Source organism: Microbacterium sp. CCH5-D1, assembly GCF_001557335.1.
GTDB lineage: Bacteria > Actinomycetota > Actinomycetes > Actinomycetales > Microbacteriaceae > Microbacterium > Microbacterium oxydans.
This window is the reverse complement of sequence record NZ_LSJW01000007.1, coordinates 1-42132: the sequence shown is the minus strand read 5'-3', so window position 1 is coordinate 42132 and position 42132 is coordinate 1. Positions and strand designations below refer to the sequence as shown.

Genomic DNA, 42132 nt, shown 5'->3' with positions numbered 1-42132 from the left:
CCCCGCCGCGGATGATCGCCTCCGAGGCCTCGAGGGCCAGTTCAGGGGAGGGGGCGCGGAGGACGGCGAGGATGCCGGTCGTGCGGGCGCGGTCGAGACGGTCGGGCATGGGGCTCCTTCATCGGGCGGGCTCGTCCATTCTCCTGGGCGCAGCCTGTAATGACAACTCGATCAGGACGTGTGGGTGTGCGGCCAGGCGTCGATCACGTTCTTGGACTCCTTGAGTCCGAGCCCCGTGTGCTCGCGGAGGGTCTTGATCGCCGCGATGGCCGAGCCGCCCGCGACCTGCGCGTCGATCGTGGAGGCCACCGACGGCGGCAGCGAGGCGCGGACCGACGACGGGGTCGCGGTGATCGACGAATGCGGCGCGGTCGTGTGAGAGACGGCTGCGGGGCGCGGAGCCGTCGTGCTGACCGACCAGTGCTCGATACGGTCCTTCGCGTCTTTGAGCGAGACGCCGGAGTGATCGCGGTAGAGCTTGATGGCGTGGATCTTCTGACCCGCCACCACGAGGCGGTCGACCTCGGCGACGACCTCCGGCGTCAGCCCTGGAGCCGCAGCGGCGGAGGCGGAACGGGCGGTGTGCGGGGCGGTGGAGAACGCCGGAGGATCCGGGAGTTTCGGGCGCATCCCTCGGACGGCCACGGCGAGGACCGCGACGACCACGATCAGGCCGACGACGATCGCGATGATCCACAGCACGGCATCCATGGCCTCAGTCTAGGGAGGCAGCCGCTCGCGCCCGGGGTCTTCCCATCCGCCACCGCGTACCCTGGAAGGTATGACCGAGACTCCCCGCACGCGCGAGACGCGCCCCGCAGCACCCGCGTCGTCGCGTTCGGGGGCCGTCCGCGAGACCAAGAAGCCGCAGGTACGCCCTGCGACCGAGGGCTGGACGCAGCAGAAGGATGCCGAAGGGCGCCCGCTCCTGCAGTTCGCGAGCCCCAAGCGCGGGAAGCCCCCCGTGCACCTCGCCGACCTCACCCCGGCCGAGCGCATCGACAAGGTGAAGGAGCTCGGCCTGCCCGGCTTCCGTGCGAAGCAGCTCGCGACGCATTACTTCCGGCACTACACGTCGGACCCCGAGCAGATGACCGACCTCCCCGCGGACACCAGGGAGCAGCTCGTCGCCGGGATGCTGCCGCCGCTGCTCACCGAGGTGCGACGCCTCGAGACCGACCGCGGTGACACGATCAAGTTCCTGTGGCGCCTGCACGACGGGGCCCTGGTCGAATCGGTGCTCATGCGCTACCCCGGCCGCATCACGCTGTGCGTGTCGAGCCAGGCCGGCTGCGGCATGAACTGCCCGTTCTGCGCGACCGGACAGGCGGGACTGACCCGCAACATGTCGACCGCCGAGATCATCGAGCAGATCGTGCGGGCCAACCGGCTGATCGCCGAGGGTGGCCTGGGCGGCAAGAAGGCCGACGACCACAGCATGGAGCGTGTCTCGAACATCGTCTTCATGGGCATGGGTGAGCCGCTCGCCAACTACAAGCGCGTGATGGACGCCGTGCGCACGATGGTCGCCCCGCAGCCGGACGGCCTCGGCATGAGCGCTCGCGGCATCACGGTCTCGACCGTCGGCCTGGTACCGGCGATCAAGAAGCTCGCCGATGAGGGCATCCCGGTCACTTTCGCCCTCTCTCTGCACGCCCCGGACGACCATCTGCGCGACGAGCTCATCCCGGTGAACTCGCGGTGGAAGGTCGACGAGGCCCTCGACGCGGCCTACGACTACTACGCCAAGACGGGTCGTCGCGTCTCGATCGAGTACGCGCTGATCAAGGACATGAACGACCACGCCTGGCGCGCCGACCTGCTGGCGGACAAGCTCAACCAGCGCGGACGCGGGTGGGTGCACGTGAACCCGATCCCGCTCAACCCGACCCCCGGCTCCATCTGGACGTCGTCGGACAAGGATGTGACGGACGAGTTCGTGCGCAGGCTCAACGACGCCGGCATCCCGACGACCCTCCGCGACACCCGCGGCAAGGAGATCGACGGGGCGTGCGGTCAGCTCGTCGCGACGACCGAGGACGAGGCGGCTTCCGCCGCACTGGCCTGAGGCGTCGAGTCGGCCTGAGGCGCCGAGTTGGCCTGAGGCGTCGAGTCGGCCTGAGGGATGCCGTCGCGGCGTCCGTCAGCGGCGCCGAGTCGTTCGGCGCGGTCGAGCCACCGGGTGATGGTCGCGGGCGTCGCATCCTTGACGCCGAGCATGCGATGGGTGCGCACCGAGCGGATCCCGCAGAAGCGCATCGTTCCGCGGGCGACGTGGGTCTGCGCGGGCAGTCCCGTGAACGGTGCGAAGAACCAGGGCGTGTCCGCGAGCAGCAGCAGCCGGCCGTGCCGCGCCGGCAGCAGCCCGTCGGGGAGCCCGAGCTTGTTGTAGCGGTACTCCTGCTGAGGTAGCAGGGCCCTGTCGAAGAAGCCCTTGAGCAGCGCCGGGACGGAGCCCCACCACAGCGGCGTCGCGATGACCACGGTGTCGGCCTCCTGCAACGCACGCTTCGCGTCGACGAGGTCGGGCTCCAGCGTCATGCGCTCGCGGTAGCCGAAGCGCAGGCTCGGGTCGAAGTCGAGGTCGCGCAGGGCGAGTACGCGTGCGTCACCGTGCCCCGCCGCATAGCGCTGCGCGAGCGACGCGGTCAGGGAGCGGGCGTCGGGGTGGCCGTCGATCACGAGAGCGGGCATGGCTGATTCCTATCTGGACAGTGTCAAGCTGGTGGACACTGTCAAGATAGGAGAGGATGTTGCTCATGTCAAGTTCGAAGGACGGCTATCACCACGGCGATCTCGCCCGTGCGCTCGAGGACGCGGCGATGCAGCTGCTGGAGCGCATGCCCGCGGCCGAGATCAGCCTGCGCGAGGTCGCACGCGCCGCGAACGTGAGCCACAACGCCCCGTACCACCACTTCTCCGACCGGCTCGGACTGCTCAAGGCGATCGCCGAACGCAGCATGGCCGACCTCCTCGAACAGGTGCGTACGGCGACCGAGTCCGCGTCGACGCCCGAGGCCGCGCTCACCGCCGGCGGCGGCGCATACATCCGCTTCGCCGTCGAGCATCCGCATGCGTTCGACGCGGTGTACGACCCCACGGTCTGCATCCCCGGCTCGCCCACGGCCACGATGGCCCCGCTGATCGACGGACTCGAAGCCGTGCTCGCCCAGGCAGCCGTCGGCGCCGGCCTCGATCGTCCGACCGATGCGGTGGCGCTGTGGGGGCTGATCCACGGGCTGGGCACCCTCGCCGCCGCCGGCCACTTCACCCTCGACGCGGCACTCGCGACCTACGCTGCCGCGCTCGACCGGCAGCTCTGACGCCGCTCCGGTCGCGATATGACACCCGAATGGCCGCAGATGGCTGGAATATCGCGACGGGAGCAGCCAACCTGAGAGGCCGCAAAGGACTCTTCCACGTTTTCCACAGGCGATCTTTCGTAGATTGTTCGAATGCCCTATTCCGCCCATCGACCGGGTCGTTACGACTCGCAGGGTCGGATCATCCTCGACAGCGAACCCGACGCCGTCACGGATGACCTCGACTTCCTGCGCGAGTTCGAGCCCACCGGACCCGAAGACGCCGCCCGAGACGCGTCTTCGTCCGAGGCGACCCCGATCGCCGATGCCGTCACCGCAGAAGAGACCGCAGCGCCCGCCCCGGACGCATCCGCCCCGGTGAAGCCCGCACGTGCGCCCCGTGTCCGCCGGCCCCGCAAGAAGCGAGAACCCCGCGCTCCCGGCTCGCGCGCTCGCACCCTCGCGATCCTCGGCGGTGCGGAGGGCGAGATCCTCGACCGTGTCCCCGGTGAGACGCCCCGCTTCGTGCAGATGTTCTTCGTGCTCGCAGGCACCGCTCTGGTGTCCGCGATCTCGATGCTGTTCGCCCTGACCACCGGCGTGCAGGCGGCGGTCTGGCTGGCCGTGCCGCTGGCGCTGGTCTGGGCGCTCATCATCTTCAACCTCGACCGCTTCCTCACCTCGACCATGAGCTCGACGAGGAATGTCTGGCGCCTCATCGGGCTCGCGATCCCGCGTGTGATCATGGCTGCGATCATCGGCTTCGTCGTGGCAGAGCCGCTCGTGCTGCAGATCTTCCACAACGACATCGCCCGCGAGGTCGCCTCCACCAACATCACTCAGTCGCAGTCCGACCAGGAGGCTCTCGAGTCCGGTCCGGAGAAGATCGCGCTCGACGCGGCCTCCGCCAAGGTCGCCGAGCTCGAGAACCAGGCGGCCACGGGCATCGTCGCAGGAACCGACTCCTCGTCGGCCACCGAGTCGGCGGCTCAGGCCACGGTCGATGACGTCACCGCGAAGATGACCGCCCAGCAGGCCGTGATCGATCAGGCTCGGGTGCTGTATCAGTGCGAGCTGACCGGTGAAGGCGCCGGCACTGTTCCCGGCTGCACCGGCGTCAACGGCCAGGGTGCCAGCTCCGATGCCGCCAAGGCCCAGCTCGCCGAGGCACAGCAGACCTACGACGCGCTCGCCGCACAGCTGCGCACCGCGAACGAGGAGCTCGCCGCCGCCGGCACCGCGGCCAAGGAGAACACCACCTCGTCCGAGGCGCAGAACCGTGAGCAGGCGAAGTCGCAGCTGCCGACGGCTCGTGACTCCTACGACCAGGCGCTCGCCGCGTACAACGCGCGCGCCGATGCCGTGGCGCAGGGCAACGCGGGAGCGGTCGGCCTGCTCAGCCAGATCAGCGGACTGAACCGACTCAGCGAGAAGGAGCCCACGATCCTGTGGGCGCACATCCTGATCGCGGCCCTGTTCTTCATGATCGAGCTGCTGCCGGTGCTGGTCAAGGTGCTCACGAGCTATGGCGACCCGAGTCTCTACGAGAAGGCCGCCGCGATCCGCAAGCAGGTCGCCCTCGACAAGGTGACGGCCGAGGGGTTCCGCGACCGTGCGCAGATCGTGACGGATCAATCCCAGGAGATACAGGCGGAGTCCGGTTCCGGCGAGCCGCAGACGCGCGCGGAACGTCGGGAGGCGGCCGAGGCGCAGGAGCGGGAACGGGCCGAGAAGCGCGCGCAGGCGCAGACGCTCGAGGAGCAGGAGCAGCTGGTTCGTCCGACGATCGGCTGAGCTGAGCCACGTGGCAGGGAGCCGGTCGGCTGGTGCTCAGAGGAGCTGAGGAATCCGCTCCGACATCGGTGGTGCCTGCTCTGGTTCGATGTCGCGGATCCGGGTGGTTCGGAGCGCCGGGTCGTCGCGGACGGCCACGGCGATGGAGCGGATCAGCGCCACGGTGGACGGTGTGCGTGCCCAGTGCGCTCCGGTGATCAGCGCCTCGATCGCCGGAAGCGCCGCGTTCGCCGTGTCGGTCTCGCCGGACGACCACATCCGCATCCCGTTCACCGCGCCCGACGATGTGCTCACCGAAGGTATCCGCCGGCTCGGTGGGGCGTGGCGCGAGTATCGGGAGACTCTCGGGATGCGTTCCTAGGATGACCCGCATGACACGGATGCAGCGCCGGACTCTGTGGATCTCGATCGTCGGCGTGCTCGCCGTTCTCGCCTACGCCGCGTTCGCCGCCGTGCAGATCCTCGTGCTCAACCCGCTCGCCGCAGCCCCCGGTCGAACGCTCGACGAGATTCGTTTCGCGATGTCGGAAGCCGGGGAGAGCCTGATGCCGGGTCAGGCTCTTCTCGTCCTCGGCATCGGCGTCGCACTCGCCGTGGTGCTCGCGGTCGTCGCGGTCCGCACGGGCGCGCACCCGCTCGTCCCGGTGATGGGATTCCTGGCCCTGCTGATGCTCGGTGCGATCGGCTACTTCGCGGCCTCGTTCGGTGCAGGCATGGGGCTCGCCGACGCCTTCGGCATCAGCGGCGGCGACTACTCGCCCTGGGCTGTGCCGCTCTATGTCGTGAGTGTGCTCTCGGGGGTCGTGCTCGTCGCTGTGGGGGCCGTGGTCTCCGCGCGCCGAAGCGGTGCCGCAGCGCCCGACTGAGGCCGTCCGCCTCCATCCGGCCCCGCCGGCGCGGGCAGCCAGTAGCGTTGGTCCATGGTCAACTATCGCTATCTCGGCAACAGTGGTCTCAAGGTCTCGGAGATCACCTACGGCAACTGGGTCACGCACGCATCGCAGGTCGAGGACGACGCCGCGGTCAAGACCGTGCACGCCGCCCTGGACGCCGGCATCACCACCTTCGACACCGCGGACACCTACGCGAACACGGCGGCCGAGGTCGTGCTCGGCAAGGCCCTGGAGGGTCAGCGTCGCGAAGGGCTGGAGATCTTCACCAAGGTCTACTTCCCGACCGGGCCCAAGGGTCCGAACGACACCGGCCTGAGCCGCAAGCACATCTTCGAGTCGATCAACGCTTCGCTGACGCGTCTCGGCACCGACTACGTCGACCTCTACCAGGCGCACCGCTTCGACTACGAGACCCCGCTCGAGGAGACGTTCCAGGCCTTCGCCGACGTCGTCCGTCAGGGCAAGGCGCTCTACATCGGCGTCTCGGAGTGGACCGCGGAGCAGCTGCGTGAAGGGCACGCGCTGGCGAAGCAGCTCGGCATCCAGCTCATCTCCAACCAGCCGCAGTACTCGATGCTGTGGCGGGTCATCGAGGGCAAGGTCGTCCCCGCGTCTGAGGAGCTCGGCATCTCGCAGATCGTCTGGTCGCCGATGGCGCAGGGTGTGCTGAGCGGAAAGTACCTGCCGGGTCAGCCGGTTCCGGAGGGCTCTCGGGCGACCGACCCGCACAGCGGCGCCGACTTCATCAAGAGCTTCCTGCAGGACGACATCCTCACCGCAGTGCAGCGCCTCAAGCCGATCGCGGAGCAGGCGGGGCTGTCGATGCCGCAGCTCGCGATCGCGTGGGTGCTGCAGAACCCGAACGTGGCGGCGGCCCTCGTCGGCGCCTCCCGTCCGGAGCAGCTCGCCGAGACCGTCAAGGCCTCCGGTGTGAAGCTCGACGCCGACACGATGACCGCGATCGACGAGGCTCTCGGCGACACGGTCAACCGCGACGCCGAGAACACCTACTCGGTCTCACCGAAGTCCCGGCTCGTCTGACTCCCTGATCCAGACGCCGAGACCCATCGGAAACGCCGAGACCCACTCCCGCTGACGTGTGCGGGGGTGGGTCTCGGCGTTTCCGATGGGTCTCGGCGTCTGGATCAGGGAGTCAGACGAGTCGGGGGCCGTCGGTCACACCGCCGGCCCCGTGCGCCGATAGCTGCGATCCCGTAGCTGCGCCTCCCCTCCGCGGAGGCGCCTACTGGTGCATCCCCGGATGCCGGCCGTGGTGACGAGAAGCCCCCTTCTTGATCTCTCACCTCGGAGTACTGCCATGCCCTCTGCTCTCTACCTGCTCGCCCTTGCCGTCTTCGTCATGGGCACGTCCGAATTCATGCTCGCGGGTCTCCTGCCCGCGATCGCCGCCGATCTCGACGTCTCCGTCGGCACCGCGGGTCTGCTCACCTCGGCCTTCGCGGTCGGCATGGTGGTCGGCGCGCCGATGATGGCGGCCTTCGCACGCCGATGGCCGCCCCGACGCACGCTGGTCGCGTGTCTCGTGCTGTTCGCCGTGTGCCATGTCGTCGGGGCGCTGACCCCGATGTTCCCGGTGCTGCTCCTCACCCGTGTGCCCGCGGCGCTCGCCAACGCGGGCTTCCTCGCGGTGGCCCTGCGCGCGGCCACTGCCATGGTTCCGGCCGATCGGAAGGGGCGGGCGCTGTCGATCCTGCTCGCCGGCACGACGGTCGCCACGGTCGCGGGAGTGCCGGCCGGCTCCCTGCTCGGTTCGGCCCTGGGGTGGAGGGCGACCTTCTGGGCTGTCGCCCTCCTGTGCGCTCCGGCGATCATCGGCGTCGTGCGCGGCGTCGCGAACTCGGTGGGCTCAGCGGAGCAGGCCGCAGCCTCACCGCGCCTCCGCGCAGAACTCCGTCAGCTGGCGACGCCGATGCTCCTGCTGCCCATGGGCATCGGTGCGCTGATCAACGGTGGCACCTTCGCGGCTTTCACCTTCCTCGCCCCCGTCGTCACCGAGGCGGCGGGTCTTGCGGAGATCTGGGTGTCGGCGGCGCTGGTGCTGTTCGGTATCGGTTCCTTCCTCGGCGTGGCGCTCGCGGGCCGGCTCTCCGACCGGCGTCCCGGGCTCGTGCTCTTCGTCGGCGGACCGCTGCTGCTGACGGGCTGGGTCGGGCTGGCGGCGTTCGCCTCCGCCCCGGCTGCGCTCCTCGCGCTCGTCTTCGTGCAGGGCGTGCTGTCCTTCGCCGTCGGGAGCACGGTGATCACCCGCGTGCTCTACGCCGCATCGGGTGCGCCCACGATGGGGGGCTCGTACGCCACGGCGGCATTGAACGTCGGCGCGGCCGTCGGTCCGGTGCTCGGTGCGGTTGCACTCAGCGCGGGGTGGGGCCTGCTCGCCCCGATCTGGGTCGCGTCAGGCCTGACAGCCGCGGCTCTCGCGATCCTGCTGCTGACGCGTCACACCCAGCCGGGCAGCCAGTTGTGCAGCAGCCAGAAGTCGTAGGGCACACTCATCCCGGTCCACAGCGGCAGGAAGAACGCCGACACCAGCACGACGAAGGCGAGGAAGATCATCACGGTGCGCTCGCCCGACTGTCGACGGTGCAGCGGATCCTCGCGCTTCCCGGCGATGATCCGCAACGTCATCGCGAGGGCGATCACCAGGAACGGCATCATGACGACCGTGTAGAACTGGAAGATCGTGCGCTCGGGGAACATGAGCCAGGGCAGGTACGTCACAGCCAGACCGACCAGGGGGATGCTCAGCTCCGGGCCCACGGGCTGCTTCGTGATCCACCCCCGCACGAGGCGGTACACCAGGTAGATCGAGGCCGCGACGCCCGCGTACCAGATGAGGGGATTCGGGATCGCCGAGATCACGCCGATGCAGTGGTCGGTGCCGCATCCCGTGGGGTCGGAGTCGACCCAGACCGCGGTGGGGCGCAGCAGGAACGGCCACTCCCATGCGGCGCTCGCATACGGGTGCCCTCGGGTGAGACCGACGTGGAAGCCGAGCATCGACTCGTGGTACTTCCACAGGGCGATCAGCGGGTTGGAGTCGCTCTGCCGGTCGTACCCTCCGGCCGTCACGAGCCATCCGGTCCAGCTGACCAGGTACACGGCAAGAGCGGGGAAGACGAGCAGCACGAACGAGACGGGACCCTGGCGGAACGCGGCGGCAGTCGGCCACAGGACCACTCCGGCGCGGCGCCGCGCCAGCGCATCGGTGATGACGACGTAGAGGCCGAAACCCGCGAGCACGTACAGGCCCGACCATTTCACGGCCGAGGCCGCCCCGAGCGCCAGCCCTGCGGCGACGAGCCAGGGGCGACGCCAGAGCACCGGCCCCCAGAACGGGTCGGGACGCTCGGGGTCTCGCCTCTCGAGCACGGGGATCGTCCGCTGCCGGTCGATGATCACGAAGAGCACGCCCAGCAGGACGAAGAAGGTCAGGATGCCGTCGAGCAGGGCGATGCGGCTCATCACGATGCTCAGACCGTCGATCGCGAGCAGCGTCCCCGCCACGCTCGCGACGACGACGGAGCCGCTGAGGCGGCGGGCGATCAGGTAGACCAGCAGCACCGATGCGGTGCCGAGCACCGCGGTGGCGAGGCGCCATCCCGCGCTGTTGTCGGGTCCGCCGATCGCCATGCCGAGCGCGATGAGCCACTTGCCGAGCGGGGGGTGCACGATGAACGCGCCCTGCTCGGACAACGGCAGCTGCTGCAGCGTGACGAACGCATCGTTGGCGTTCTCGCCCCAGGTGCCCTCGTAGCCCAGGGTCCACAGCGACCAGGCGTCTTTGACGTAGTAGGTCTCGTCGAAGGCGAGCTGGTGCGGGTGGGCGACGTTGATCAGGCGCAGGAGCGCGGCGATCGCGGTGATGACGAGCGGCGCGAGCCAGCGGATCGCGCGACCCCAGTCGGGATCCAGCAGCAGACGATCGCGGAGCTGCCCGTAGCGCGTCGACCGCTCGGGGGGAGCGGGGAGCAATGGTTCGGGCGCGGTCACCGGTCCAGCCTAGACAACGTGCCTTCTCGTTCCGCTGCATCGCGCCCGCCTAAGCTGGGCGGGTGATCATCCTCGCCGCCACTCCGATCGGAAATCTCGGCGACGCGTCTCGCCGCCTCGTGGAGGTGCTGGAGAACGCCGAGGTCGTCGTGGCCGAGGACACCCGCACCACGCAGCGACTGCTCAAGGCGCTGGAGATCGACAACAGACCTCGCCTGATCGCCCTGCACGACCACAACGAGAAGCAGAAGGCGGCCGAGCTGGCGGCGCTCGCCGCGGAGACCGACATCGTCGTGATGAGCGATGCCGGGATGCCCACCGTGAGCGATCCGGGATACGGATTGGTCGCCGAGGCCGTTGCCCAGGGCGTGACGGTGACCGCGATCCCCGGGCCGAGCGCGGTGCTGATGGCACTGGCGATCTCGGGCCTGCCCACCGATCGCTTCACGTTCGAGGGCTTCCTGCCGCGCAAGCCGGGGGAGCGGCGTTCGACTCTTCGCGCCCTGGCTGCCGAACCCCGCACCATGGTCTTCTTCGAGTCGCCCGCACGTCTGGCCGGTGCGCTGACGGACATGGGAGCCGCGTTCGGCGACGAGCGGCGCATCGCCGTGTGTCGCGAGCTCACGAAGTTCTACGAGGAAGTACGTCGCGGCACCGCGCCCGAACTCGTCGCGTGGGCGCAGGACGGCGTCAAGGGCGAGATCGTGATCGTGGTCGAAGGGGCCTCCCGCCGAGACGCCTCTCCGGAAGACGCCCTCACCCAGGTGCAGACGCTCGTCGCGGACGGCGTCCGCCTGAAGGACGCCGCCTCCGAGGTCGCCGCCCTCACCGGTCTCTCCTCCCGCGACCTCTACCAGGCGGCTCTCGCCGCTCGCTCCGGAGGAGTGTGACCGTGAGCAAGGCGGCGACCGTGTACGACGTGGCCGATCGGGCCGGCGTCTCGATCGCCACGGTCTCGCGCGTGCTGCGCTCGCCGGATGCCGTGCGTCCGGTCACGCGGGAGCGCGTGCTCGATGCGGTGACCGCTCTCGGGTACGTCCCCAGCGGCAGTGCCCGCGGACTCGCCGAACGCCGCACCGGCGTGCTCGGGCTGTACTTCCCCGGCTTCGACGCCGCGGAGGATGCCCCGCCGCTCGACGCGCTCTCCGCCGCTGAGGAACACGCGCCTCCCTTCGCGATCGTCCGCGATGAGACCGAGTCCGACGGCGGGCACACCTCGATGCTGTTCCTCGACGAGGTGCTGCGCGGCGCCGAGCTCGAAGCATGGAAGCAGGGTTTCGTGCTGATGGTCGGCGTCGGCCGCGATGATCCTGACCGTTCCACGGTGCGGGACATGGCTGGTCGAGTCGACGGCCTCATGGTGCTCGCGAGCAGCGTGCCGGACGACGTTCTGGCGCGACTGGCGCGACGCATCCCCGTGGTGGTGCTCTCCGGCCCGCCACGCGGAGATCACTACGACCATGTGACGGTGAGCAACGCCGAGGCCATGGCGGAGCTGACCCGGCACGTGCTCGGGCAGGTGGGAGACGGGCGGCTCGCCTTCCTCGCGGGACCGGCGGACTCTCCCGACGGTCTGCAGCGCTGGGACGGCTTCGCCGCCGCGGTGGCGGGGGCGGGGCGGAGCCTCGACGACGTGACGGTGCTGCGCGGCGACTTCACACGGGCGTCTGGTCGGAGGGCGGCCGAGGAGCTTCTCGCCACGGGGACGCCGGCCGCGCTGATCTCGGCGAACGATCAGATGGCGCTCGGAGCGCTCGACGTGTTCCGCGGAGCGGACGTCCACGTACCGGACGACATGCTCGTGACGGGCTTCGACGGCATCGAGGCCGCTGCCCTGTCGCAGCCCCCGCTGACCACGATCCGTCAGCCGATGATCGACCTCGGACGCGCGGCCGTGCAGGTGCTGGCCCGCCGCCTCGAGCACGCCGAGGCGGAGCCCGTGGTGGCACGTCTGCCGCTGCAGATCCTGCTCCGCGAGAGCTCGCAGCGCCCCGTCTGACCGGCCGGAAACGCTCGCCGCGCCGGTGTCAAGGGGTTGCGATCTCAAAATGTATGCGCTTACAATCTGGAAGGCGGCGTCGGTCGCCGGTCATGACAGAGACGACATGAGGTGGCAGATGTCAGAGGGCACAACGCCGAGAGGGCGCGTGATGCAGCGCTGGCGCAGAGCGGCGATCGTGGGCCTCGCGGCCGTGGCGGTCGCACTCAGCGGCTGCAGCATCCAGATCACATCCCAACCCGATCCCTCGATCGGTGCCGACACGATGCTGATCAATGCCGACAAGGGCAACCCGTTCTTCACGAAGAACTTCAACCCGTATCTCACCAACACGCGCACCGCGTCCCGGTGGATCTACGAGCCGCTCATCCTGATCAACCCGCTCGACGGCACGCAGAACCCCTGGCTCGCGTCCGAATGGACGCAGCCCGACGCCCGCACCATCGTCATGACGATCCGCGATGGCGTCACCTGGAGCGATGGGGAAGACCTGACGCCCGAAGACGTGGCGTTCACCTTCCAGCTGCTCAAGGACAACCCGTCCCTCGACATCAAGGGTGCGTGGCAGCACCTCGACAGTGTCGACACCTCGGGCGACGATGTGGTGCTGCACCTCAAGACCGAAGACGCCCCCTCGCTGTCGATCCTGGGCCAGACCATGATCGTCCCCGAGCACCTCTGGGCCGACGTGAAGGATCCGGGCACATACCGCAACGAGAACCCGGTCGGCACCGGTCCCTTCGTGCTCGGCAACTACAACGACCAGCAGTACTCGATGGACAAGAACCCCGACTACTGGCAGGCCGACTCGATCGAGATCGAGCACATCATCCTCCCCGCCACGAACTCCCAGCTCGACACCGTCACCCGCGGCTATGACTGGGCCTACTCCTTCATCTCCGACGTCGAGGGCACCTGGGGCGCGGCGAGCGAGCACAACAACTGGTGGTTCCCGCCGGGTGGCGTGATCGCGCTCATGCCGAACCTGGAGGTGGCTCCCTTCGACGACGTGAACGTGCGCCGGGGCATCGCTCTCTCGCTCGACCGCGACGAGATCGCCGAGACGGCATCGGAGGGCTACATGAAGCCGGCCGGTCAGACCGGACTCATCCTGCCCAACCAGCAGCAGTACCTCGACCCGAGCATCCCCGACCAGGGCATGATCACGCAGGACAGGGACGCAGCGCTCGCCGCCTTCGCCGAGGCGGGGTACACACTCGACGGCGACCGGCTCATCGGGGCCGACGGCCAGCAGCTCGAGTTCGCCCTGACCACCGCGAACGGCTACTCCGACTGGACGCGCGCGGCGCAGACCGTGCAGAGCCAGCTCGCCGCGGTCGGCGTGAAGGTCACCCTCAAGCTCCCGCAGCCCGCGGGCTATCAGAGCGCGATCAGCAACGGCGACTTCGAGATGGCCATCGGCGGCATGGGGAACGGCGACATCTACCAGGCGTACAACAACCTGCTCTCCAGCGAGTTCTATGTGCCGTCCGGCGAGGCCACGGCGAACAACTTCGAGCGCTACAAGTCACCCGAGGTCGATGAGCTGCTGGCCGAGTACCGCGAGACCGTCGACACCGCTCGCCAGACCGAGATCGTCAAGGAGCTGCAGCGCATCGTCTACGACGAGATGCCCGTGATCGGCCTCTACTACGGCGGCATCTGGGGCCTGTTCAGCGATGCCAAGTTCACCGGCTGGCCGAGTGAGGAAGACCCGTACATGATCCCGCAGAACTACGACTCCGCGCCGCTGGGTATCTTCACCCGGCTGGAGCGAGTGCAGGAGGACGACAAGTGAAGTACGTGCTCCAGAAGTTCGGCCTGTTCGTGCTCACCCTGTGGGCCGCGGTCACCCTGAACTTCTTCCTGCCGCGAATGATGCCGGGCTCCCCGGCGGATGCCGCCATCGCCAAGCTGTCCCAGAACGGGCCGGTGTCGGATGCGACGCGTGCCGCCATCGAGGCACAGCTGGGTGTTCCGACCGGGTCGCTGTGGGATCAGTACATCGCCTACCTCGGTCAGGTCGTGCGGCTCGACTTCGGCGTTTCGTACACGTTCTACCCGCAGTCGGTGTCGAGCATGGTCTCCACGGCCTTCCCCTACACGATCGGGCTGGTCGGCATCGTCACCGTGCTCGCGTTCGTGATCGGCACGCTCATCGGAGTGATGGCCGCCTGGCGCCGAGGGACGTGGCTCGATTCGCTGCCCACGCTGACCGGATCGTTCCTGAGCACGTTCCCCTATTTCTGGACGGCGCTGCTGCTGCTCTTCTTCTTCGGGTACGTGCTGCACTGGTTCCCGACGACCGGCGCCTACTCCGCGACGACGACCCCTGGCTTCACGTGGGAGTTCCTCGGTGATCTGATCAGTCATGCGTTCCTTCCGGCGCTGACGATCCTGCTCACCTCGCTGGGCGGCTGGATCATCGGGATGCGCAACGCCATGATCAACACCCTCGGCGAGGACTACATCACCTTCGGTGAGGCGAACGGTCTGCGGGGGCACACGATCGCCCTCCGGTACGCGGCCCGCAACGCGATCCTGCCGAATCTCACGGGCTTCGGGCTCACGCTCGGCGGCGTGGTGGGCGGATCGATCCTCGTCGAGCAGGTCTTCGGCTATCCCGGCATCGGATACCTGCTGTTCAACGCCGTGATCGGGCAGGACTACCCGCTCATGCAGGCGCTCTTCCTGATGATCACCGTGAGCGTGCTCATCGCCAACTTCCTCGTAGACATCCTCTACGGGGTTCTCGACCCGAGGACTCGCCGATGACCTCCACCATGAACGTCAAGATCCCCGCCGAGCGCATCGCCGCGCCCAGCCCGTGGCGCGCCTTCGGACGCATGGTCGCCACGCTCTGGAGCAACGGCAAGGCGCGGCTCGGGCTGTGCATCCTCGCCTTCTTCGTGCTGGTGGCGGTGTTCGCCCCTCTCCTGGCCCCGTACGGCGCGAAGGACAACGGCTTCGAGCGCAACGCCGATGCGTCGTGGGCGCACTGGCTCGGCACGACCGCTGCCGGGGAGGACGTGCTCAGCCAGCTCATCTACGGCGCACAGGTCAGCCTCCTGGTCGGCTTCGCCGCCGGAATCCTGTCCACGATCGTGGCCGTGCTCATCGGCCTCAGCTGGGGGTACATGCGAGGGTTCCTCGGCGAGGTGATCGGCTTCATCGTCAACCTCTTCCTCGTGATCCCCGGCCTGCCGCTCATGATCGTGATCGCCGCCTACCTGCAGAACGGCGGCATCCTGATGATCATCGCGGTGATCGTCGTGACCGGTTGGGCGTGGGGTGCGCGTGTGCTCCGCAGCCAGACGCAGTCGCTGCGGGGGAACGATTTCGTCACCTCGGCGCAGTTCTCGGGCGACAGCAGGACGCGCATCGTGTTCCGCGAGATCCTGCCGAACATGACCTCGATCATCGCGGGCACCCTCTTCGGTGCGGCGACTGCGGCGATCCTGGCGGAGGCGGGGCTGGAGTTCCTCGGCCTCGGCGACTCCAGCATCGTCAGCTGGGGCACCATGCTCTACTGGGCGCAGAACTCCAACTCGCTGCTCACCGGACAGTGGCTGCTGCTGTTCGCCCCCGGTCTGTGCATCGCCCTGCTGGCGCTCAGTCTGACACTGATCAACTTCGGCGTGGACGGCATCTCCAATCCGCGCCTGCGAGAGGGGAAGGGGCGATGACCGCCATGACGGAGAACATCGACATGCGCGAGAACGACATCCTGCTGGACGTGCAGAACCTCTCGGTGGAGTACGCCTCGCCGGGGACGACGCCGGTCACCGCGGTCGAGGACGTCTCGTTCTCCCTCCGCCGTGGGGAGTTCGTCGGACTGGTCGGCGAATCCGGCTCAGGGAAGTCCACGCTCGGCTTCGTCCTCACGCGACTGCAGAAGCCGCCGGCGCGGATCAGCGCAGGACGCATCCTGTTCGGAGGACGTGACATCCGGGAGCTCGACGCCGAGGAGCTGCGCCGTCAGCGTCAGGGCGGGTTCGCGATGGTGCTGCAGTCGGGCATGAACGCGCTCAACCCTGTGCGCACGATCGGCAACCACTTCCGCGACATCTTCGCTGCGCACGGCCACGTGCCGAAGGACGCGCGCGAGGCGAGGGCTCAGGAGCTCGTGGGCAAGGTGGGCCTCGATCCCTCGGTGCTCGCACGCTTCCCCGGCGAGCTCTCCGGCGGCATGCGCCAGCGCGCCTCGATCGCCCTCGCCCTGTCGCTCGAACCGCAGCTGATGGTGTTCGACGAGCCCACCACCGCGCTCGACGTGCTGGTGCAGCATGCCGTGATGGACACGATCAAGGACCTGCAGCGGGCCGAGCGCTTCACCGCGATCCTGATCAGCCACGACCTCGGCATCGTGCTGGAGGCGACGGACCGGGTGATGGTGATGCACGAGGGACACATCGTCGAGGACGCCAGGAGCATCGACATCCTGGAACGCCCGAAGGACGAGTACACGCGGATGCTGCTGAGCCACTACGCCGACCCCCGGGCCGAGAAGATCGAGATCCCCGGATTCCTCGACGCGGGCACCCGGCGTCGTGAGGGACGTTCGCGCACCGACGTCACCGAGACCCTGCCGACCGTGTCGTCGCGCGACACCCGTCGGGCGGATGCGGCGATCGTGGTCGAGGGCGTCTCGAAGCACTACCCGGCACCGCGTCGCGGACAGAGCGCCGTCACCGCGGTCGACGACGTGTCGTTCCGGCTGGAACCGGGGGAGTCCCTCGCCCTGGTCGGCGCATCGGGTTCGGGCAAGTCGACCATCGCCAAGATGCTCACCGGCGTCGAGAAGCCCACCTCCGGCACCGTCCGCTTCGGGGACACCGACGTGGCGACGCTCAAGCGCCGCGGTCTGCGCGATCTGCGCAAGGACGTGCAGATGGTGTTCCAGGATCCGTACGCGGCGCTCAACCCGCTGCACACGGTCGAGTACGCCCTGACCCGGCCGGTCGTGAACTACACGAAGCTGCGCGGTCCGGAGGCCAGAGCCCGGGTGTTCGAGCTGCTCGAGACCGTCGGCCTGACGCCCGTCGAGCAGTTCGCGGCCAAGCTGCCGCACCAGCTCTCCGGAGGACAGCGACAGCGCGTGGTGATCGCCAGAGCGCTCGCGAGCGACCCGCAGGTGCTGATCGCCGACGAACCGGTCTCGATGCTCGACGTATCGCTCCGCGCCGGAGTGCTGGCGCTGCTGGAGGACCTGCGCGAGCGGTGGGGCATCAGCATGCTCTACATCACGCACGACCTGCTGAGCGCGCGTCTCGTCACCGAGAACATCCTCGTGCTCAACAGCGGCCGAGTGGTCGAACGCGGTGAGACCTCGCAGGTGCTGCAGCATCCGGAGGACCCGTACACGGTCGAACTGCTCGACGCCGTGCCGAACCCCGCCCGCGCCCGCTGACGCGCGGACGACGCCTGCAAGAAAGAGAGAGGAGCGCATCCGTGCTCACATTCCCCGACGGCTTCCTCTGGGGTGCCGCGACAGCGGCCCACCAGGTGGAGGGCAACAACACCACGAGCAACTGGTGGGCGATGGAGCATGCTCCCGACTCGCCCATGGTGGAGCCCTCCGGTGACGCTGCCGACCACTTCCACCGCTACCCGGAGGACATGCGGCTGCTCGCCGAGGCGGGGCTGAACTCCTATCGCTTCTCGGTCGAGTGGGCGCGGATCGAGCCGGAGCGCGGGTTCATCTCGCGGGCGATGCTCGACCACTACCGCCGCATGATCGACACGGCGCGTGAGAACGGACTGGACCCCACCGTCACGCTCATGCACTTCACGGTGCCGCAGTGGTTCCAGAAGGACGGCTTCTGGCGCGCGGACGACGCGGTGGATCTGTTCTCCCGCTACGTCGAGACCGTGCTGCCGATCCTCGACGGCGTCGACTACGTGTGCACGATCAACGAGCCGAACATCGCCGCGATGCTGGCCGGGGGAGAGGACGCCGCGAACCTCGTCGCCTACGGCCTCCCGAACCCTGACCTCGCCGTGGCCGACACCCTGCTGGACGCGCACCACCGCGCGTCCGAGATCCTGCACTCGGTGCCGGGAGTCAAAGCCGGATGGACGATCGCCACACAGGCGTTCCACTCCACAGGTGAGCCCGGAGCCGACGAGATGCTCGCCACGTACGGCGATCCGCGCGACCACTGGTACCTGGAGCAGTCGGCCGGAGACGACTTCGTCGGCGTGCAGGCATACACCCGCACCTTCATCGGCCCGGAAGGTCCGCGTCCGGTGTCGGACGACGTCGAGACGACGCTCACAGGCTGGGAGTTCTTCCCCGATGCGCTCGAACTGGGCGTGCGCAGCGCGTGGGAGCGCAGCGGTGGGGTACCGATCCTCGTGACGGAGAACGGCATCGCGACCGCCGACGACACCCGACGCGTCGCCTACACGCAGGGAGCGCTGGAAGGCCTGCACCGCGCGATCGCCGACGGCATCGACGTGCGCGCCTACCAGCACTGGAGCGCGCTGGACAACTACGAGTGGGCCAGCGGCTTCCGGCCCACGTTCGGGCTGATCGGCTTCGACCACGAGACCTTCGAGCGCTCGCCGAAGCCGTCGCTGGCCTGGCTCGGAGAAGTCGCCCGCCGCAACGGTCTCTGAGAGCGCACAGCTGACCCCGCCACGGATGCGCCCCCGGCATCCGCGGCGGGGTTACCCTCGGGTCATGACGAACGCGAAGCACGCGACACGGGGCGAAGAGACACGGTCAGACACCCTCCGGTCGGCCGCGGCAGGCTTGAGCGCGTCGTTCCTCGCCGTCGGGCTGGCAGAGCTCGTCGCCGCTGTGGTCGAGCCGAGTGCGAGCCCGTTCGCGGTGATCGGGAGCGGACTCATCGACCTCGCACCGAGCTGGGCGAAGGACACCGCGATCGCGCTGTTCGGCACCGGCGACAAGGTGGCGCTGATCGTGGGCATCGCCCTGGTGCTCGTGGTCGTCGCCGCCCTCGCCGGCATCCTGGAGCGGCGACGGTCCGGTATCGGAGCGGTCATCCTCGGCGCACTCGGTGTGCTCTCGGTCGTGGCCGCGATGATCCGTCCGGGCGCTGGACCGTTCGCCTGGCTCCCGGGTCTCGTCGCCGGACTCGTCGCGGTGATAGTGCTGCGTCTCCTCGTCGCTCGACTGCGTCCGGTCGCGGGCCTTGCGCCCGACGGTGAAGACCGCAGGCGGTTCCTGGTGTGGACCGCCGGAGTCGCCGCAGCGGGTGCCGTCGCCCTCATCGTCGGTAATGTCGCGCGCGGAGCGAGCCGATCGATCGAGGCGGTCCGCGACGCCCTGCGGCTGCCGAAGGCAGCCAGGACGGCGGCCGCGGTCCCTGCCGGCGCGGAGCTCGACATCCCCGGTCTCGCCACGGTCGTGACCCCGAACGCGGAGTTCTACCGCATCGACACGGCACTGATCGTCCCTCAGGTCGACCCCGCCGACTGGTCGCTGCGCATCCACGGCATGGTCGATCGCGAGGTGCGCATCACCTGGGACGAACTGCTCGCCATGCCGCTGCAGGAGGCGGACGTGACGCTCGCCTGCGTGTCGAACGAGGTGGGCGGATCGCTCATCGGCAACGCGCGCTGGCTGGGGCTGCCGATCCGCGAGCTGCTCGCGCGTGCGGGCGTCGACGCGGAAGCGGACATGGTGCTCTCCACCTCGGCAGACGGCTTCACGGCGTCGACGCCGCTCGAGGCGCTCACCGACGATCGGGACGCTCTGCTCGCGATCGGCATGAACGGCGAGCCGCTGCCGATCGAACACGGCTTCCCGGTGCGGATGGTGGTGCCGGGGCTGTACGGCTACGTGTCGGCCACGAAGTGGGTCACGCAGCTGGAGGTCACGAGGTTCGACCGCGCCACGGCGTACTGGACGAGCCGCGGCTGGTCCGACCGCGGGCCCATCAAGCTGCAGTCGCGCATCGACGTCCCGCGCCGCGGACAGTCGATCCCGGCCGGGGACGCGGTGATCGCGGGAATGGCGTGGCAGCAGCATGTCGGGGTCGCCGGGGTGGAGGTGCGCATCGACGAAGGGCCATGGCGCAGGGCGGATCTCGCCACCGCGATCTCCGCCGACACGTGGGTGCAGTGGAGCCTCGACTGGACCGCCGAGAGCGGTTCGCACACCATCGAATGCCGGGCGCTGAGCGCCGACGGCGAGACGCAGACCTCGGATCCGGCCGCCCCCGCACCCGACGGTGCGCAGGGATGGCACCGCATCGACGTCTCCGTCGCCTGAGCGCGAAACCACCTCTCGTGCGGCACCTAGAATTGCTCCATGCCCGCAGGCGATTCCTTCTACATCACCACGCCCATCTACTACCCCTCCGACGTGCCGCACATCGGTCACGGGTACACGTCGGTGGCCGTCGACACCCTCGCGCGGTGGCACCGCCAGGCGGGCGATGACACCTGGATGCTGACGGGTACCGACGAGCACGGTCAGAAGATGCTGCGCGCCGCCGCGGCGAACGGGGTCACTCCGCAAGAGTGGGTCGACAAGCTCGTCAGCGAGAGCTGGTTCCCGCTGTTGGAGACCCTCGACGTCGCGAACGACGACTTCATCCGCACCACGCAGGAGCGGCATGAGACGAACGTGCAGACGTTCTTCCAGCGCCTGTACGACCGCGGCTACATCTACGCGGGCGAGTACGAGGCGCTCTACTGTGTGGGCTGCGAGGAGTTCAAGCCGGAGTCGGAGATCGTCGACGGCACCGGACCCTTCGAGGGCCTGAAGGTCTGCGCCATCCACTCGAAGCCGCTGGAGCTGCTGCAGGAGAAGAACTACTTCTTCAAGCTCAGCGAGTTCCAGGACCGGCTGCTCGAGCTGTACAAGACCCAGCCCGACTTCGTGCGCCCCGACTCGGCGCGCAACGAGGTCGTGTCGTTCGTGAGCCAGGGACTCAAGGACCTGTCGATCTCCCGCTCGACCTTCGACTGGGGAATCCCGCTGCCGTGGGACGAGTCGCACGTCATCTACGTGTGGGTCGACGCGCTGCTCAACTACGCCACGGCCGTCGGGTACGGCTCCGACGAGGAGACCTTCGCGCGCCGCTGGCCGGCGTACCACGTGGTCGGCAAGGACATCCTGCGCTTCCACGCCGTGATCTGGCCCGCGCTGCTGATGGCGGCGGGACTCGACGTGCCGAAGGGCGTCTTCGCGCACGGCTGGCTGCTGGTCGGCGGCGAGAAGATGTCGAAGTCGAAGCTCACTGGCATCGCGCCGACCGAGATCACCGATGTCTTCGGCTCCGACGCGTACCGCTTCTACTTCCTCTCCGCGATCGCCTTCGGCCAGGACGGCTCGTTCTCGTGGGAGGACCTGTCCGCTCGCTACCAGGCCGAGCTCGCGAACGGCTTCGGCAACCTCGCCTCGCGCACGACCGCGATGATCGAGAAGTACTTCGAGGGTGTCGTGCCGCCGGCGGCCGAGTACACCGAGAAGGACCTCGCGATCCAGAAGATCGTGGCGGATGCCGCGTCGAACGCGGATGCGGCCATCGCGAACTTCCGCATCGACGAGGCGATCTCGGCGATCTGGACCATCGTGGACGCGCTCAACGGGTACATCACCGCGAACGAGCCGTGGGCGCTGGCCAAGCAGGCGAACAGCGGCGACGAAGAACAGCGCGAGCGTCTCGCCACCGTGCTCTACACCTGTGCCGAGGGGCTGCGTGCGCTCGCCGTGCTGCTCTCGCCGGTGATGCCGCAGTCGACGGAGAAGCTGTGGATCGCCCTCGGCGCCGCCGAGACCCTGGGCCGTCTGCAGGACCAGCCGATCCGCGAGGCCGGAGCCTGGGGCGTGCTGCGCCCCGGCACCAGCGTCAACGGCCTGGCGCCGCTGTTCCCGCGGGTGGAGTCCGCGGCCTGAGCGATGTCGGGTACGTATGTGCAGCGCCGTGACGGTGACGGACGCAAGGATCTGAGGTATCCCGCCGCGCCCGAGCCGCTGGCCGTTCCGGTGTACGACAACCACGCGCACCTGGAGATCGTCGACGGCGACGAGCCGCTGAGCCTCACCGAGCAGCTCGACCGCGCGGCGGCCGTTGGCATCGCCGGCGTCGTGCAGGCCTCGGGCGACATCGAGTCGTCCCGGTGGGCGGTCGAGGCCGCGGAGTCGGATCCCCGCGTCCTGGCCGCCGTCGCCATCCACCCGAACGATGCCCCGACGTACGCGGAAGAGGGCCTGCGGGGTGGCGTGGGCCTGGACGAGGCCATCGAGGTGATCGACGAGCTCGCCGCGCACCCCCGCACCAGGGCGATCGGCGAGACGGGGCTCGACTTCTTCCGCACAGAGCCCGAGCGCCGCGCGCCGCAGTTCGCCTCGTTCGAGGCGCACATCGCGCTCGCGAAGAAGCACGGCATCGCGATGCAGATCCACGACCGCGACGCGCATGAGGCCGTGCTCGAGACGCTCTCCCGTGTCGGCGCCCCGGAACGCACGGTGTTCCACTGCTTCTCGGGCGACGACGCGATGGCCCGCCTCTGCGCGGACGCCGGTTACCACCTGTCGTTCGCCGGCAACGTGACGTTCAAGAACGCGCAGAACCTGCGGGATGCGCTGAAGGTGACGCCGCTCGATCGCATCCTCGTCGAGACGGATGCCCCGTTCCTCACTCCCGTGCCGCTGCGGGGCCGCCCGAACGCGCCTTACCTCGTGCCGATCACCGTGCGTTTCATGGCCGCCGAGCTCGACATCGAGGTCGACGAGCTGTGCGCCCAGCTGGCCGAGAACACCCTGCGGGTCTACGGCTCGTTCGCCGACTGAGTTTCGGGTTCCACGTCTTCGGGCGCGGTCTCGGCGACGGGCTTCGCGCTCACGATCTGCGAGATCGGCTTCCACACCAGCAGCAGGGTGAGGGCCGCCCCGACGAAGGCGAACCACCAGGGCGCGGTGAGTCCCCACACCTGGGCGATCACGCCGCCGAGCGCCTGCCCGACGACCATGCCGCCGAACACCCCGACCATGTTCACGGAGGCCACCCGGCCCTGCAGCTCGGCGGGCACCAGACGCTGTCGCACGGTCGTGGAGATCGTGCCCCAGACGAACGCGTACGCCCCGAAGAAGAACATGATGATCAGCGCGACCCATCCGACGGTGGTGAGGGCGAACGCCAGGTGCATGAGCACCTCGAGCGACAGCACGACACGCATCAGGGTGGCGAAGGAGACGTGTCGCTCCAACCAGCCGAAGCTGAGCGTCGCGAGGATGCCACCGGCCGCCGACGCGGTCGTGAGGGCGCCGTAGCCCACCGCGCCCATCTGCAGGTGCTCCGTCGCGTAGAGCACGAGCACGCCCCAGGGCGCCGCCCAGGTGATGTTGAACACCAGGATGATGAGCACCAGCATGCGCACGGGCGGGTTGCGCCACAGCCAGCGGAGCCCCTCGGCGATGTCGGTGTGCACCGGCGTGTGCTCGTCGGTCGCGCGCGGCGGCACCGGGGTGCGAGCCATACGGGAGATGAGCACGACCGCGAGGCTGACGCACACGACTTCGAGCAGGAACGGCCAGGCGGTGCCGGCGGCGAACAGGAAGGCGCCCAGCGGCGGACCGGCGAACTGGTTCGCCACCAGGTATCCGGCCTGCAGGCGTGCATTGCCGATGCCGAGGTCGGCGGGCTTCACCAGCATCGGCAGCAGCGTGCTGCCCGCCGTGTCGACGAAGACCTCGGCGGTGCCGTAGAGGAAGGCCACAGCGAGCACGATCCAGATGTTCGCGACGCCGGTGATCAGGAAGACGCACAGTGCGAGGAGCACGACAGCCCTGGCGGCGTTCGCGAACATGACCAGGCGGCGTCGGTCGAAGCGGTCGGCGATCGCTCCCGCATGCAGGCCGAACAGGAGCCAGGGGAGGAACTGCAGGATCGCGCCGGCCGCCACCAGGATCGGCGACGAGGTCATCGATGCGATCAGCAGGGGAGCGGCCGCGAGCGCGACGCCGTCACCGACGTTGCTCGTCCACGACGACGCGAGCAACCATCGGAAATCGCGGCCCATGCGACGGGGCGCGACGAGTTCTCCGAGGGAAGGCACCAGAGAAGACTACTGAGGAGGGGGGACATCGGAGTGTGGGGGAGAATGGGGGGATGACCGTCACCCTGCTCGGCGCCTCCGAGATCCGCCGCCTCGCCGCCGAGCTCGACGTCACCCCGACGAAGAAGCTCGGCCAGAACTTCGTCACCGATGCGAACACCGTGCGCAAGATCGTGCAGGCCGCCCGTGTGCAGCCGCACGAGCGCGTGGTCGAGGTCGGTCCGGGTCTCGGCTCCCTGACGCTGGCGATCCTCGAGACCGGCGCCTCCGTCACGGCCGTCGAGATCGACCACCGACTCGCGGCCCGGCTCGCGCAGACGGCCGCCGAGCACGGTGTCGAGGCCGACCGCCTCACGGTCGTCGATGCGGATGCGCTGCGCATCACCGAGCTCCCCGGCGAGCCCACCGTGCTGGTCGCCAACCTCCCCTACAACGTCTCGGTGCCGGTGCTGCTGCACTTCCTCGAGAACTTCGCGTATCTCCAGCGCGGCGTGGTGATGGTCCAGGCCGAGGTCGCCGAACGGCTGGCCTCGAAGCCGGGCTCGAAGATCTACGGCTCGCCCAGCGTCAAGGCCGCCTGGTACGGCGAGTGGAAGCTCTCCGGAAACGTCTCCCGCCAGGTGTTCTGGCCGGTGCCGAACGTCGACAGCCTGCTCGTCGGCTTCGACCGGTCCGAGGGTGAGCGCGGCACGGAGGAGGAGCGCCGTCGCACGTTCCAGATCGTCGATGCGGCCTTCAACCAGCGCCGCAAGATGCTGCGTCAGGCACTGTCCGGGATCTTCGGCAGCTCGGCTGCCGCCTCGGAGGTGCTGACCGCCGCCGGTGTCGCACCAACGGCTCGGGGCGAGGACCTCACGGTTGAGGACTACCAGCGCATCGCGCAGCACGCTCCCGCGCTGGACGTGCTCTCCGACGATGTCGCTTCCACCCAGTAATCTGGCACCGTGACCGACTCCCCCCGCTTCCGTCCCGATGTCCCCGAGCTGCACCGTCCGTATGCCGCGGACGAGAGCCGCTACCAGCAGTTCGCCTACCGTCAGGTCGGCACGTCCGGCCTGTACCTGCCCCCGATCTCGCTCGGGCTGTGGTGGAACTTCGGCGACAACATCCCGCTCGACAACCAGCGCGCACTGCTGCGCCACGCGTTCGACCGCGGCATCACCCACTTCGACCTGGCGAACAACTACGGCCCGCCCTACGGCTCCGCCGAGAAGAACTTCGGCCGCATCTTCGCCGAAGACCTCCGCCCCTACCGCGACGAGCTGATCATCTCGTCGAAGGCCGGCTGGGACATGTGGCCCGGCCCGTACGGCGACTTCGCGAGCCGCAAGTACATCCTCGCGAGCGCCGAGCAGTCGCTGACGCGGATGGGCCTCGACTACGTCGACATCTTCTACTCCCACCGTGTCGACCCGGTCACCCCGATCGCCGAGACGGTCGGCGCGCTCGACACGCTCGTGCGCCAGGGCAAGGCCCTATACGTCGGTATCTCCTCCTACAGTGCGGAGCGTACGGCCGAGGCCGTGGCCGTCGCCAAGGAGCTCGGCACCCCGCTCGTCATCCACCAGCCCGCGTACTCGATCCTGAACCGCTGGGTCGAAGACGGACTGACCGACACCCTGGAGCAGTCGGGCCTCGGCGCGATCGCGTTCACCCCGCTGGCTCAGGGCCTGCTCACCGACAAGTACCTCGGAGACGGCACGGCCGAGCGTGCGCAGAAGCGCGGCTCGCTGCCGGAGGGCCGGCTCACGGACGAGGCCGTGCAGACCCTGCGTTCGCTGAACGAGGTCGCTCAGGGGCGCGGCCAGTCGCTCGCGCAGCTCGCACTGCAGTGGACCTTGCGCAGCCCCGTCGTCGCCTCGGCGCTGATCGGCGCCTCGCGTCCTAAGCAGCTGGATGAGAACATCGCGGCCGTGAACGGTCCCGACTTCACGACCGAGGAGCTCGCCCGCATCGACGAGCTCGCCGGCGCCATCGACGTCAACCTGTGGGCGAAGTCCTCGGAGCTGTGACCCGATCATGAGCCATGCCGCGTTCGCCGATTCCGTGCACGTGCGCGCCCCGGGGAAGATCAACGTCTTCCTCGGGGTCGGCGGCCGGCACGACGACGGCTATCACGCGCTGGCGACGGTCTTCCAGGCGGTCTCGCTCTACGAAGACGTGATCGCGCGCCCCGCCGACGACTTCTCGGTGACGGTCTCCGGAGTGGAGGACATCGAGTCCGTGCCGCTGGACGACCGCAACCTCGCGATGCGCGCGGCCAAGCTGCTCGCCGTCGCGGTGGATCATCCGGGCGGGGTGGCGCTCGAGATCCGCAAGAGCGTGCCCGTCGCCGGCGGCATGGGGGGAGGGTCGGCGGACGCGGCAGCCGCCCTCGTGGCGTGCGATGCGCTGTGGGGCACCGGGCTGTCGCAGGCCCGACTGCACGACCTGGCCGCGCGTCTGGGTGCCGACGTGCCGTTCGCGCTGCACGGGGGAACGGCTGTGGGCACGGGGCGGGGAGACCAGCTCAACCCGGCACTCGCCCGCGGACGCTTCGACTGGATCCTGGTGCCCAGCGAGCAGGGGCTGTCGACGCCCGTGGTGTACGAGCGCCTCGACCTGCTGCGCGAGGACGAGGGCGCCCTGGCCGACGACCCGCAGCTGTCGCTGGACGTGCCCATCCCCGTGCTGCAGGCGCTGCGTTCGGGGGACCCGGCCCAGCTCGCCGACACCCTGTTCAACGATCTGCAGGCCGCGGCGCTGTACGAACGGCCCGACCTCGCCGAGACGATCAGCCTCGGGGTCGCCGCCGGTGCGCTGCAGGGCATCGTGTCGGGCTCGGGGCCCACGATCGCGCTGCTCTGCCCCGACCCTGAGACGGCGCAGGACGTGCAGTCGTCCCTGCGGGAGAACGGGCTCGACCCGCTGCACGTGCACGGCCCCGTGCCGGGTGCCCGCATCATCGGCTGAGGATCGCGTGCCGGCTCAGTCGGCTTGCAGGAGCGCGCTCACCCGATAGGGGATCACTTCGCGCAGGAACAGGCTCGTCGACGTGCGGAGAATGCCGGGGCACAGCCGGACGACCTCGGCGACGCGGTAGAGGTCGTCGGGGTCCTTCGCGACGACACGCAGCAGCAGGTCGGTGTCGCCGGCGGGAGCGAAGCACTCCAGCACCTCGGGGACGCGACTGAGCGCATCGATCGCGTCCGTGATCTGATGCTGATCGAGTTCGACCAGGATCGAGGCCGCGACACCGCGCCCGAGGGCCTGCGGCAGCACTCGCGAGCTGTGCGCACGCAGGTATCCTCCGGATTCGAGGCGATCCAGTCGAGCGTGCACGGTGCCGCGGGCGAGGCCGAGATCCTGGGCGATCAGGGCGACCGGACGGCGGGGGTCACCGTCGAGCACGGTGAGGATCCTGCGGTCGGTCGCGTCGAGGTTGGCCATTTCGATCACCGTCGCCTTCTGTGCGGAGTCACGATTGATCGGATCGTTCAATCAGAAGTCACTCTATGGTCTGAATGATTGCATTGTGGTCAAATGGCTGTCAGATACGCACGATGTCGGCCACGAGCGGACATCACGCGCACCCGAACGACAGGCCACGAGCCTCACGACCAGGGTGCAGAGGGCGACGGGCCACGAGCCTCGACCGGCCCCGTCCCTGCAGCCGCCTCGTTCAGCAAGGGGGCGGGGCGGGCGCACTCTCCGGATGTCAGAGCCGTGTGCGTCTCAGTCGCGGGGGACCAGCAGCCGCAGCTGCACCATGGCCGAGAACCGGGCTTCCGGGTCGGCGAGGTCGAGTCCGCTGATCTCCGACAGGCGACGCAGCCGGTAGCGGAACGTGTTGGGATGCGTGTAGACGCGGGCTGCGGCGACGGCCACATCTCCGAACGCGTCGAGCCAGGCGCGCAAGGTCTCCACCAGGTGCGTCCCCTTCTCCCTGTCCTGCGCCAGCAGCTGCGCGACCGGACCGGTGGGCTGATCGCCCCTGGCGCGGACGAGGTCGGCGAGTTCGACCAGCAGCGCCTCCATCTGCACCGAAGTGAACCGTGCGACCGGTTCGCCGGAAGGCGCCTGACGGACCACGCGCAGAGCGCGGTCGGCATTCGCGCGCGAGGAAGGGATGTCTGCGACCGCCTCCGCCACCGTGCCGACGCCGATGCGGATCTCAGCGGTCGCGCCGAGCCGGCCCAGGAAGTCCGTGGCGACGCGCGCGGCGCGGCTGTCCGCGTCGGGATGCTCCGATCCGGGATCGGCATCGCCCTGCTCTGGGCGGATCCCGACGACGGCGTACACGACATCGCCGATCACGGCCACAGCCGAGCGGAGGTACACGGCCCCCAGGTGCACGGCGAACGCGTCGGCGATCCGCTGCCTCTCCGCGACACCTCGTGCCCCGGCGGAGGGCTCGTCGTCGATGTCCTCCGTGGCGGACACGGCGAGCACGACGCACCGATGATCGCTCAGGCGCAGACGAGCCGTCGCATCCGCAGCCCCCGGCCCTCCCTCCAGGATCGTGGAGAGCAGGTCGGCGCGCAGTCGGCGCTCCACGTCGGCGCCGGCGCGCAGACGCAGCATGTGCAGGGCCACAAGCCCGGCAGAGTCCTTCAGCGCTCGCACGCGGTCGGGCGAGAGCGGTTCCTGCACAGCCGCCCAGATGGATCCGAGGATCTCGTCGCCCGCACGCACGGCCAGCGCCACGCGAGGGAACGACGGCAGACCCTCGGTGTTGGACACCGGTCCGACGTGGATCGGATCCTCGCTGCGGTACAGCTCCTGGAAGACGCCGCGCTCCTCGAGCTGCCGCGCGAACCGTTCGGGAACCTGCCGACCGAGCACCGTCTCGATGCGCGCCGGATCGGCCTCGTGCTGGCGACCCGAGAACGCGACGACCCGCGAGTTGCGGTCCTCGATCGTGACCGGTGCGTTCAGCAGCGTGGCGATCGCGTTGGCGAGGGCGAAGAGGTCGCCGGAGGGCATGCCGCCCAGCGTCGTCGTTCCCTGATCGCCGACGTCACCCTCGGCGATGAGCGAGCGCAGCATGGCAGCCAGTTGCGCCCACGACGCCCCGCGGGTGAGCGCGAGCACCGGGATGCCCGTGGCCTCGGACGCATCGCGCACCGGTTGTTCGGCCCGCACCGGAGCGCGCAGCACGAGGGCGGAGGCGTGCTGGGCAGCAAGGTTCTGCAGGAGTTCGGCGATCTCATCGGGATCGCTCAGCCCGACACCGAGCACGAGTGCCCCGCGCATCGGCATCGTGTCGTCGAGGACGTCGTGGATGACCACGGTCTCGATCTCGGCGTCGTCGTCGGCCGCACCGCTCACCACCTCGAGCAGGGTGTTGCCGAGGTCTTCGATGACCCGGCCGAGGCTGGCGCGGGGCCTGGTCGTCACGGACATGAGCACAGCGCCCAGGCTAGGGGGCGACCACGGGTGGGGGAGCTGTGGGGCACGACGAAATCGTATCGACTCTTGGTCGATCTCGACAGGATCGTCGTGCCCCGCACGGGCCGTCAGCCGGCTCTCAGAAGGTGATCCACTCGGTGCGGACCGTCACGGCGTCCAGCGCATCAGGATCGGGCGTCACGCCAATTCCCGGACCCGTGGGAACGGTGAGAGTGCCGTCCTCGACGACGAACGGCTCGGTGATGTCGCGCGCGTAGTAACGGCCCGAGCCCGAGGTATCGCCGGGGAGGGTGAAACCGGGGAGGGCTGCGAGGGCGACGTTCGCCGCACGCCCGATCCCGGTCTCCAGCATCCCGCCGCACCACACCGGGATGTCGTTCGCCGCGCACACGTCGTGGATGCGTCGTGCCTCCAGGTACCCGCCCACACGGCCAGGCTTGATGTTGACGATCGAGCAGGCGCCGAGGGCGATCGCGTCCGCCGCGGCCCTGGCCGACACGATCGATTCGTCGAGGCACACCGGGGTGGTGATCGCCCGGGCGAGCTGCGCGTGTCCGAGAAGGTCCTCCTCGTCGAGCGGCTGCTCGATCAGGAGCAGGTCGAACGGATCGAGCTTGGCGAGGTGCCGCGCATCACCGCGGTGGTACGCGGTGTTCGCGTCGACCTGCAGCAGCACGTCGTCGCCGAAGCGCTCGCGCACTGCACGCACGGGGTCGATGTCCCAGCCCGGCTCGATCTTCAGCTTGATGCGCACGTAGCCTTCGTCGAGGTAGCCGCCGACGGCGTCGAGCAACTCGGGGACGGAGTCCATGATCCCGACGGACACGCCGCAGTCGACGCGCTCACGCACCGCTCCCAGCTCGCGCGAGAGCGGAACTCCGGCGGCCCGCAGCTCGGCATCGAGGATCGCCAGCTCGACCGCGGCCTTCGACATGCGGTGACCCTTGAACTTCGCCAGGGCCGGGGCGACGCCGCTCGCATCGAGGTCCTCGACCTGCGCGAGCGCCGGCAGCAGGAACCGGGTGATGACGTCGACGCTCGCCTCCACGTACTCGGAGGAGTACAGCGGGTCGTTCATGGCAACGCCTTCGCCCCAGCCCTCCGCCTCGTCGGTGACGGCGCGGACCACCAGGGCCTCGCGCACGGTCTGCACGCCGAACGACGTCCGGAACGGCGACACCAGCGGCATCTCGATCACGCGCAGCTCGAATCCGGTGAGCTTCATCCCTGTTCTCCTCTGTCGATGGTGTAGGCGCCGGAGCGGTCGAACGAGAGCACGCGCCCTCCACCCTCCAGCGATGATCCGAGCGTCTCGCGCAACGCCAGACGCCATGCGGTCGCCCGCGCGGGTTCGGTCAGGCGCAAGGTCTCGATGTCGCGTGGCAGCGCCACCCGTACCAGGCGCGCGTCGGTGCGATGCCGCAGCGGCCCGAGGTCGCCGCCCACGCTGAGCAGCGGCTCGACGGACATCTCCTCGGCGTTGATCTCCTCGGTGTCGATCTCCACGATCTCAGGCACCGGCCCCCCGTGACAGGCGGCGACCACCCTGGGGTCCCGCACGTACCAGGTCACGAGCATCCGATCGGTGTCGTCCGCCCCGTTGAGCGCATCGGCCATGTGTCCGTAGAAGTTGCGGTGATACGACGTCGGGGTCGCGGCGAGCTTCACGAGGTTGAAGTGCGCATTGCGGCTGATGAGGGGATCGAACGTCCAGGAGATCTCGTCCAGACCCTCCTCGAGCGCCCACGCGCGCTGGTGCACCTTGAGGGCGAAACCGACGCTGCGACCGCGCATCCGCGAGGAGACGCCCGCGATGTGGCTGTGCAGCGCACGCTGCTCGGGAGCGGCGAAGAAGCCGAAGCATGCGCCGACGAGCTCGTCGTGCTCGAATGCTCCGCCCACGTAGCTGCCGGCCTTCGACAGCGCCCGCAGCGTCTCGACGTTCACGGGGGAGGCTTCGCCCTGCTTGGTCCAGATGCTCTGGAACAGCTCGGCGACCAGGGTGAAGTCGTCCACATCCTCCAGCAGGCGGATCTCCACCCCCGCTTTCGACGCGGCGGCGTTCGCGGCATCGGCGGCCTCCTCCGGCGACGCGGGGAAGGCCGCGGCGTCCGTCAGGCTCATGCCCGTCCTCCGTTCCGCGCCGGCGTGCGTTCTCTGACGGCGAGGATCAGCTCCTGCAGCAGCACGATACGCTCCGGGATCAGTGCGACGATCACGTGCTCATCGTCGGCATGGGCGCCGCCGCCGACCGCGCCGAGCCCGTCCAGCGTCGGCACCCCGAGCGCGGCGGTGAAGTTGCCGTCGGACGCGCCGCCGACCTCGACGCCGTGGAACGGAGTGAGACCGGCACGCTCGGCGATCTCGAGCGCCAGCGCGAACAGCGGTGCCGAGGATTCGGGCTCGAGTGGCGGACGATTCGCACCGCCGTCGACGCGTACGGAGGCACCGGGGACGGTGGCAGGGATCGCACGGAGGGCGGCATCCACCCTGTCCTGCTCCGCGACCGTGCGCACGCGCACGTCGACGGCGAACTCCGCCTCGGCCGGCACCGTGTTGGTGGTGCTGCCGGCGCGCAGGAGCGTGGGTGTCACGCTGGTCCCCACCGACTGGTCGCCGAGCCGCGCGATCGCGAGCACGAGGTGGGCCGCCTCGACGGCAGCGCCCATGCCACGCTCCGGTTCGAGCCCGGCATGGGCGGCACGCCCCGTGACATGCACACGGTAGAGCGAGACGCCCTTGCGTGCGATCTTCACGGCACCGCCGTCGGCCGAGGCCTCGAGCACGAGCGCCGCAGCGCAGCCGATCGCCTCCTGCTCGATCAGGGCGCGCGAACTCGGAGAACCGAGTTCTTCATCACCCGTGATCAGGATGCTGATGCCGGTGCGATCGGACAGTGCGGCGACGGCATGCAGCGCCATCACGACGCCCGTCTTCATGTCGAAGCATCCGGGTCCGCGGAGCACACCGTCCTCGGCGGTGAACGGCAACCGCCGCAGCGAGCCGAGCGGCCATACCGTGTCGTGGTGGCCGAGGAGCAGCACGACCGGATCGCCGAATCGCCAGCGCAGATGCGTGCGCCCGTCGATGACGATGCGTTCCGGGGCGACCCCCAGCAGCCTCTCACCGAGGGCGGCGACGACGTCGGCGCTGCGGGAGACGGCTTCGAGGTCGTCCGACGGCGACTCGCAGGAGACGAGGGTCTCGATGTCGGCGAGGACCAGGTCGAGGTCCGCGTCCGCCTGCACGCGCATCACGACACCTTCGGCGCTGCGCGCACACCGTGGTGCAGGTAGCGCTCGCCGCTGGGCAGGGAGTAGAAGACCACAGCATGCCACCCCTGCTCGCCCTCCGGTCGCATCACGAACTCGCCGTGACGCACCGGGACCAGCGGGTGCTCCTGCACCGGATCGGGGAGGAGGGCGGCGAGCGGGCCGTTGAGCGTGGTGCGCATGCGCAGGCCCTCGTCGTCGCGGAAGATCTCGGTACGGACCCCTGAGCGGTCGTAGATGCCCTCGAACTCGGAGAAGTCGTCGGCGAACGGCTCCGCAGGCGGGGTGAGGCCCGCCGGCACGTGCACATCCGCGAGCTCGGAGAAGATCTCGTCGAACAGTTCGGCGTACAGGTCGTGCGTGTTGCCGCCGTTGGTGAGCATCGTCACCGCGAGCTGCTCGTCCGGCAGGATGCGCAGGAACGCCGCCTGGCCGATGGTGTTCCCGTCGTGGCCGTAGAGTCGGCGCCCGTCCCAGTCGAACAGGATCCACCCCACGCCCCAGGCATCGCCGAGGGAGTACGGGTCGGGCATGTCGACCTCCCGCTGCTGCATCCGTCGCACGCTCTCCTCCGACAGCACCCGTGTGCCGTCGGCTGCGAGTCCCCCCGTGAGGTGCATGCGGGCGAAGGCGAGCACGTCGGCGGTCGTGGAGTTCACCAGTCCCGCCGGACCCATCGCGCGCGGGAGCATCCAGGCAGGGGCGAGGGTCGGTCCGTCATCACCCACTTCGGTGTGGCCGCTGGCGGCACGGAACATGATGGCCTCTTCGGGGAGCGTGCAGGAGTGCGTGAGACCGAGGGGCGTCATCAACAGGTCGCGCATCGCCTGGTCCCAGCTGGTACCCGTGATCTTCTCGATCACCCGACCGGCCAGCACGAATCCGGAGTTGCAGTACGACATCGTGGCACCGAGCGGGTGGTTCTGCGCGATGCCGTCGAGCAGCGCGACGTACTTCTCCAGGGTGTCGTCTCCGCGGCCGGTATCGGTGAACACGTCGCCGTCGATCCCGCTCGTGTGGTTGAGCAGGTGACGCATCGTCACGGTGCGGGTGACCTCGGGATCCGACGAGGCGAACTCCGGGACGTACTCCACGATCGGGGTGTCGAGGTCGAGCCTGCCCTCGTCGACGAGCTTCATCACCACCGAGGTGGTCCACACCTTGCTCATCGAGCCGATCTGGAACACCGAGTCGTCGGTGGTCTCGATCCCCGTGCGCACGTTGAGTATGCCGTGGTGCGCATACACGGGCTCCTCCCCGAGACGGAGGATGCCGAGGGTCGCCCCGGGAACCTTGTGCGCCTCGGCCAGGGCGCTCAGTCGCTGCTGCCAGTGCCGGGCGTCGAGTCGTGCGCGCACCGGCTTCCCCGCTGGCGGGGCGTACTGCTCCACCCAATCGATCACCCGCTGCGAGAAGTCGGCGCGGTGCGACGGCGGACCGGAGAGCACGAAGAGGTGCGAGCCACCGGGGTAGAGCACGAGACGGGTCGGCACCCCGCGCTCGCGCAGCGCCGTGAACCACTGCTCCGCCTGACCCACCGGGCAGCGGTCGTCGGCTGCGCCGTGCAGGATCAGCGTCGGCGTCTTCACCTGATCGACCCGCGTGAACGGCGACTGCGCGGAGATGCGCTCCTCGTCGCGCCACGGCAGACCGCCGTTCTCCTTGGAGGAGAGGTAGTGGCCGAAGTCCGACGTGCCGCCCATCGAGAACAGGTCGGTGACGACGCCACCGGCGACAGCGGCGGCGAAGCGGTCATCGCGCGAGGTGAGGAAGCACGTCATGAAGCCGCCGTAGCTGTAGCCCGTGACGGCGAGGCGCGCCGGATCCGCGACGCCTTCCGCCACGAGAGCGTCGATCGGCTCCAGGAAGTCGTTCGCGTCGTTGACTCCCCAGCCGCCGGATACCGCCGAGAAGAACGCGTCGCCGTAGCCGTCGCTTCCTCGGGGGTTGACGGTCAGGACCGCCCAGCCGCGTCGCGTGAGCACCTGGTGATAAGGGTGGGCGATGTCCGCTGCCCCGTTCCAGGCGTTGTGCGGCCCGCCGTGGATGTCGAGCAGGAGCGGGAGCGGGCCAACGGCGTCGGGGTCGCGGCGCAGCCAGCCGGTGACGACCGTGCCGTCGGAGATCGTGAATCGGCGCTCCTCCGCGGGCACGAGCTCGAACTCGGGAGTGCCGTAGTCGGTGAGGGTGCGCGCCGTGCCGTCGGAGAGGTCCAGGAGCGAGACATCGCCGAACGACTCCGGTGTGGCGAGCACGATCGCGGCGGACGATCCTGCGACCGACAGCCCCGAGACGTTCGCGGTGCCGTCCACGAGAGGCGCGGCACCGGAGCCGTCCTGCGCGACCCGGTACACGTGCGAGTAGCCGTTGTCGCGAAGGCAGAACACGATGTCGCCGTCCTCCGTGAACTGCGGCATGCCGCCGGGGTAGCCCGGACCACCGGGCATCACGTTGCGGTCGAGGCCGGCGGTGAGGTTCCGCGGGTCTCCGCCGTCGACGGGGAACAGCAGCAGGTCCGCGTTGCCGACCTCGGTGTCGGTGCGCCCGGCCGCGAGCACGTGGCGACCGTCGGGGGTCCAGCCCACCGCCGTCGCCTGCACGTCGGCGGCGCTGACCTGCACCGGGGGGCTGTTCGGGTCGGTGGACGAGCACACGAGCACGGGGATCCGCATCGTCAGGTCCGCATCGTCCTCGACGCTCGCCGAGTAGGCGATGCGGGTGCCGTCCGGCGACCAGAAGGGCTCGGAGGCGTGCGAGCGTCCACGCGTGAGCACGGTGATCTTCCCGGAGGCGACGTCGAGCACGTGCAGCTGCTGCACGAGAGTGCCGAGGGTTCCGGCGCCATCCGCCTTGTATCCGAGACGGTCGGTGCCGGTCGGAGCCGAACGACGGGCCAGGATGGTGTCCTTGCCCTCTCCGGGGAGGGACGCGCTGTCGACCGGGGCGGTGAAGGCGATGCGTGCACCGTCCGGACTCCAGGCCGCGGCGCCGGCGCCGAGAGGGAGAGCGGTCAGGCTGCGGGCCTCGCCGCCGCCTGCAGGGAGGACCCAGAGCTGCGCGGGTCCGTCCTGCGCCCGCAGGAATGCCAGCTGCGCGCCGTCGGGGCTCCACACGGGGGCAGAATCCCCTGTGCCGTGCGTCAGCGGGGCGGGGGCTCCGCCGGAGGACGCCACCTGCCAGAGCGCGCGGGTGTCGCGGTCGCCGTCGCGGTCGGTCGTCCGCAGCACGTAGGCGATGCGGGTGCCGTCCGGAGACAGCGCGGGCTGCTCCGGTGTGCGGACGGAGAGCAGGTCGTCGACGGTGACGCGGTTCATGAGAGCTCCAATCGATGGTCAGTTCACTGTGTCCGCTGAGAGCGGGGACGGTGTTGTGGTCGCGGCCGAAACCAGGGGGATGCTTTGGGAGGTGGGCACAGTTCCGAGCGCGAGGTCCGCGTGCGTGCCGGCGAAATGGCATGCGGCTCCGGCTGAACCGGAGGGCAGGGGAGGATCCGCGATCACGCAGATCTGACGATCGGGTCGTGCCGCGGGACCGATCGGGCACCGCGGGTGGAACCGACATCCGCTGGGAGGCGCATGCGGGTCGGCGGGCTCCACGTCGACCGGGGCGAGCGGGTCGACCGCCAGCAGGTCGCCGTTCCTGGTGGGCGCCGCCTGCAACAGGTCCCTCGTGTACGGGTGCTGCGGGTCGGCGAGCACCTGCTCGGTGGGGCCGAACTCCACGATCCGCCCGAGATACATCACGGCGATGTGGTCGCTCAGATAGCGCACGACCGAGAGGTTGTGCGAGATGAACAGCATCGTGAGGTCGAGTTCACCGCGCAGCTCCCGCACGAGGTTCAGCACCGAGCCCTGCACCGACACATCGAGCGCCGAGGTGATCTCGTCGGCGATCACGACCTCCGGTCGCGCGGCGAGCGCTCTGGCGAGGGCGATGCGCTGTCGCTGCCCGCCGGAGAGCGCTGCCGGAAGAGACGGGGCGCGGTCGGCGTCCAGGCTCACCAGGTCGAGCAGTCTGGCGACCTCCGCGCGTCGGGCAGCGGTGCCGCGGATGTCGCGGGGGAGCGCCTCGGCGATGGACTCGCCGATCGTCATCCGGGGGTCGAGCGAGGAGAACGGATCCTGGAACACCATCTGGATGGGGCGCCGACGACGGAAGCTCCGCACATCCGCACCGTCGAGAGTGATCGCTCCCTCGCTGATCGGCGCGAGGCCGATCGCCGCGCGAGCCAGCGTCGATTTGCCCGACCCCGATTCGCCGACCAGCCCGACCACGGAGCCGGACGGCACGACGAGGGAGACGTCGTCGACGGCCGTGAGACCGGCGCGGTGCGTTCCGTAGCGCACGCTGACCCGATCGAATCGCAGTTCGCTCATCTCAGGACCGTCTCTTCCTCTTCGGTGCTCATGGCGATGGCCACCGGCACCGGAGCCTCGCCGTCGACCGGGTGCCAGCACGCGACCCGGTGTCCCGCTGCGTCGGCCACCAGTTCGGGGTCGCTCTCGCGGCAGAGATCGGTGGCGAGGGGGCACCGGGCGGCGAACGCGCACCCGACGGGGAAGGCCCCTGGCGCCGGCGGGCGGCCGGGGATCATCTTGAGCGGCTCGCTGCGGTCGGCGTCGAGCTCGGGTACGACCTCGAGCAGTGCCCGGGTGTACGGGTGCCTGGCGTCGGTGTGCAGGGTCGCAGCGGGCAGGTCTTCGACGATGCGGCCCGCGTACATGACGAGCACCCTGTCGCAGGTCTGCGCGACCACGGCGATGTCGTGGCTGATCAGCAGGATCGCGGCATCGGTGTCGCGCCGCACTCCCGCGAGCAGCTGGAGCACCTGTCGCTGCACCGTCACGTCGAGCGCCGTCGTCGGCTCGTCGGCGATGATCAGCCGCGGGTGGTTCATGAGACCCATCGCGATCATCGCGCGCTGCCTCATGCCGCCGGAGAACTCGTGCGGGTACTGGTGGGCGCGGCGGGCGGCCGCGGGCACCCGCACCGACTGCAGGCGCTCGATCGCCCGGTCCATGGCCTGCTTCCGCGTGATGTCCTGGTGCTCGGAGGCTGCCTCGGCGAGCTGCGATCCGATGCGCCTGGTCGGGTTGAACGACGTCATCGGGTCCTGGAAGACCATCGCGAGCGACGTGCCGAGCAGGCTTCGCACCGCCCGATCCGAGCTGGTCAGCAGCGGAGTGCCGCAGAAGTCCAGCTGCGCGGCGGCCACATGGCCGGGACGCTCGATGAGCCGGGCTGCGGCGAGGGCGGTCAGGCTCTTGCCCGATCCGGATTCGCCGACCACGCCGATCGCCTCGCCGCGCGACACGGTGAACGAGACGCCGCGCACCGGGGTGACCCACCCGGCGGCCGTGGGGAAGGAGACGCGCAGGTCGTCGACGAGGAGCACCACTTCTTCACCGTCGACCTGCGCGGGCTTGCTGGCATCGAGTCCGGTCGCTCCGGAGAGCGCGACGGTGGGAAGGCGATGGCGGCGCCGAGCCGACCGTCCGCCCAGGGCTGCAGCCGCCGTCTCTCCGAGGAGGTTGAAGGCGAGGCCGGCGATCACCACGGCCACGGCCGGTCCGAGCGCCGCCGCGGGGTTGAGGTAGATGCGGTTGAGGCCCTCGCCGAGCAGGCGACCCCAGTCGTACTCCGGCACCTGCACGCCCAGACCGAGGAACGAGAGTCCGGCGAAGGCCAGCAGTGCCGAACCGGCCGCGACGGTCGCGTTCACGATGAGCGGCTCGCCGATGTTGGGCAGGACGTGGCGGATGAGGACCCGCAGGCGCGAGACTCCGGCGACCCGGGCGGCGGAGATGAAGTCGCGACCGGCGATCGCCGCCGACAGGGTCTGGGTGAGACGGGCGAACTGCGGCGCCATCGCGAAGCCGATCGCGAGCACGGCACCGGTGGAGCCGACGCCGAAGATGACGGCGAAGAACAGGGCGAGGAGGAGGCCGGGGAAGGCCACGGCGATGTTGACGAAGCCGACGATCGGGCGTCCGACCCATCGGGGGAGCACCGACGGTGCCGTGCCGAGCAGCGTTCCGGCGACCACGCCGATGACCACCGCGACCACGGCGAGCACCACAGAGAGTCGGGTCGCGACCAGTACGCGGGCGAGCACGTCGCGGCCGAGGGCGTCGGTTCCCAGCAGATGCTCCGCGCTCGGTCCCTGCGTGATCGCGGTCGGGTCCACCTGCTCGGCCTGGGCGCCCCAGATCATCGGGGCGAAGATCGCGCCGAGCGTGACGAGCAGGATCAGACCGAGGGCGGTGATGCCGAGGGGCGAGCGGACGATGCCGGACCATGCCGTGCGTGCGGACATCATGCCTCCCTGATGGTGGAGCGAGGATCGAGGAGCGCGAGGATCACGTCGATCACGAGGTTCACGACCAGCACCCCCACGCCGTAGACGAGCACGATGCCCTGCACGACCGAGTAGTCCTTGGTGAGGATCGACTGCACGATCATGGTGCCGAGCCCCGGCCAGGCGAAGACGTTCTCGACCAGCACGGTGCCGGCGACCATCCCCGTCAGGAGCAGTCCGGTGAGGGTGAGGGTCGCGGTCATGGCGTTCGGCAGCGCATGGCGGGAGTAGATGCGGCGCGGCGCGAGGCGCTTGGCCCGCGCGGTGCGGATGAAGTCCTGGCCGAGCACGGAGAGCACCTCGACCCTGATGATGCGTGAGAACACCGCGATCGGGCCGACCGCGAGCGCCACGACCGGCAGCACGAGCGCGAACGGAGCGGTGTTCCCGGCGACGGGGAACCACCCGAGCGACACCGCGAACACGTACACGAGGCCGACAGCGAGGAGGAACTCGGGGATCGCGGCGAGGATGACCGAACCGGTCGCGAACGCCAGCTCCAGCCCGCGTCGGCGACCGCCGCGGGTGGCGACGGCCATGGTCACCCCGAGCGGGACCGAGACCAGCAGCACGAGCACGACCGCGAGCAGGGCGAGCTGGAGAGTCGCGGGGAGCCGGGTGGCGATGATCTCGGAGACGGGCTGGCTGGTGATCATCGAGGAGCCCATGTCGCCGGTGAACAGCCCCCCGATGTAGCGGAAGTACTGCACGATGAGCGGCTGGTCGAGGCCGAGAGCCGCGCGCCGGGCCTCGACGAGCTCGGCCGGGGCGTTCAGCCCGAGCGCCGCGCGCACCGGGTCGCCCGGCACGAGGTGGATCATGAGGAAGGCAGCCGTGACCAGCACCCACACCGAGAGCAGGAACTGCCCTCCGCGCCGGACCAGGAAGGACAACCAGGGGTTGTCCGACCGGGCGGATCTGATCAGTATCGCCTGCGTGGCGGTGGTGCTGGCCATCGGCTGTCTCCGGTCTCCGATTACTCGTACATGCGGATCGACGTGGGGTCGATGCCGTCGCCCTCGGTGAACGTCGCCTTGGTCGCGAAGGTCGACCGGTCGATGTTCGCGTACGGCATGACACTGGTCGTCGCGTACAGGGCCTGCTCGGCGGTGCCCCAGTCGTCGCACCCTTCGCTGCCGGCCTTCGCGGATGCCGCGGTGACGGCCTCCGTGTACTCCGGATTGTCGATCGAGGCGAAGTTGGTGCCGTTCGGCGGCGTCGGGCCCGAGTAGAACGGCACGAGCATGCTCGGCAGCGAGACGGTGAGCGGCGCGGCCGAGATGTCCCAGTCGCCCGTGGAGAACAGGGTCTCGCTCAGCGTGGGCGAGTCCACGGCGGCGACCGTGATGTCGACGCCCAGCTCCTTCCAGGCGGCCTGGGCGAGCTCCGCTGCGGCGTTGCCGGCGTCGCCGAGCTGCGAGGAGTAGATCATGCGCAGGGTCAGCGTCTCGCCGTCTTTGGTGCGCACGCCGTCGCTGCCGGCCTTCCACCCCGCCCCGTCGAGCGCTGCGGCTGCGGCCTTCGCGTCGAACTCGGGCATGAAGCCCTTCAGCACGTCCGCACGGCAGGGGTTCGGCGACACGGTCACGAGCCCGGTGGGCACGCTGGCGGATCCGCTGCCGAGAACCTGGCGCATCTGGTCGAGGTCGAGTGCCTCGAGCAGCGCCTCGCGCACGGCCTGGTCAGCGGTGGGGCGTCCCTCCGCCTGGTTGAAGATGAACTGTCCTGCCGGGGTCGGGATCTCGGTGTGGAACAGCCCGGCGTCCTTGAGGCGCTTGTTGTCCGGACCGATCACGAGGGCGGCGTTGACCTCGCCGGAGAGCAGCAGGTTCGTGGCGGTCGTCTCGTTCGGGATGACGCGGAAGACCACGGAGTCGGGGAGCCCCTTCTGCTTCGGGTCCCAGTCATCGGGGCCCCAGGTGAAGTCGTTGCGACGGGTCAGCGTGTATTGGCTGTTGGGGACGACTTCGGTCATGGTGAACATGCCGGTGGCGCCTTCGCCCTTGGCGAGCGCATCCGGGTCGTCGATCACCGATCCGCAGACGATCGAGATGCTGCCGATGTTCTCGATCAGGAACGAGTCCGGTCGTCCGCTGGTGACGGTCACCGTGCCGGCGGTGTCGTCGCCCACGGCACTGGTGCCCGGCTGCACCTGCAGCCCGACCAGGGGCGAGCCGTTGGCCGGGTCTCCGATGTGGGTGATGTTCGCGGCCACGTCGGTGGCCGTGAGCGGGGTGCCGTCCTCGCACGTGAGACCGTCACGGAGCGTGAAGGTCGCGGTCGTGGTGTCCGCCTCCCAGGAGTTGGCGAGGCCGGAGGCGATGCTGCCGTCCTCCAGCACCTCGACGAGCCGCGCGTACAGGAAGCGGTCGATCGAGCGCGCGACGGACATCACGGTGACGAAGGGGTCGAGGCTGCCGGGATCGGTGGAGATCACCGAGGTGAAGGTCTTGCCGTCGGCGAGCACGCCGTCCGTGGCATCCCCGCTGGGCGGGGCGCCTCCGGCGCAGGACGTCAGGGCGAGCGCCGCAGCGCCGAGCAGCGCGACCAGCGGGGTACGAGAACGCATCAGAAGCCTCCAGCAGTGTTCGGGATGGTGCAGGTGGGTGGTGCAGGGGGATACGGGTCGGGGATCAGCGCGCGCGCAGGTCTTCGACGGCGGCGAAGGCGGCGCGTCCGATCGAGGCGTCCACGAGCGGCTGTCGGTCGCTGAGCGATGCTGCTCGAGTGAACACGGCCACCGCGTACTGACGGCCGTCGGGGTAGGTGACCACACCGGCTTCGTTGCGCCAGGTCGGGAGTGTGCCGGTCTTCGCGGCGATGCGCACCTCGGCAGGGAACCCGGAGGTGAGTCGGTGCGGCCAGATCTGCAGTGCCATGATGTCGCGCGCCTGACGACAGGCCTCCGGTGCGGCGGCGGCGTCGGTCCACAGCGCGTTCAGCACGGCGGTCACCTCGCGCGGCGTGGAGTGCGACGTCCGCAGCGGCTGCACGGCGTCGAGGGCGAGGATCTGCTCCGCGCTCGCTCCGGTCAACAGGTCGTCCAGGTCGCTGTCGGCCGCGCCGCCGAGGTCGG

General features: G+C 69.5%; 35 protein-coding genes. 19 read left to right on the top strand and 16 right to left on the bottom strand.

All coding sequences use genetic code 11. The features are described 5' to 3' along the window. Positions 1–171 precede the first annotated feature (171 nt). The gene (locus tag AX744_RS00545; protein ID WP_061015091.1) at positions 172–711 is read right to left on the bottom strand and encodes a ribosomal protein L7/L12; all 540 of its coding nucleotides are present in this window, start codon (positions 709–711) and stop codon (positions 172–174) included. Positions 712–781: 70 nt separating this feature from the next. Here AX744_RS00545 and rlmN point away from each other — a divergent pair, with 70 nt between their 5' ends. Beyond that, positions 782–2068, top strand: coding sequence for a 23S rRNA (adenine(2503)-C(2))-methyltransferase RlmN (rlmN, locus tag AX744_RS00540; protein ID WP_058631673.1), 1287 nt, complete (start codon positions 782–784; stop codon positions 2066–2068). Here rlmN and AX744_RS00535 read toward each other — a convergent pair. After that, complete coding sequence (locus tag AX744_RS00535) at positions 2017–2694, bottom strand: NAD(P)H-dependent oxidoreductase (RefSeq protein ID WP_061015090.1); 678 nt, start codon at positions 2692–2694, stop codon at positions 2017–2019. The two genes, rlmN and AX744_RS00535, sit on opposite strands and share 52 nt — an antisense overlap. Positions 2695–2759: 65 nt before the next feature. Between AX744_RS00535 and AX744_RS00530 the strand changes: the two genes are divergently transcribed. Then, positions 2760–3323, top strand: a complete 564-nt coding sequence (locus AX744_RS00530) for a TetR/AcrR family transcriptional regulator (protein WP_061015094.1) — start codon at positions 2760–2762, stop codon at positions 3321–3323. Positions 3324–3455: 132 nt separating this feature from the next. Then, the gene (locus tag AX744_RS00525; protein ID WP_061015089.1) at positions 3456–5096 is read left to right on the top strand and encodes a DUF4407 domain-containing protein; all 1641 of its coding nucleotides are present in this window, start codon (positions 3456–3458) and stop codon (positions 5094–5096) included. Positions 5097–5132: 36 nt separating this feature from the next. Here AX744_RS00525 and AX744_RS20135 read toward each other — a convergent pair whose 3' ends face one another. Next, positions 5133–5390 carry a hypothetical protein gene (locus AX744_RS20135; RefSeq protein ID WP_157543483.1) on the bottom strand — a complete coding sequence of 86 codons (258 nt, stop codon included), beginning with the start codon at positions 5388–5390 and terminating at the stop codon, positions 5133–5135. Positions 5391–5467: 77 nt separating this feature from the next. On the opposite strand from AX744_RS20135, the gene AX744_RS00515 reads away from it, so the two are divergent. From AX744_RS00515 to AX744_RS00505, 3 genes are all read left to right on the top strand, one after another. Then, entirely contained in the window at positions 5468–5962 is a 495-nt protein-coding gene (locus AX744_RS00515; RefSeq protein ID WP_058631743.1) for a hypothetical protein, read from the top strand. Positions 5963–6016: 54 nt separating this feature from the next. Then, entirely contained in the window at positions 6017–7030 is a 1014-nt protein-coding gene (locus AX744_RS00510; RefSeq protein ID WP_061015087.1) for an aldo/keto reductase family protein, read from the top strand. 277 nt (positions 7031–7307) lie between these two features. Further along, positions 7308–8492 (top strand): Cmx/CmrA family chloramphenicol efflux MFS transporter, encoded by a 1185-nt coding sequence (locus AX744_RS00505; protein WP_061015086.1) that lies wholly within the window; start codon positions 7308–7310, stop codon positions 8490–8492. Here AX744_RS00505 and AX744_RS00500 read toward each other — a convergent pair. Then, positions 8447–10000 carry a dolichyl-phosphate-mannose--protein mannosyltransferase gene (locus AX744_RS00500; protein ID WP_061015085.1) on the bottom strand — a complete coding sequence of 518 codons (1554 nt, stop codon included), beginning with the start codon at positions 9998–10000 and terminating at the stop codon, positions 8447–8449. The two genes, AX744_RS00505 and AX744_RS00500, sit on opposite strands and share 46 nt — an antisense overlap. Positions 10001–10062: 62 nt before the next feature. On the opposite strand from AX744_RS00500, the gene rsmI reads away from it, so the two are divergent. The 10 genes from rsmI (at position 10063) to AX744_RS00450 (ending at position 22770) form a co-directional block, all read left to right on the top strand. Further along, complete coding sequence (gene rsmI, locus AX744_RS00495; RefSeq protein ID WP_058632394.1) at positions 10063–10890, top strand: 16S rRNA (cytidine(1402)-2'-O)-methyltransferase; 828 nt, start codon at positions 10063–10065, stop codon at positions 10888–10890. A gap of 2 nt (positions 10891–10892) precedes the next feature. Beyond that, entirely contained in the window at positions 10893–11999 is a 1107-nt protein-coding gene (locus AX744_RS00490) for a LacI family DNA-binding transcriptional regulator (protein ID WP_061015092.1), read from the top strand. 118 nt (positions 12000–12117) lie between these two features. Beyond that, entirely contained in the window at positions 12118–13797 is a 1680-nt protein-coding gene (locus AX744_RS00485) for an ABC transporter substrate-binding protein (RefSeq protein WP_046749727.1), read from the top strand. After that, positions 13794–14774, top strand: a complete 981-nt coding sequence (locus AX744_RS00480) for an ABC transporter permease (RefSeq protein ID WP_046749726.1) — start codon at positions 13794–13796, stop codon at positions 14772–14774. The genes AX744_RS00485 and AX744_RS00480 overlap by 4 nt, the downstream gene beginning before the upstream one ends. Next, a complete protein-coding gene (locus tag AX744_RS00475; RefSeq protein ID WP_046749725.1) occupies positions 14771–15685 on the top strand; it encodes an ABC transporter permease in 915 nt (304 codons plus the stop codon). The genes AX744_RS00480 and AX744_RS00475 overlap by 4 nt, the downstream gene beginning before the upstream one ends. Continuing rightward, a complete protein-coding gene (locus AX744_RS00470; RefSeq protein ID WP_061015084.1) occupies positions 15682–17409 on the top strand; it encodes an ABC transporter ATP-binding protein in 1728 nt (575 codons plus the stop codon). The genes AX744_RS00475 and AX744_RS00470 overlap by 4 nt, the downstream gene beginning before the upstream one ends. 41 nt (positions 17410–17450) lie before the next feature. Continuing rightward, complete coding sequence (locus AX744_RS00465) at positions 17451–18620, top strand: glycoside hydrolase family 1 protein (RefSeq protein WP_061015083.1); 1170 nt, start codon at positions 17451–17453, stop codon at positions 18618–18620. Positions 18621–18684: 64 nt separating this feature from the next. Next, positions 18685–20241 carry a molybdopterin-dependent oxidoreductase gene (locus AX744_RS00460; RefSeq protein WP_061015082.1) on the top strand — a complete coding sequence of 519 codons (1557 nt, stop codon included), beginning with the start codon at positions 18685–18687 and terminating at the stop codon, positions 20239–20241. A gap of 39 nt (positions 20242–20280) precedes the next feature. Further along, positions 20281–21873, top strand: a complete 1593-nt coding sequence (gene metG / locus AX744_RS00455) for a methionine--tRNA ligase (RefSeq protein WP_058632398.1) — start codon at positions 20281–20283, stop codon at positions 21871–21873. Positions 21874–21876: 3 nt separating this feature from the next. After that, positions 21877–22770: a TatD family hydrolase gene (locus AX744_RS00450; protein ID WP_061015081.1), complete on the top strand. Its 894-nt coding sequence runs from the start codon at positions 21877–21879 to the stop codon at positions 22768–22770. Here the strand turns inward: AX744_RS00450 and AX744_RS00445 are convergent. Next, a complete protein-coding gene (locus tag AX744_RS00445) occupies positions 22749–24035 on the bottom strand; it encodes an MFS transporter (protein WP_231728711.1) in 1287 nt (428 codons plus the stop codon). The two genes, AX744_RS00450 and AX744_RS00445, sit on opposite strands and share 22 nt — an antisense overlap. Before the next feature lie 53 nt (positions 24036–24088). On the opposite strand from AX744_RS00445, the gene rsmA reads away from it, so the two are divergent. From rsmA to AX744_RS00430, 3 genes are read left to right on the top strand one after another with little or no spacing between them, the layout of a single operon-like run. Continuing rightward, on the top strand, positions 24089–24970 hold the full coding sequence (gene rsmA, locus AX744_RS00440) for a 16S rRNA (adenine(1518)-N(6)/adenine(1519)-N(6))-dimethyltransferase RsmA (protein WP_061015079.1): 882 nt from the start codon (positions 24089–24091) through the stop codon (positions 24968–24970). Between the two features lie 9 nt (positions 24971–24979). Next, the gene (mgrA, locus tag AX744_RS00435) at positions 24980–26047 is read left to right on the top strand and encodes an L-glyceraldehyde 3-phosphate reductase (RefSeq protein WP_061015078.1); all 1068 of its coding nucleotides are present in this window, start codon (positions 24980–24982) and stop codon (positions 26045–26047) included. Positions 26048–26054: 7 nt separating this feature from the next. Next, on the top strand, positions 26055–26987 hold the full coding sequence (locus AX744_RS00430; RefSeq protein WP_058632403.1) for a 4-(cytidine 5'-diphospho)-2-C-methyl-D-erythritol kinase: 933 nt from the start codon (positions 26055–26057) through the stop codon (positions 26985–26987). 15 nt (positions 26988–27002) lie between these two features. Here AX744_RS00430 and AX744_RS00425 read toward each other — a convergent pair whose 3' ends face one another. The 11 genes from AX744_RS00425 to AX744_RS00375 all read right to left on the bottom strand — a co-directional run. Continuing rightward, positions 27003–27464 carry an Lrp/AsnC family transcriptional regulator gene (locus AX744_RS00425; RefSeq protein WP_046749869.1) on the bottom strand — a complete coding sequence of 154 codons (462 nt, stop codon included), beginning with the start codon at positions 27462–27464 and terminating at the stop codon, positions 27003–27005. Between the two features lie 285 nt (positions 27465–27749). Beyond that, a complete protein-coding gene (locus tag AX744_RS00420; RefSeq protein ID WP_061015077.1) occupies positions 27750–29420 on the bottom strand; it encodes a helix-turn-helix domain-containing protein in 1671 nt (556 codons plus the stop codon). Positions 29421–29544: 124 nt separating this feature from the next. Next, on the bottom strand, positions 29545–30651 hold the full coding sequence (menC, locus tag AX744_RS00415; protein ID WP_061015076.1) for an o-succinylbenzoate synthase: 1107 nt from the start codon (positions 30649–30651) through the stop codon (positions 29545–29547). Continuing rightward, positions 30648–31550 (bottom strand): GNAT family N-acetyltransferase, encoded by a 903-nt coding sequence (locus tag AX744_RS00410; protein ID WP_046749715.1) that lies wholly within the window; start codon positions 31548–31550, stop codon positions 30648–30650. Before AX744_RS00410 ends, menC begins: the two co-directional genes overlap by 4 nt. Further along, positions 31547–32680, bottom strand: coding sequence for a M20 family metallopeptidase (locus tag AX744_RS00405; RefSeq protein ID WP_061015075.1), 1134 nt, complete (start codon positions 32678–32680; stop codon positions 31547–31549). Before AX744_RS00405 ends, AX744_RS00410 begins: the two co-directional genes overlap by 4 nt. Continuing rightward, positions 32680–36012, bottom strand: a complete 3333-nt coding sequence (locus AX744_RS00400) for a serine hydrolase (protein WP_061015074.1) — start codon at positions 36010–36012, stop codon at positions 32680–32682. Before AX744_RS00400 ends, AX744_RS00405 begins: the two co-directional genes overlap by 1 nt. An 18-nt stretch (positions 36013–36030) precedes the next feature. Further along, entirely contained in the window at positions 36031–37074 is a 1044-nt protein-coding gene (locus tag AX744_RS00395; RefSeq protein ID WP_082738349.1) for an ABC transporter ATP-binding protein, read from the bottom strand. After that, positions 37071–39017 (bottom strand): dipeptide/oligopeptide/nickel ABC transporter permease/ATP-binding protein, encoded by a 1947-nt coding sequence (locus tag AX744_RS00390; RefSeq protein ID WP_082738348.1) that lies wholly within the window; start codon positions 39015–39017, stop codon positions 37071–37073. The genes AX744_RS00395 and AX744_RS00390 overlap by 4 nt, the downstream gene beginning before the upstream one ends. Beyond that, the gene (locus tag AX744_RS00385) at positions 39014–40012 is read right to left on the bottom strand and encodes an ABC transporter permease (protein WP_058632408.1); all 999 of its coding nucleotides are present in this window, start codon (positions 40010–40012) and stop codon (positions 39014–39016) included. Before AX744_RS00385 ends, AX744_RS00390 begins: the two co-directional genes overlap by 4 nt. 20 nt (positions 40013–40032) lie before the next feature. Then, entirely contained in the window at positions 40033–41625 is a 1593-nt protein-coding gene (locus AX744_RS00380) for an ABC transporter substrate-binding protein (RefSeq protein WP_061015073.1), read from the bottom strand. A gap of 64 nt (positions 41626–41689) precedes the next feature. Then, on the bottom strand, positions 41690–42132 hold a 443-nt coding region (locus AX744_RS00375; RefSeq protein ID WP_197429128.1), incomplete at its 5' end, for a serine hydrolase.

Coding starts and splice junctions, on each gene's coding strand:
- AX744_RS00460 (WP_061015082.1), top strand. CDS start 18,685: ATGACGAACGCGAAGCACGCGACACGGGGCGAAGAGACACGGTCAGAC.
- AX744_RS00475 (WP_046749725.1), top strand. CDS start 14,771: ATGACCTCCACCATGAACGTCAAGATCCCCGCCGAGCGCATCGCCGCG.
- AX744_RS00405 (WP_061015075.1), bottom strand. CDS start 32,680: ATGCGCGTGCAGGCGGACGCGGACCTCGACCTGGTCCTCGCCGACATC.
- AX744_RS00420 (WP_061015077.1), bottom strand. CDS start 29,420: ATGTCCGTGACGACCAGGCCCCGCGCCAGCCTCGGCCGGGTCATCGAA.
- AX744_RS00450 (WP_061015081.1), top strand. CDS start 21,877: ATGTCGGGTACGTATGTGCAGCGCCGTGACGGTGACGGACGCAAGGAT.
- AX744_RS00400 (WP_061015074.1), bottom strand. CDS start 36,012: ATGAACCGCGTCACCGTCGACGACCTGCTCTCCGTCCGCACACCGGAG.
- AX744_RS00505 (WP_061015086.1), top strand. CDS start 7,308: ATGCCCTCTGCTCTCTACCTGCTCGCCCTTGCCGTCTTCGTCATGGGC.
- AX744_RS00470 (WP_061015084.1), top strand. CDS start 15,682: ATGACCGCCATGACGGAGAACATCGACATGCGCGAGAACGACATCCTG.
- rsmA (WP_061015079.1), top strand. CDS start 24,089: ATGACCGTCACCCTGCTCGGCGCCTCCGAGATCCGCCGCCTCGCCGCC.
- AX744_RS00535 (WP_061015090.1), bottom strand. CDS start 2,694: ATGCCCGCTCTCGTGATCGACGGCCACCCCGACGCCCGCTCCCTGACC.
- AX744_RS00390 (WP_082738348.1), bottom strand. CDS start 39,017: ATGATGTCCGCACGCACGGCATGGTCCGGCATCGTCCGCTCGCCCCTC.
- AX744_RS00380 (WP_061015073.1), bottom strand. CDS start 41,625: ATGCGTTCTCGTACCCCGCTGGTCGCGCTGCTCGGCGCTGCGGCGCTC.
- AX744_RS00510 (WP_061015087.1), top strand. CDS start 6,017: ATGGTCAACTATCGCTATCTCGGCAACAGTGGTCTCAAGGTCTCGGAG.
- rlmN (WP_058631673.1), top strand. CDS start 782: ATGACCGAGACTCCCCGCACGCGCGAGACGCGCCCCGCAGCACCCGCG.
- menC (WP_061015076.1), bottom strand. CDS start 30,651: ATGAAGCTCACCGGATTCGAGCTGCGCGTGATCGAGATGCCGCTGGTG.
- AX744_RS00385 (WP_058632408.1), bottom strand. CDS start 40,012: ATGGCCAGCACCACCGCCACGCAGGCGATACTGATCAGATCCGCCCGG.
- AX744_RS00485 (WP_046749727.1), top strand. CDS start 12,118: ATGTCAGAGGGCACAACGCCGAGAGGGCGCGTGATGCAGCGCTGGCGC.
- AX744_RS00395 (WP_082738349.1), bottom strand. CDS start 37,074: ATGAGCGAACTGCGATTCGATCGGGTCAGCGTGCGCTACGGAACGCAC.
- AX744_RS00425 (WP_046749869.1), bottom strand. CDS start 27,464: ATGGCCAACCTCGACGCGACCGACCGCAGGATCCTCACCGTGCTCGAC.
- AX744_RS00545 (WP_061015091.1), bottom strand. CDS start 711: ATGGATGCCGTGCTGTGGATCATCGCGATCGTCGTCGGCCTGATCGTG.
- AX744_RS00410 (WP_046749715.1), bottom strand. CDS start 31,550: ATGAGCCTGACGGACGCCGCGGCCTTCCCCGCGTCGCCGGAGGAGGCC.
- AX744_RS00530 (WP_061015094.1), top strand. CDS start 2,760: ATGTCAAGTTCGAAGGACGGCTATCACCACGGCGATCTCGCCCGTGCG.
- AX744_RS00525 (WP_061015089.1), top strand. CDS start 3,456: ATGCCCTATTCCGCCCATCGACCGGGTCGTTACGACTCGCAGGGTCGG.
- AX744_RS00430 (WP_058632403.1), top strand. CDS start 26,055: ATGAGCCATGCCGCGTTCGCCGATTCCGTGCACGTGCGCGCCCCGGGG.
- metG (WP_058632398.1), top strand. CDS start 20,281: ATGCCCGCAGGCGATTCCTTCTACATCACCACGCCCATCTACTACCCC.
- AX744_RS00515 (WP_058631743.1), top strand. CDS start 5,468: ATGACACGGATGCAGCGCCGGACTCTGTGGATCTCGATCGTCGGCGTG.